The following is a 57671-nucleotide window of genomic DNA, read 5'->3' on the forward strand; positions in this document are numbered from 1 at the left end:
ACAGCTTTGGAAAATCTAAGCGCTGGCGGAAGTACTGCTGGCGGTCAAGGAATTGAATTGGCTTACAAATTAGCACAGGAAAACTTAGTTAAAAAGGGAAACAACCGTGTGATTTTGGCGACAGATGGCGATTTCAATATTGGTGTTTCCGATAATTCTGAACTTCAAAAGTTGATTGAGGAGAAGAGAAAATCTGGAATTTACCTCACTTGTCTTGGTTTTGGAATGGGAAATTACAAAGACAATCGTCTGGAAATGCTGGCTGACAAAGGCAACGGAAATTACGCTTACATCGATAATATGCAGGAATCGAATAAATTTCTTGGGAAGGAATTTGCCGGAAGTATGTATGCGATTGCGAAAGATGTGAAGATTCAAATTGAGTTTAATCCGAAGTTCGTAAAATCTTATCGATTAATTGGTTATGAAAATAGAAAATTAAAAAATGAAGATTTTAAAAATGATAAAATCGATGCTGGAGAATTGGGAATTGGTCATACGGTGACAGCGATTTATGAAGTTATTCCAGTTGGTTCAGATTCCGAATTCAGTCCGCAAGATGTTGATTTGAAATATTCTAAGACTGATTCTAAAAACGAATTTGGAGACGAACTGGCAACGGTGAAATTCCGCTACAAAAATCCGGATGAAGATGTAAGTAAAGAATTAATTCAGACTATAAAAGATTCTAAAAATCAATTAAATAATGCTTCGTCAGATTTCAAATTTGCATCGTCTGTGGCTTGGTTTGGTTTGGTTTTAAGACAATCGGAATTCATCAAAGATAAAGACCTCAATAAAATCATCAATCTTTCTAAACAAGGAAAATCGAATGATGAAGATGGTTACCGTGCAGAATTCATCCGACTGATTGAAAGCTACAAGCAGATAAAGTAAACTTCTCAATATTAAATTTTTGAAAAGCAACTCCAAGAGTTGCTTTTTGTCATACTATGCTTTCAATAATTTTCCGTAAATTCGCTAAAATTTTTTAATCACAATGAACTACGATATTATTGTTATTGGAAGTGGACCTGGCGGTTATGTGACTGCAATCAGAGCTGCTCAATTGGGTTTCAAGACAGCCATTATTGAAAAAGAAAATCTTGGCGGAATCTGCCTTAACTGGGGTTGTATCCCGACTAAAGCATTATTGAAATCTGCTCACGTTTTCAATTATCTGAAGCACGCAGAAGACTATGGTCTTAACAAAGTGGAAAATCCAGGCTTCGACTTTTCAAAAGTTATCCAAAGAAGTAGAGGCGTGGCCTCCAAAATGAGCGGTGGAATTTCTTTCTTGATGAAGAAAAACAAAATCGATGTCATTATGGGAACTGCAACAGTGAAAGCTGGTAAAAAAGTAACTGTTGTAGATGCTGAAGGAAAATCAACTGAATATTCCGGAACCAACATCATTATCGCAACTGGAGCACGTTCCAGAGAATTGCCAAACCTTCCACAAGATGGTAAAAAAGTAATCGGATACAGACAGGCATTGTCTCTTCCTGAGCAACCAAAATCTATGATTGTTGTAGGTTCTGGCGCTATCGGAATTGAGTTTGCTGATTTTTATAACGCAATGGGAACCAAGGTGACTGTTGTAGAATTCTTGCCAAACATCGTTCCTTTGGAGGATGAAGAAGTTTCAAAACACGTTGAGAAATCTCTTAAAAAATCAGGGATTGAAATTATGACCAACGCTTCTGTAGAATCTGTGGATACTTCAGGAAACGGCGTAAAAGCTAGCGTGAAAACAGCTACTGGAAATATTACTTTGGAAGCTGACATCTTGCTTTCTGCTGTCGGAATTGCTTCAAACGTTGAAGGAATCGGACTTGAGGCAGTTGGAATCAAAACAGAAAAAGGAAAAGTTTTGGTTAACGAATGGTACGAAACTTCTGTTCCAGGATATTACGCCATTGGTGATATCATCCCAACTCAGGCTTTGGCTCACGTGGCTTCTGCTGAGGGAATCACTTGTGTTGAGAAAATCAAAGGTCTTCACGTAGAAGCGATTGATTACGGAAATATCCCGGGTTGTACTTACTGCCACCCAGAAATTGCTTCTGTCGGTTTGACTGAAAAACAAGCGAAAGAAAAAGGTTACGAAATCAAAGTTGGTAAATTCCCATTCTCAGCATCTGGAAAAGCTACGGCAAATGGTGATGTTGATGGATTTATTAAAGTGATTTTTGATGCTAAATATGGTGAGTGGCTTGGTTGTCATATGGTTGGTGACGGCGTTACCGATATGATTGCTGAAGCGGTTGTTGCGAGAAAACTAGAAACGACAGGACACGAAGTTCTTAAATCTATCCACCCGCACCCAACTATCTCCGAAGCTGTGATGGAAGCTGTAGCTGCTGCTTACGGTGAGGTGATTCATATTTAATAAGAATAACATAATATTCATATATAAAAACCGCAGATTCTTCTGCGGTTTTTTTAATTTTACTTAATGGAAAATTCGAAGATAGGATTGGTTTTGTCCGGAGGTGGAACGCGTGGATTGGCTCACGCGGGTGTTTTGAAATTTCTAAATGAGAAAAACATTGAACCAGACATTCTCTCTTGCTGTAGCGCAGGTTCTATCGTTGGCTCTTTGTACGCCGTTGGGAAATCACCGGAGGAAATTTTGGATTTTTTCCAATCGATTTATTTTTTCAATTGGAAACATTTTACGTTCAATCAGCCGGGATTTGTTTCGTCAACCATTTTCACAATGTATTTGACACCTATTTTCCAAGATATGACGATTGGAGAATTGAACAAGGATGTCAGAATCGTAGCGACGGAATTAATAACAGGGCAACAAAAAGTTTTCGAAAAACATTACAAAGTTGTCGATGCAATTATTGCTTCGTCTTGCATTCCCGGGATTTCTACACCTTATTTTATTGGAAAAGAAATGTACAGCGATGGAGGTGTGCTCAATAACTTTCCTGCAGATATTATTAATAATGAATGCGATAGAATGATTGGTGTTTATGTGACGCCACCTCAAGATGTGGAAGCGCAAGACCTTAGAACAATCAAAGCCGTAACTACAAGAGCTTACGAATTGGCTTCACATCGAACAGAAATTTTTAAATTTGCTTATTGCGATTGGTTCATCACTTCTAAAAAGTTGTCGAAATATGGAATCTTTGAAAGGAAACCTCAGAACATGGAGGAGATTTTCACTATCGGTTATGAGGAAGCTAAACGAACTTTTCTTGATAATGAGGAAGAATTTACAGCAATGTTTTCAAAAAAGGAATGATTGCTTACCAGTTTCCAGTGGAACATTAATAAAATAGATTTTTGTTTTAAATAATTTTCTCTCCGCAGATTTTGCAAAAGCGCGCATTCTCATCATTATCTTCATTTCCGCATCGGTCACATTGAAAATTGTTCTTCTTCTGTTTACGAAATTCTGAAGTCACAATTCCCGTTGGAACCGCAATGATGCTGTAACCACAGAGCATCACGACGATTGAAAGCATTTTACCTAATGGCGTTGCGGGAGAAATATCGCCATACCCAACCGTCGTTATCGTCACAACCGCCCAATAAACACTTTGCGGAATACTACTGAAGCCATTTTTCCCATCTTCTATCAAGTACATTAGCGACCCGATCATAATGATGAAAATCACCATAAACAAAAGGAAAATGTAAATCTTCCGAGAGCTATGTTTCAAGGCAGAAACTATAAATCGACCGTCGTGCATATAATCCGCAAGATTGAAAATCCTAAAAATCCTTAGCATTCTCAACATTCTGATAATCGCAACAAAATGCCAAATTGGAAAAAATAGACTGATGTAGAAAGGCACGATGGAGAGAAAATCAATAATACCTAAAGGACTAAAAATATATTCTTCCCGGTCCTTTACGCAAATAATTCTCAAAATATATTCTATCGTGAATATTAAAGTGATAAAAAATTCTGCATAATAAAACTCCCTGTAATATTCCAGTCTGAAAATAGGAATTGTTTCCACCATCAACAAAGCCGTACTGATGAGGATTAGAACAAGTAAACAGATATCGAATATTTTCCCTGCTTTTGTGTGGGATAAGTAAACCGTTTCGTATATCTTCTTTCGCCATCCATCCTCCGGAATGAGGTCAAACTCTGGTTTGATTTTCATTTTAGTAAATTAAAAATTGAAGGTAATAAAATAAATCAATTCAAAATAATTAAAAAATTAGACAAAAGTCTTTTTTACACAGACAAAAGTCTTATCTTTGTGATGTAGAAAAATAAAAGCGATGAAAAAATATAAAACAACAAATACCACACATTCCGTAGCAGAGCCAGTTGCAGTCTATGGATATCAGAATTTTGACGATGGCGGTATTTTCAGAATGATAGAAATTGCAGAACGTGGGATTTCTTTCAAACTTTTTGATAATCTTGTGAAAAAGTTCCCTTTCAGTTTTCAAGAGTGGGCTGGTTTTCTTCATATCTCTGGGAAAACATTGTCCCGTTACCAAAAAGAAGAGAAAACCTTTGACACATTGCAATCCGAGAAGATATTACAAATAGAAATGCTCTACAAAAGAGGCGAGGAGGTTTTTGGTTCATCAGAATATTTTTTGATTTGGTTGCAAGCAGAAAACCTGGCTTTAGGCAAAACAAAACCACAAGACCTGATTGGTAGTAACTTTGGAATCTCTCTTCTAATGGATGAGCTTACAAGATTGGAGCACGGTATTTTAGCGTAATTCTTGATGATAGTTTATAGACTTTCAAAAGAAATCTACGCCAATGATCTTTCAGGTAAAGGTGCTGAAATAGCTGGTGGACGATGGAATAGCAAAGGCAACGCGACGTTGTACACAGGACAATCTATAGCGCTTTGCGTTACTGAAATCGCCGTTCACATTCCGCTTGGCATTATTCCGAAAGATTTTCGATTGGTTCATATTGAGATTCCTGATATTGAGGTTTTTGAGCCAAAGAGATTCCCTAAGGACTGGAACACTTTTCCACATCTGGACGCCACTCAAAAAATGGGTGACAAATTTCTAAAGGATAATAAATTCTTGGCGATGAAAGTTCCATCCGCGGCGGTTCAAGGGGAATTCAATTATATTATCAATCCTCGAAATGTCAATTTTAAAGATGTTGAAATCATAAAAGTGGAGAAATTTACTTTTGATGACCGATTGTTTATCAGATAAAAATTAAATTAATGAAAATCAATGAATTTATAAAAGAGTTTGAGAAATTGATTCCAATAAAACAAGCTGAGGATTTTGATAACGTCGGTTTGCTTTGTGGAAATCCAGATAGGGAAATCTTAGGAATTCTGGTTGCTCACGACGCTTTGGAATCGGTGATTGATGAAGCTATTGAGAAGAACTTCAGTCTTGTGGTTTGTTTTCATCCGATTATTTTTTCTGGTTTGAAATCAATCACTGGAAAGAATTATGTTGAAAAAGCAGTTCTGAAAGCTCTAGAAAATAAAATTGCAATCTACGCGATTCACACCGCTTTTGACAATGATTATTTTGGTGTCAATTATAAAATCTGCGAAGTTCTTGGATTGAAAAATCAAAAAATATTGCTGCCGAAACAAAGTCAATTGAAGAAATTGGAAGTATATGTTCCAGTTGATTCGGCTGAGAATTTTAAAAATGCTTTGTTCCAAGCTGGCGCGGGAAACATTGGTTTTTATGATGAGTGTAGTTTTTCTATTAAAGGAAACGGTACTTTTCGTCCGTTGGAAGGTTCGAATCCAGTGACTGGAAATCATAACGAAAGAGAAAATGCGGACGAAGTTTTGGTCTCTGTGATTTTCGAAGATTTTAAGAAAAACCAAATTCTTTCAGCGATGAAACAAAATCATCCTTACGAAGAAGTGGCTTACCAATTAATTTCCCTCGACAACGAAAATCATTACACTGGTTTAGGAAGATTCGGAGATTTGGAGACTGAAATGGATGAGGAGGATTTCTTACAATTTGTAAAGGAGAAATTTGACCTTAAAGTCATAAGACACAGTTCTTTAATTAATAAAAAAATTAAGAAAATTGGCGTCTTGGGTGGAAGTGGAGCAAGCGGAATCAAGTCTGCATTGTCTTCAAAATGTGATGCTTACCTCACGGGTGATGTGAAATACCACGACTTTTTCTCGGCAGAAGACAAAATGCTGATTTGCGATATCGGACATTTTGAATCGGAACAATTTGTAACTCAACAATTATTTGAAATATTGTCCGAAAAATTCACTATATTTGCCATCGCAAAAACGACTAAGAAAACAAATCCTGTTAATTATTTTATATAGATATGGCTGATAAAAAAGTAAACGAAATTTCTGTTGAAGAAAAACTAAGAGCACTTTACGATTTGCAGATCATTGATTCCCGTTTGGATGAGATCCGCAATACAAGAGGCGAATTGCCAATTGAAGTAGAAGATCTTGAGATAGAAATTGAAGGTCTTAACAAAAGAGCCCAAAAATTCGAATCTGAAATTGCTGAGCAAAATGCAGAGATCAATGAGAAAAAAGATCTTATGAAAAGCGCTCAAGTATTGATTGACAAATATAAAACGCAGCAAGATAACGTTAGAAATAACAAAGAATTCGAAACTTTAGCAAAAGAAGTAGAGTACCAGGAATTGGAAATTCAATTGGCTGAAAAAAGAATCAAAGAATTTGGAGGTAAGATCGATCACAAAAAGGAAACTTTAGCTGACCTGACTGCTAAGATCGATGAGCTGAATAACCACTTGGTTCATAAGAAAAACGAGTTGGAAAACTTGGTTTCTGAAACTCAAAAAGAAGAGGATTATCTATTGGAAAAATCTAAAGAATTTGCTGAGAAGATCGATCAAAGATTGTTGGTTTCTTACCAAAGGATCCGTACTGGATCTTCAACTGGTCTTGCGGTTGTAGGTTTGGAAAGAGGAGCGCCAAAAGGTTCTTTCTTCACAATTCCACCACAGAAGCAAATGGAGATCGCTCAGAGAAAGAAGATCATCATCGATGAGCATTCTGGAAAGATCTTGGTAGATGACGAGTTGGTGAACGAGGAAACTGCAAAGATGGAAAGCATTATCAAATTCAACTAATCGAAATTTGATTTAAATATAAAAAGAGACCCGAATTTCGGGTCTCTTTTTTTTGAGAAAATAATATAAAATTACTGGATAGTAATAGATCCAGAACTACTTTCGTTTTTAGTGATCTCATTCAAGCTTCCTCTTTTGATCACTCGGATATCTCCGCTGGAAGATGCGCTTGCGGTCACACTTTTACTTACGCCAATAGTAATATCTGCCGAAGAAGACGTAGCAAGAACAGCACTTTCCGCAGTGAAACCTTCAGCGTCCACATCGCCAGAAGATGATGCCTGGATATTCACACTTTCAGATTTTCCTTTGATGTCGATTCCGCCGGAAGATGAGCTTTGCATATTCAAACTTTTCGCATTGACCTCGCCTTCGTAATTTCCGCTGCTTGAGGCTTGGATATTGATATTTCCGCCATTGATGTTACCTTTTATCGTTCCAGAGCTGGAAACTTTCACATCCAGATCAGAGAAACTGAAGTTGTCTTTCAAAGAGATGCTTCCGCTGGAATTGGCTGCCAAATGGTCAAAATCTTTAGCATAAACTTTAATTTTGATTCGATCTGTAGAAATACTTTTCATAGACTCCGATTGGATTTTCACCTGTACTTTTCCGCCGTTTTGTTTCACGACAACATATTTCATCAGGTCAGAAGGTGCATAAACAATGATTTTCTCATTGTTAGATTTGAAGACTTCCGCATTCAGAGAAGTCGAAATTTCCAATTCGTCAAAATTGATGTCGTAAGTTTTCTCAATCACTTCACCTTTTCCGGAGTCAGAGATCAAGTTAGAAAACATCGCATCGTTTCCGTTGGAATTGTCACCTTTGGATTGTACACAAGAAAAATTTGCCGCAGAAGCCAAAAGGACCAGAGTTAAAAGTTGTATTTTCATAAGTATAATTTTTTATAGTTTTTGATTTTATATAACTAAGACACTTGAAAACTCGATTTCATTACATCAAAAAATTATTTTTTCTCATTCTAAATAATTTTCTAAATTTACAACATAGAAAAAATAAATATTAAAGTATGAAAAATATATTGTTTGCATTCGTATTGATAGGATTATCCGTTTCAGCATTCGCACAATCCGGTCCGCCAGCAGGCGAAGCGAAAGTAGGTGAATACTACGGCCAGGATGTTTCCGCAAAAGCTGTTAAAAAAGCTATTTCTCCAGACGAACTCAATAAAGAATTAAAAGCAACACCCAAAATCGCCAAAACTTCTGTCAAAGGAAAAGTAACTGGCGTTTGCCCTAAGAAAGGCTGTTGGGTAAGCTTGGCAACAGATTCCGGCGAAACATTCTTCGTAAAGATGAAAGATTATGCGTTCTTCGTTCCGACCGCTTTGGAGGGTAAAACCGTGATTTTGGAAGGCAGCGCAGAGAGCAAAACCACTTCGGTAAAGGAACTTCAGCATTATGCCGAAGACGCTAAAAAATCTCAGGCAGAGATAGATGCGATCACAGAACCAAAAACCGAAACCAGATTTTTAGCAAGCGCTATCAAGGTTGTAGAGTAATAAAAAATTGCTCCCTTTAGGGTTGTGGCAACAATTTAATACAAGCTTCAGATTTTTCTGAGGCTTTTTTTATTTGGGCGTATCTCTTTGTTTTGCTTTTACGTTTTAGTTTACCGAAAGACATTTTCAGCAAAGCAAAACAAAGAGACCGGGCTATCCGCTACTATCTTTTTTCGCCAACGCTTTTCCCTCACCGAAAAAAGGATATCCGCTGCTATCCCTTACGCGCTGGCGCAAGATTCACGATTTGTCATAGTTAGAAAATATTCCCAAAGAGGAAGCTTTGGCAATTGTCAAACTGCGAGATAATTCCTTTGAAACACCATCAATTCTGCTTATATTTACACTCTAAATTTTCAAAAAATGGCAGACTGGAAAATCGTCAAAGAATACGAAGATATTACCTATAAAAAATCAAATGGTGTTGCAAGAATCGCCATCAACAGACCGGAAGTCAGAAACGCTTTCCGACCAAAAACAACCTCAGAACTTTACGACGCCTTCTACGACGCTTACGAAGATTCGTCCATCGGTGTTGTATTGTTGACAGGCGAAGGTCCAAGTCCAAAAGACGGCGGTCACGCATTCTGCAGCGGCGGCGACCAGAAAGCACGTGGACATCAAGGCTACGTGGGAGAAGATGGAAGACATCGCCTTAACATTCTGGAAGTTCAGCGTCTGATTCGTTTTATGCCAAAAGCGGTGATTGCTGTGGTAAACGGTTGGGCAGTTGGTGGCGGACATTCACTTCACGTGGTTTGCGATTTGACTTTGGCAAGTGAAGAGCACGCAATTTTCAAACAAACCGATGCAGACGTTACAAGCTTCGACGGTGGTTATGGTTCTGCATATTTGGCCAAAATGGTTGGTCAGAAAAAGGCAAGAGAGATATTCTTTTTAGGAAGAAATTATTCAGCTAAAGAAGCAGAAGAGATGGGAATGGTAAACGCCGTAATTCCTCACGCAGAATTGGAAGACACCGCTTACGAATGGGCACAAGAAATCCTTGCAAAATCGCCGACTTCCATCAGAATGCTGAAATTCGCAATGAATTTAACTGACGACGGAATGGTTGGACAGCAGATTTTCGCAGGAGAAGCAACACGTTTAGCCTATATGACAGAGGAAGCGAAAGAAGGTAGAAATGCTTTCTTGGAAAAACGCAAACCAAACTTTGGTGACGACCAATGGATATCGTAGCATCAACGATAGATGATAAATGATAATTGATTTTATCTTCATTTATCATCTATCAATTATCATTTATCAATTATGAAACATTGGATACAAGCTGCGAGGCTTAGAACTTTACCACTTTCTATGAGTGGGATTATTATGGGAGCTTTCATTGCAAAATGGAGGATTTCTCAGGAAGGTGGATTTTGGGATTGGCGGATTTTTGCATTGGCACTTCTGGTCACTTTACTATATCAGGTACTTTCCAACTTTGCCAACGATTATGGCGATGGCGTGAAGGGAACCGATAAAAATAGGATAGGAGAAGCAGAGCAAAGAGCGGTTGCTTCAGGAAAAATCACAGCATCTCAAATGAGAACTGCCGTGATTCTACTTTCGATTTTATCTTTTGTAGCAACGGTTGCCTTATTGTATGTCGCCTTCTATCCGGCTTACACCAGAGAATTTTGGATATTTATCGGACTTGGAGTTGCCTCGATTTTGGCAGCAATTGGATATACTATTGGGAAAAAACCTTATGGCTATTTAGGTTTAGGCGATATTTTCGTGTTTATCTTTTTTGGATTGGTTTCGGTTTGCGGGAGTTATTTTCTGTTTACTAAATCTTTCAGTTGGGACGTCTTGTTCCCTGCAATTGCAGTTGGAATGTTGAGTATGGCGGTTCTTAACCTGAATAATATGAGAGACATTGTCAATGATGAGTTATCAGGTAAAAAAACGTTTGCTTTGAAGCTAGGTTACAAAAATGCAATGATTTACGAAATCATCTTATTGCAATTACCTATTCTTTTGATGTTGGCTTTTTTGATGTACAACGGCTTTCAGGCACAAGGGAAATATTATCCTTTCATCGTGATGATTTTGATTTTCCCATTCATCAAATTAAGGAGAAGCATAATGGCAGTCAACGAACCAAAACTATTGGACCCATTTTTGAAACAGGTCGGAATCTTAACTTTCCTGATGGCAGTTTTGACGGCTTTTGGCCTTAATTATTTTAATTAATAAATCTAAAAAAAAAATGAAAATAAAATTCCTCGGACAAAACTGTTTTTTGTTCACATACAACGGAAAAACCATTCTTGCAGACCCTTTCTACAACTATCAGAAAGAAAAATCAGGATTTGACATCACAGCTCAGAAAATCGATTATGTATTGATTACACACGCGCACGGCGACCATATTGCGGACGTGAAAGAAGTGCTTGAAAATCATCCTGACGCAACCGTAATTGGTCAGCCGGAGATTTGCGGCTATTTCAAACACACCAATAATATCGATATCAACTTCGGCGGTTCTGCCAAGATTGAAGATTTGAAGATTTCTATGGTTCCTGCATTGCACACAAGCTCTTTTCCGGACGGTTCTTACGGCGGATTGGCTTCTGGCTATATTTTCAGATTTGCTGACGGTAGAAACCTTTATTTGGCTGGAGATACTGGCGTGACGGCTGAGATGAGCTTGTTTCCACAGGTTTTCGGGAAATTGGATTTGTCGATTCTACCAGTTGGAAAACATTACACGATGTGTCCTAGAAAAGCGGCTTTCGCAGCATCAGAATTATTGAAAACGCCAAAAGTGATTGGTTGTCATTTCGATACTTTCCCACCAATTGAAATCAATCACGAAGAAGCTAAAAAGCATTTCTCTGACAAGAATATCGAATTTACATTACCAGAATTAGGACAGGAATTTGAGTTCTAAACAAAAAAAATTAAGAGATTAAGTAATTTCAAAAATTTGAATATCGCTTAATCTCTTAACTTTAAAAAATAAAAAATGGCAAGCTACCTAAATCACACCGCTACGACCAATTACCTTTGCTGCGTTCCCACCCTGGAGGATTCTCAGGAGCTGGTTGTTTAGGACTTGCCGGTGCAAAGATAGAAAAATTAAGAAAAAATAAAAAGGAAAACAGAGAAAAGAAATCAATTGGACTCTAGATTGTTGATAGTCAGTTTGAAATATTTATCTCTTTTATCAAAAATTAAAAAATTATGACAAAAAACCCTGTAACAATAGGTTTTATTTTATACGCTCTCACAATGTTGGCATTCTTCATTGTGTACTATTTCTTCGCAAACGCCAACTACTTTGAGACCACAATGCAGGTCAATGCCTTTGGGATGACGTTCTTGTATGTCTTGGCTGGTTTTGCTTCAACCTATTGGTTAAGAGTTGGTACGTTAATTACTTATCCTCAAGCTTTTAAACAAACATTTTTAACGCTTTTCACGGGCGGCGTCTTATCAATGTTTTCCATTTTTGCATTCCTGAATTATGTAGATACGGACGCACGGGATTTGCTCAATCACCAGTATATTCAGACAGAACTTGACAATCTGGACGAATCTTACGCTAAATTGAAAGTGGAAGCGGCCAATCAAAAAGACCGCACCAAAGTAAAAGACCTGGAAGAAAATTACACCGGCGCAAAACTGGCTAGGGAAGCAGCGTTGAAGGAAAACAGGAATTATTTTTCTTTCAAATTTATGTCCGCAGTTTTTGGTGGCTTTTTACTATTTTATCTACTTTTGTCTATTATCATCGCAGGGTTTTTGAAGAACAAAAAACGCTACGAGTAGAAGATTTCTGTTTTTGAAAAATCATTTATTAAATTATAATTAATCATTTATGATTTATACGTATCTTTACTGAAACAATACGTAATGACAACCAAACTTACCTTGACTGTAGAAAAGTCAGTTATTGAAAAAGCAAAAAAATACGCCAAAGGTACTCAGAGAAGTCTTTCTGAGATGGTGCAGAAGTATTTGGAAACTTTGGTAGAGAGTCCAAAAGAAGATAGTGAACTCTCTCCAAAAATAAAAAAATTGGCAGGAAGTTTGAAAATGCCGGAGGATTTTGATTATGATAAAGCTCTTGATGACTATTACAGAGAAAAATACAAACTGTAATGAAGTACTTTATTGACACAAATTTGATTCTCGATTTTTTATCTGGCAGAGAACCTTTTGCCGAAAATGCTAATGCTATTTTTAATTTTGCCTACAATAATCAAATAACACTTTTTGCATCTTCTCAATCTATTTTAACTTCGCATTACATTTTGAAAAAAGCGTTTCCAGAAGATAAAGTAAGGAAAAGTTTATCTGATATTCTTGACCTAATAGAAGTTGTTTCTGTTACTAAATCGATTTTGCAGAAAGCTCTAAAATCTAAGCACAAAGATTATGAAGATGCTGTACAAATATTTTGTGCTCATCACATCGAAAACTTGGAGGGCATTATAACAAGAGATTTGAAAGATTTTTCCACATCCGAAATTCCTGTTTTTGCACCAGACGAAGCTTTAAATCTCATTCAAAAGAAATATCTTTGACCTTTTAAAATCTACCCTTTATATCAATGAATCTCTCAATAATCATCCCATTACTCAACGAGCAAGACTCTCTGGAAGAGCTGTTCACCAGGATTGACAACGTTTGTCAGGCCAACAAGCTGTCTTACGAAGTTTGGTTCATAGATGACGGAAGCACCGACCTTTCCTGGTCCATCATCGAAAATCTGAAAATCCAACATCCGCAAATCCACGGTATCAAATTCTCCAAAAACTACGGAAAATCACAGGCACTTCACGCTGCATTCGAAAAGGTGAATGGCGATGTCATTATTACAATGGATGCTGATTTACAAGATTTTCCGGAAGAAATTCCAGAACTTTACGAAATGGTAAAAGTAGGAAATTACGACATCGTTTCCGGCTGGAAGAAGAAGCGTTTTGACAATGTGATGACCAAAAATATTCCATCAAAACTATTTAATTCTGCCGCGAGGAAAGTGTCCGGCGTTTCGCTTCACGATTTCAACTGCGGATTGAAAGCTTATAAAAAACAAGTGGTAAAATCCATCGATGTTTACGGCGATATGCACAGATATATTCCAGTTTTAGCGGCCAATGCAGGTTTCAGAAATATTACGGAAAAACCAGTTCAGCATCAGGCAAGACCTTACGGAACTTCGAAGTTTGGAACGGAAAGATTTGTTCGCGGATTTTTGGATTTGGTGACACTTTGGTTTGTGAGCAGATTTGGTGGAAGACCGATGCATTTCTTTGGCGCAGCGGGAACTTTGATGTTTATCATTGGATTTTTGTCAGCCATTTGGTTGGGGATTTCAAAACTGATTGATGTTTATATCTTCAAAGTTTACGGAAATCTGATTGCGAATAATCCTTGGTTCTTCATTGCTTTGACGATGATGATAATGGGAAGTTTGCTTTTTGTAGCTGGATTCTTAGGCGAGCTCATCATCCGAACAAATCGGGAACATAAGAATTATCATATTGAGGAATTGATTTAAACGAGATAATTTTTCTAATTTGGTAAATCAATAAACTTATGAAAAATCTATTTTATCTAATTCTAATTTTCACAGCGGTTTCCTGCGGAAAAGTAACTCCGAAAGGCGAGATTCAATCGAAAGATGTAGAATTGGCCGAGTTTTCAAAACTTGATTTAAAAGGGAAATTCCGAGTGTTTTATATTCAAAGTCCACACAATTTCGTGAATGTGGAAACTTATCCAAACGTTTTCGAAAATCTGAAAATCGAAGTTAAAGACAAAAACTTATCTATTACGGAGAAAAGTGCAACGGATAAAGTTGACTTTTATAATATTACCATCTACGGAAAAAATCCTTTTGATGATATTAAAATAGCTGATTCAGTGGAACTTAATATCTCCAGCCAGATGAAAGTTGAAAATTTTTCACTTCATTTGAAAGATAATGCTAAATTTATCGGTTCAGTGATTTCAGAAAAGTCGACCATCGAAATGCTGAATAAAAGTAGAGCTAACTTGTTGGGAAAAACAACTTTAGCAAAACTTAACATCAGAGATACAGCGAGCATTATTTCGCCGTATTGGTACATCAAAGATTTGGAAATCGAGTCCCAAAATGGAAATTATGCAGAACTGAATGTGGATGAGGAAATCAAAGGTAAAATCGGAAATACTTCAAAATTGATTTATTACGGAAATCCTTCGAAAAAATTGAAAGTCACTGAGAAAGCGATCATTGAGAACAAGAAAATTAATTAACTAAACTACAAACTAAAAAATAAATGTCAGATACAACACCAACTTTAGATAAAGCAAAACTTTGGCTTTCCGAAACATTTGACGAAGAAACCAGAAAAAAAGTTCAAACTTTGATCGATTCCGAATCTCCAGATCTGGAAGATTCTTTCTACAGAGAATTAGAATTCGGAACTGGCGGAATGCGCGGCATAATGGGCGTTGGGACCAATCGTCTGAATAAATATACATTAGGACAAGCGACTCAAGGATTGGCTAATTATCTTCATCAGCAATTTTCTGGCGAGGAAATCAAGGTGGCGATTGCTTATGATGTGAGACATAATTCTAAGGAATTCGGGAAAGTGGTAGCTGATGTGTTGACGGCTAACGGAATCAAGGTATTGTTGTTCAAAGATCACCGTCCAACGCCGGAATTGTCTTTCACCGTTCGTGACAAAAAATGTAACGCTGGGATCGTTTTGACGGCTTCTCATAATCCACCTGAATATAATGGTTATAAGGTTTATTGGAATGACGGTGCGCAAATCGTTCCGCCAGATGACGAAAATATCATCAGAGAAGTTTATGCAACCAAATTCGAAAATATCAAGTTTGATGGAAACGATGATTTGATAGAGTGGATCGGTGAAGATCAAGATGATGTTTACGTTGATGCTTGTATGGAAAACTCTCTATATCAGAATGTTGGTAGAGATAATCTGAATATCGTTTTCACATCCATCCACGGTACAACCTACACAACTGTTCCAAAAGCACTGAAGAAAGCTGGATTTACAAAAGTGGATTTGGTGCAGGAGCAAATGATTCCAAGCGGAAACTTTCCAACTGTTGCTTCCCCGAATCCAGAAGAGCCAGCAGCACTTTCTATGGCGATGGACCTTGCGGAAATCACCAATGCTGATATCTTGATCGGAACAGATCCAGACGGCGACAGACTGGGAATTGCAGTGAGAAATCTTGAAGGCGAAATTCAATTGTTGAATGGAAATCAATGTAATACAATTCTTACATATTATATATTAGATCAATGGAAAAAAGCGGGGAAAATTACCGGAAAAGAATTCATTGGTTCTACGATTGTGACGTCTGATATTTTCTTTGATGTTGCTGAGAAATTCGGTGTTGACTGCAAAGTTGGATTGACCGGTTTCAAATGGATCGGGAAAATGATCCGTGATTTTGAAGGCCAGGAAAAGTTCATTTGCGGTGGCGAAGAGAGTTTCGGATTTATGACCGGAGATTTCGTGAGAGATAAGGATTCTTGCGGTTCTATCTTGACAGCTTGTGAGATCGCGGCTTGGTGTAAAGCCAATGGAACGACAGTCTATCAATATATGATTGATATTTACAAGGAAGTTGGATTCTACTATGAAGGCTTGATCAACGTAGTGAGAAAAGGAAGAAGTGGTGCAGAAGAGATCCAGGAAATGATGAAGAACTTCCGCGAAAATCCTCCAAAAGAAATCGCTGGTTCTCCTGTGGAAGAAGTAAAAGATTTCAAAGAGCAAACTTGTTTTGTGGTTTCCAAAAACGAGAAAAAGGTTATGGATGACATTCCAAAATCTAACGTTTTGATCTATTATACCCAAGATGGAACCAAGGTTTGCGTGCGTCCTTCTGGAACTGAGCCGAAGATCAAATTCTATGTTTCTGTGAAAGATTCTATAACTTCTGAGCAAGATTTCGTAGAAAAGCTTCCTAAGTTGGAAGAGAAGATCAATAAAGTAAAACAGGATCTCAACCTGTAATTGAAAATTTTATTTGAATTAAATATAATCTAAAATATTTTAATGGAAAAGTTCTCAATTGTTAAAGTCATTTAATTTTTGGGAACTTTTTTTATTGTAAGTTGAATTACTCAGCTACATTTAAGACCTTTGTAAAACTATAAAAAGAATAAAATCAGATCCTAAATCTGAATAATAACATCTAAAATCAATAAAGTGAAAGTATCAAAACTCGCATCTAACCTCATTGGTTCAGAGATCATCAAAATCGGAAATGAAGTGAATGACCTGAAAGCGAAAGGTGCACAAATCTCAAACCTTACCATCGGCGATCTTAATTCCAACATCTATCCAATTCCTCAGGAGTTGAAAGACGGAATCCAGAGAGCTTATAAGAATAATCTTACCAATTACCCACCAGCAAACGGTTTGCAATCTCTGAGAGCTTCCGTGAGCAATGATCTTAAAAAACGTTGGAATCTGGATTATTCTGCCAATGATATTTTGATCACAGCTGGTTCAAGACCTTTGATATACGCCGTTTTCAAAACAATTGTGGACGAAGGTGACAAAGTGATCTACCCAATTCCTTCTTGGAACAACAACCATTATGCTTATTTGACAAGTGCTAATGCAGTTGAAGTCCAGACTCAGGAATCCAATAATTTCTTGCCAACAGCCGACGATTTGAGACCACATTTGGAAGGTGCAGTTCTGCTTTGTCTTTGTTCTCCACTGAATCCGACTGGAACGATGTTCACAAAAGAACAGTTATCTGACATATGTGAATTGGTTTTGGAAGAAAATAAAAGAAGAGGTGAGAACGAGAAACCACTTTATTTGATGTACGATCAGATCTATGCGATGCTGACTTTTGGTTCAGATCATCACGATCCGGTAAGTCTTTTCCCAGAAATGAAAGATTACACGATCTATGTTGATGGAACATCTAAATGTTTCGCAGCGACTGGCGTTAGAGTTGGTTGGGGATTCGGGCCAAGTTTGGTGATTGATAAAATGAAAGCTTTGCTAACTCACGTAGGCGCTTGGGCACCGAAACCAGAGCAGGAAGCTGTTGCTGAGTTCTTGGCTGACGATTCTGCTGTTGACAATTTCTTAGAAGATTACAAAGGAAAACTTAATAACAGTTTGAAAGAACTTCACGCTGGAATCCAGGAATTGAAAAATAATGGTTTTGCAGTTGAAAGCATTTCACCAATGGGTGCACTTTATTTGACCATTAAATTGGATTACCTCGGGAAAACTGCGCCAGACGGTAAATTAATCGAAAATTCTACAGACCTTGTTTTCTATTTGATCAATAATGCAGGAATGGCTTTGGTTCCGTTCTCCGCATTTGGAAATGACAAATCTGTGCCTTGGTTTAGAGCATCAATAGGCGGTTGTTCGCTAGATGATATCAAAGATTGCCTTCCTAAATTGAAAAAAGCGCTTGAAAATTTGAAATAATTGGAAAAAATTCGTTTTTGATTTGGAAAAATTTCTATCTTTGTGGAAAGGAAAAAGAAATGGCAACAAATAAAGAACAACGCGATTCCAGCAAAAATAGAGTAGAAGAGCCAGTAGCCGCTTACGGAGCAGTCACTTCTGTGTTCAATAGATTTGCAATAAAAGATGACTACAAGCTGTTGAAAAAAGCAAGAGAAGGCTTGAAAACAGATGTATTCTATTCACTTGCTGATGCCATCAAGATGCCAGAGAAAGCTTTGGCATCTGTCATCAATCTTTCTCCAAGGACCATCAGCAATTACAGAGATCAGGAAAAAGGCTTGGACCCGATCTACAGCGAGCATCTATTAAAATTGATCAATCTTTATAGTTTTGGAAAGGAGATCTTTGGAAATCTGGATGAGTTTACCCTATGGATGAACCGTCCTTTTTGGAATTCCAATGATAAGCCGATAGATTTTATTTCCACTTCTGGAGGTGTAGATCTGATCTACGAAGAGATAGAAAAACTAGCCCAAGGTTATCCTGTATAATGCTCGTTTACAGAATCGTACACAAAAGATATGCGGACTCTCTCTTTGCGAGTGGCTTGGAAGGAAGATGGAACTCCGAAGGTAAAAAAGTACTTTACACAGCCGAAAGTATTTCTCTTGCCTATCTGGAAACATTGGCGCATCGGAAAGGATTGGGATTCAATAAGGACTTTAGGATTATGGTCATTAAGATTCCTATCAATACAGAAATTCAAACGGTTGAATCCTCCGATTTGTCAAAAAGTTGGCGGGATTTTAGGAATTATTCTGATTGTCAAAAGATTGGAAATGCTTGGTTTGATGCTGATGAAAAGCTTTGTTTAAAAGTTCCTTCTGCGGTCGTTCCCGAAAATTGGAATGTCGTCATCAATACCTTTCATAAAGATTTTAAAAAAGTAAAATTAATTGACGTTCTCGACTTTGAACCTGACGATAGATTGGAACAAATTATAAAACAGTACAAATAATGAAAGTTATCGCAGTCATTCCTGCCCGTTACAATTCCACCAGATTTCCTGGCAAAATGATGGAAATTTTGGGTAATAGAACTATTATTACAACAACGTATCAAAATGTTGTTGAGACTGGTTTGTTTGATGAAGTCTTCGTGGCTACAGATTCCGAAATTATTTTTGATGAAATTTCCAAAAACGGCGGAAAAGCCGTAATGACAGGCGAACACGAAACTGGAAGTGATAGAATTGCCGAAGCTGTTCGAAACATCGATTGTGATATTGTCATCAATGTTCAGGGTGATGAACCTTTTCTCAAGAAAGAACCTTTGAAGCAATTGATAGACGTTTTTGCCAAGGACGAAAAGAAAGAGATTTCGTTGGCATCATTAAAAATTCAATTGAAAGAATCTGAGGAAATTCAGAATCCTAATAATGTGAAAGTGATTACTGATAATAATGGTTTTGCCCTGTATTTCAGCCGTTCTGTGATTCCTTTTCATAGGGAATTATCGTACAATGTCAAGTATTACAAACATATTGGCGTCTATGCTTTTAGGAAGGAAGCTTTGCTTAAGTTTTCGTCTCTGGAAATGACACCTATGGAAATTTCGGAAAAATTAGAGCAATTGCGTTATTTGGAAAATGGGATGAAAATTAGAATGATAGAAACGGATTTCGTAGGAATTGGAATCGATACGCCGGAGGATCTGGAAAAAGCAAAAATGCTACTCTAACTGATTAATATCTTTTTTAGCACTTTTTAATATTTCCACAGAATCGATAACTTAATAAAAATCCTATCTTTGGATTCTTAAAAATTCTGAATGAAAAAAATAATTCTCATATTCTCCATTATATTTTCCATTTTCATTTCTGCCCAAACGGCTACAGAAATTATCGACAAAAACATCGAGAATTCTGGTGGCCTTACCAATTGGAAACTTCTGAACACGGTTCAAATCCAAGGAAGAGTTACACTTGGCGTGAATGACGAGTATCCTATTAAAATCTATCAGCAACGTCCCAATCTCAGCAAAACTGCAATGGTTGTTGGCGGAAAAGAAACGCCCGTTGAAGGTTATGATGGCAAGAATGGATATGCGATGAATTATGCACAAAACAAGCTTCAGCAGTACAATGATTACATTCCAGAAAACTTCGACAACGATTTTATCGATTGGGAAAACAAAGGTTTTGAAGCTAAATTTCTTGGGAAAGAAAAAATTAACGACCAACTTTATTTCAAAGTCGAATTGACGAAGAATGTCAACAAAACAATTTATTATTTTGATGTCAGAAATTATATGTTGTTTCGTGAGATCAAAAAAGATGAGATCCTGACCTATTCTGATTATAAAAAAGTAGGACAATTGCTAATGCCTTACAGAATCGAATCGTCTTCACCTAAAAAAGATAGCGATTACGTAATGACAATCAATAAGATAGAAGTCAACAAAGAATTACCGAAAAATACTTTTAAGTTTTAAAATTATATGGAAGCTGAGGAAATCCGAGAATATTGCTTAAGTAAAAAAGCAGTGACGGAAAGTTTTCCCTTTGACCTGGAAACCTTGGTGTTCAAAGTTGGTGGGAAGATGTTTCTTTTGATTTCCTTGGAACAACAGCCGGCAACATTCTCTGCCAAAGCTGATCCTGAATGGAGCGAGGAATTACGGGAAGAATTTTCTCAGATCAACGGTGCTTACCATATGAACAAGACGCATTGGAATTCAGTGGTTTGTGAAGGATTAAAGCAGGATTTGATTTTTCAATTGATTGACCATTCTTATGATTTGGTCTTCAAATCTTTGACGAAGAAAATCAGAGAAGAAATCAACAATTCTTAAAACTGAAATTCCTCAGTCAATCTTTTATCCAGATTCAACTTTTCAATAAGTTTCTCCAAACCTTCAAATTCAATCTCGTCGTGAAGATAATCCCTGAATTTTACAGTGATCTCTTTATCATAGATATCTTGGTCGAAATCCAAAATATAAACTTCCGTATGTAAAGTCTGATTTTCATTATCAACGGTTGGATTCGTTCCGATGCTCAGCATTCCTTTGTAGAAAGTCTTGTCAATCCAAACTTCTACGATATAAGCGCCACTTTTCGGTAACAATTTATTAATCGGAACATCGATATTCGCCGTTGGATAACCGATCGTTCTACCCAATTTTTTTCCGTGAATCACTTTTCCGGTCAAAGGATAATTGTAACCCAACATTTCGTTCGCATCCTTGATTCTACTTTCTGACAAAGCGATTCTGATTTTTGTAGAACTAATGTTCAAATCATTCTGCTGAACTGCTTCCAATTGATTCACTTTAAAATCTAGTTCGCTGGATAAAGATTTCAATAATTCAAAATTTCCGCTTTTATTTTTTCCGAAAGTATGGTCGTGACCGATGATGATGTGCTTTACATTCAGTTTGTCAACCAAAACCTGTTCACAGAATTCGATTCCCGTAAGATTTCTGAACTCTTCATCAAAAGTTTTAAGGAAAATATTTTGGATTCCACTTTTTTCGAGCAATTCGAGCTTTTCTTCCAACGTGTTGAGCATTTTTACATCATCATTCGGATTGAGGAATTTTCTTGGATGTGGCCAGAAACTTAGAATGGCTGATTCCAAATCTTCATTTTTGGCGATTTCATTCAATGTATTAATAATATATAAATGCCCAAGATGAACGCCGTCAAACATTCCTAAAGATAATGCCAGTGGGGTTTTGGAGTGGTATTCGTTGAAATCGGTGATGATTTTCAAATGTTGAAATTTTTTGACAAAAAGTGATGCGTTTTGTCCGGCTAAAAATACACCTAAAAATGGTGTTGTCAATTGTTATGCAAATATGATAAAAATCTTTTTTTCTGACAATGCAGATATACAAAGTTTTATTATCTTTGCGCACAAGTAAAAATTTAGTAATGGCAAACCAAATTAAAGGAAAAATTTCACAAATTATTGGACCAGTTATCGATGTGGTCTTTAATGAAGTTGAACAATTACCAAACATATATGACGCTCTGGAAATCATCAAAAGCAACGGAGAAAAAGTTGTTTTGGAGGTTGAACAGCACATTGGCGAGGACGTTGTAAGATGTATCGCAATGGATGCTACAGACGGTCTTCAAAGAGGACAGGAAGTTCTTGGAACAGGTCAGCAGATCACAATGCCAGTAGGAGACGGCGTAAATGGACGTCTTTTCAACGTAGTAGGTGACGCGATCGACGGACTTCAGAACTTGTCCAAAGAAGGAGGTTTGCCAATCCACAGACCAGCACCAAAATTTGACCAGTTGACAACTTCAGCAGAAGTTCTTTTCACAGGTATCAAAGTAATCGATCTTATCGAGCCTTATGCAAAAGGAGGTAAAATTGGATTGTTTGGTGGAGCAGGTGTTGGAAAAACAGTATTGATTCAGGAATTAATTAATAATATCGCAAAAGGTCACGGTGGACTTTCCGTATTCGCAGGAGTAGGGGAAAGAACAAGAGAAGGAAATGACCTTTTGAGAGAGATGCTAGAGTCAGGCATTATCAAATACGGAGACGAGTTCATGCACTCTATGGAAAATGGAGGTTGGGATCTTTCCAAAGTTGATCTAGAAGAAATGAAAGATTCAAAAGCAGCTTTCGTTTTCGGACAGATGAACGAACCACCAGGAGCAAGAGCTAGAGTAGCACTTTCTGGTTTGACATTGGCAGAATATTACAGAGATGGTGGCGAAACTGGACAAGGTCGAGATGTATTGTTCTTCGTAGATAACATCTTCCGTTTTACACAGGCTGGTTCTGAGGTGTCTGCACTTCTTGGACGTATGCCTTCAGCGGTAGGTTATCAGCCGACATTGGCATCTGAGATGGGTGCGATGCAGGAGAGAATTACTTCTACAAAAAATGGTTCCATTACTTCAGTACAAGCGGTTTACGTACCTGCGGATGATTTAACGGATCCAGCTCCAGCGACAACATTTGCTCACTTGGATGCAACAACAGTATTGGATAGAAAAATTGCTTCACTTGGTATTTACCCAGCGGTAGATCCATTGGCTTCTACGTCAAGAATCTTGGCGCCTGAGATCATTGGTGAAGAACATTATAATTGTGCTCAGAGAGTGAAAGAAATTCTTCAGAGATACAAAGCGTTGCAAGATATCATTGCGATCCTTGGTATGGAAGAACTTTCTGAGGAAGACAAATTGGTAGTTTACAGAGCTAGAAAAGTTCAGAGATTCTTGTCTCAGCCTTTCCACGTTGCTGAGCAGTTTACAGGTCTTAAAGGATCATTGGTAGACATCAAAGACACCATCAAAGGATTCAATATGATCATCGATGGAGAATTGGATCAGTATCCAGAGTCTGCTTTCAACTTGAAAGGAACTATCGAAGAAGCTATCGCAGCAGGACAAAAATTGTTAGCAGAGAACGCTTAACAAAGGACTAGAGACTTTTAGATGAGAGATGATAGACTTTTTTATTTGGTCTCATATCTCATATCTCTCAATCTTTTAATCTAATTTAAAATGAATATAAAAATTTTAACTCCGGAATTTGTGATCTTTGAAGGCGAAGTAGAATCAGTTCTTCTTCCTGGAAAAAGCGGGCAATTCCAAATCTTTAAAAATCACGCGGCAATCGTTTCTGCTTTGGTTGGTGGAAAAGTAAAGATCTATACTGACAAAGTCAATGGTTCTTTCGAAAAATATTTGACCAAAGAAACAGAAGCAAAAAGCGCTTACTCTTACGAGATCAAAAGTGGTGTTTTAGAATTCAACAATGATAAAGGAATTATTCTTTGCGAGTAATCATCCAATTCATATAGATCAAAATCCCGAAAAGCAATTTTCGGGATTTTTTTGTTTTAAGTTTTAAAATTTGATTAATGTAGAAAGAGAAAAAGTTTTGAAATTATTTGGGCAGCTTTATCCGCCTTCGGTTCCCAATCTTTTTGCCGGCGCTTTTCCAGCTACAAAAAGGATTTCCACTCAAGTCGGGCTGCAGCTTCGCAAAATCGAACATTTGTCTTTAGATTCACATTTTCCATAAAATCAAAGTTCCCAAAAACACAATTTTCATATCACTGAAAGTCCCAAAGGGACGACCGATTTCCCAGCATAGGAATTTATTCCTATGAGACTAAAGCGAAAGGATCACCCCATTTTCCTTCAATTGTTGCATAGGTTTCGAAAACCAGAACAATTCAAAATCTTCAAAGCTATTTTCAAAATCAGTTTTCAGTTGCAACAAACTCAATTTCTTTCCATTTTCGATTGCGTTTTCATTTAGGATTCTAATTAGCCAATGCGCTTGTTCCTTAGCCAATTCAATCTTCAAAATATTGGTTTTCAAATGAAAAGTCAATTTTGATAACTTCCACGAATTTCCTTTTTTAGTTTTAATAAAATCTTCAGCAATCACATTTTTCTCCAAGAAAACAACTTTCGAATTTGGCTTAAAACTAAAATTATCTTCCTCCAAAAGCGAGTCGTGAATATAATCCGGATAAATCGTAGTTCTCGGGATCTTAAAATCAAACCAGCTTTGCAACGGCATTTCGAAATTAATTCCGTGCATATAGTTGAACAAGGATTTCTTCAATCCAAAACTAAATTTACTATGATCAATTCCCGTTTTATCGGTAAAATCAATGTCATTATTAGCGAACAAAATTTCCTGCTTCACTGGGATCACACCATATTCCTCAGGATTGATTCCGACAGGCGAATGTGCGGTCATCGCAAACTGATGCCAAAATCCACTCTGCAAAATTCCCATTTCGAATAACTGGCGCACCATTTCCAAAGAATCCACCGTTTCCTGAACTGTCTGAGTTGGGTAGCCATACATCAAATAAGCGTGAACCATTATTCCAGACTCTGTGAAATTTCTTGTCACTCTTGCGACTTGATCGACGGAAACGCCTTTGTCTATTAGTTTTAATAATCGGTCACTTGCGACTTCCAATCCACCGGAAACAGCTACACAACCAGAAATCTTTAGTAGAAAACATAAATCCTGAGTGAAACTTTTTTCAAATCTAATGTTCGTCCACCAAGTCACAACGAGATTTCTTCTCAGAATTTCCAATGCTACTTCACGCATCAAAGCTGGAGGTGCAGCTTCATCCACAAAATGAAAACCTGTTTCGCCAGTTGTTGCAATTAGTTCTTCCATTCTGTCAACCAGAATTTTTGCGGAAACTGGCTCGTAAAGTCTGATGTAATCGAGTGAAATATCGCAAAAGGTACATTTTCCCCAATAGCAACCGTGCGCCATTGTGAGCTTGTTCCATCGGCCATCGCTCCACAAACTGTGCATTGGATTGGCAATCTCGATGACGGAAATATATTGGTCTAATTGCAAATCAAAATAATCAGGCGTTCCGACTTGTGCTTGTTTATAATCGTGTTTTGTAGAATTATTTTTATAAGTAACTTCTTCGTTTTCAATTAGGAAAGTACGTTTTAAAGTAGCCTCAAAATCCTCTGTCTGACAAACATTCTCATAAACGAGTTCAAGAGGCAATTCGCCGTCATCCAAAGTGATGAAATCCACAAATTCAAAAACCCGTTTGTCCTTGACCTCACGAAGTTCTGTATTTGGAAAACCACCACCCATCGCAGTTTTGATGTGCGAATAATGTTCTTTGATGAATTTGGCACATCTAAACGCTGAATATAAATTCCCAGGAAAAGGGACAGAAAAACAAACCAATTTCGGCTGAACCAATTCCAACTTTTCTTGAAGAATATCCAACGTGAAATCATCTGTAAAAGTCTGATCATCATTTAATTTTGAATATAATTCATCAAAAGAATTCGCACTTTTTCCCAATCGTTCTGCATATCTGCTGAAACCAAAATCCGAATCCACATTTTCAACAATGTAATCTGAAAGATCTTCCAAATACAACGTTGCCAAATGTTTCGCTTTGTCCTGCAAACCCATATTTCCAAAAGCAAATTCCATATCATCCAACTGATTGAAACGGGAAGCTTCCGGCAGAAAATTCATTGAACAGATTTGTCGCGCTAAAGTTGGATTTTTATTTTGTAGAAAAAGAATGACCTGATCGATCGTTTTGATGTATTCATCTCGTAAAGCAAAAATACGCTGAGAATTTTCTGAGATATTTTTAATATCAATTTCCTTGGAAAAAACTTTCTGAATCCCTTCTTTTGAAAACAACTGCAAGATCACTTCAATCCCCAAATCGATTTGATAGCTTGATATATTTTTGGTATTCAAAAAACCTTTGATATAAGCCGTCGCCGGATAAGGCGTGTTGAGTTGCGTGAAAGGAGGCGTGATGAGAAGAATATCTTTCAAAAGAAATTTTTTGCAAAGATAAGTTTTCTAAAATTTGAAAATCGAAGATTATTTGAGAACAAAAATTTATTACAGAATATCTTAACAAAAAAGTCAAAAAATATATGTGAGTCATTTGAGCTTTCAAGAAATAAAAAGATGAATACTTTTAAATTTTCTTTCGTGACTTTTGTGGTTCAAATTTTAAAACTAATTTTCAAACGTTTCAAAAGATCCATCCTCATAGAAAAACACAATTCTTTTAACATTTTTCTTTTTCGAATCTTGTTTTTGAATGGAATTTTCTAATGGCTGAGAATCGGATAAAATATTTTTTTCAGCTTCTTGTGAAGAAATATTGGAATCTCGCGATTTTGGTTTTTCTGTTTTATCTTCACTTTCGGTAACGCCAAAATTCTCATCGTTGATCAAAGAAAAGAGATCTGGTAATGACGGTTTTTTCTTTTCTACAATTTCTGGCTTTTCTTCGTCAACAGATTCAGGTCCTTTTTCTGAAATTAGCATTTCACCTTCACCTGTAATGAGCCAATCCCATTCGAATTTTGGAAACGCCGTTTTTATTTTGGTGATAAAATCGAGAGAAGGTTTGTTACGTCCAGAAATGATATGAGAAATGCTTGAACGTTGCACACCAATTTCTTCCGCAAATTCTGCTGGCGTCAGCTCCGAATACTCGATTACTTTTGTAAATCTATCAGTGAATTCCATTTCACAAATGTAATGAATAAGATTTTAAATTCTGTTACATTTGTATATCTTAATTGTTTACATTTGTAATATAGATTAAATACAACAAAACCTTCTGTAAATCAATTAATTATATTTACGAAAATGTATTTTTGTGGATAAGTCAACTTTATTAACCTTTTAAATTTCTCTTTCTAACCATGAAATAGACAATTGTGGATAAGAAGACAAATACAATCATTCCTAAAATAATTATCCACAATTTATTAATTTTATGGGCTGATTATAAGTACTTAATTTCCTGATTTAGTCTAATAATTTTCCGGTTTGGCTGATTAAAAGTATCATCAAGAACAATTTCAAAGTCATCACTATTGGTAATTTTTGAGCTTTCAAGCTTTAATTTTTGCTGATATTCCTTACTGAGAATATCTAATGTTTGGAGTTCATCAGCAGAAATATCTGAAAGTTTTTTTGTGTAAAGACAGTGTTCAGAAAATAGAAATCCAGTATCGGGTTCGTAGAAAGCAAAGATCAGATATTGATTCTTTTCATTTAAAATCACGTCGCAAGAGCGAAGTTGTGAGCCAAAAAGAGTAGCTTGATCGGTGTAATATCCATCGTAATTATTCCCTTTGTAGATTTTCTCTATCTTAACTTTGCTAAGATAATTATCTAAAGTTTTAAAACCAGAGGGTGTTCTATGAACTTCGAAAACACTTCCTATAAAAACAAGATCTGCACTTTCAAATGAGCTTTTCAGACTAACATTATCACATTTACATGCAAGAATATTAATCGAAAGTAAAAGTGCAAACAGCGTTTTCATTTAGCTTGTTTTAAACTAAGACTCGATATGGGGCGTCTTCTTTTCCGGAAACATCAGCGAAATAGCAATACTTAAAAATAGGATAGATACAATCACAATCAATGAATGTGAAGTGGTGAAACCGATGTCATCCAAATAGTGGTGGAAGATCATTTTGAGACCGATAAACGTCAGCAATGCAGCCAAACCGACCTTCAAGAATCGAAACTTATTCACAATTCCAGCCAGCAAGAAGAACATGGACCTTAAACCAATGATCGCAAAAATGTTTGAGAAGAAAACGATGTAAGGATCCTTCGTAATTGAGAATATCGCTGGAATACTATCCACAGCGAATATCAGATCTGTAAATTCTACGATGATCAACACCAAAAATAATGGTGTCATCTTTTTGATTCCATCGATGACCACGAAAAATTTGTTGCCCACAAACTGGTTATGAACTTTGAAATGTTTCTGCGCAAACTTCACCACTGGATGATGCTGCGGATCGATCTCATCATCTTTATTACGTTCGATGTACATTTTGATTCCCGTATAGACTAGGAACGCTCCAAAGACGTACATGATCCATTCAAACTTCTGGATCAATGCTGCTCCTATAAATATGAATAAGAATCTCATCACGATGGCTCCGAAAATTCCCCAGAACAAAACGCGGTGATAATTCCTCGGCGCTACACCGAAGCCACTAAAGACTAGCAGTATCACAAATATATTATCTATAGAAAGTGCGTACTCCACAAGATATCCAGTCAGAAACTCCAAACCTAGATTTTTGTCATATAACATAAGACTGTGTTCCAGGTTTCCAGGAATGATCTTGACAGGATGTTTATGTTTTGTGACAATTTCCTGCAATCGCTCCATACTGTCGATCCCATGAATATGATGACCAAAATAAGTAAGTAAGATGTAAAAGCCCAAAGAGAGTAGGATAATGAAGACACTCATCAGTCCGGCCTGTTTCAGTGAAACTGCTGCATCTTTCTTGTTGAAAATTCCTAGGTCGAGTAGGAGTAGGGCGATGATAAATATTAAGAATCCAGATAGGAATAAGATCTCGTTGCTCATTTGTTAGTAATTGGAGCAAAAATAAGGAATTTATTATGAATTAAGGCTTTATACATTTGTAAAATAGGCAAAATCAGCACAAAAATAATGTTTAGTTATTTGACGAACAAATGGTAGCATTTGGCTAAAATCGCTATTAAAGTAAATTTAAAAATACGCTTTAAATAAATAATTTTAAAATCTGATAATCAATTAGTTATAAAATTAAAATACGATTATATCAATCCACAAAATAATTAACAGACAAAGTGACATTTCGGCTTGTTTGATAATATTACAAATGTAAATTGATTTTATTTGAGATTAAATCTTACTTTTGTGAAAATCTAAATCAGTTGTAATGACAAACAGTTTTCCTTATGCTCAAAATCAGAGCTTCCCAGATCGTTATATTTCGCCGGAAAAATTATTTTCTTACCTACAGGACAATTTCAGCGATTATATAAAAGAGGTTGGAAAATCGAGTTTGGGTAAGCCTATTTATATGTTGACCCTCGGAAATGGAAACCTGAAAGTTGCAGCCTGGTCACAGATGCACGGAAATGAATCCACGGCAACTTTGGCAATGTTGGATCTGCTTTCAATATTTGAAAAGCATCCGGAGCTTAGTGAAAAGCTGTTGGGATTGATCCAATTGGATTTTATCTTTATGCTGAATCCAGATGGTTCCGAAGCTTGGACCAGACGGAATGCTTATGATATTGATATCAACAGAGATTTTATCAGAAACTCCAGCAACGAGGTCAGAGTTCTGAAATCTATTGTTTTGAATGGCGGCTATAGTTATTTACTGAATCTTCATGATCAACGGACAATTTTCACAACAGACGGCGTTCATCCGGCGACCTTATCATTTTTATCACCGTCTGAAAATCTTGAAAGAGATCTGACGGAAAACCGTAAAAAAAGTATGGCCGTGATTGCAGCGATCTACATGCAGATGAAACAGATCTTGCCAAACAGGATTGCAAAGTATACCGACGAATTTTATCCAACATCCACCGGTGACAATTTTATGAAAGCTGGAATTCCATCGATATTATTTGAAGGTGGATTTTATGAGAATGATCTGGACAGAAAAAAAACCAGAGAATATTACACGCACGCTTTGTATTTTGCTTTGAAAGCAATTTCGGTTCTTAAGGGCGATACTTTGAGCTATGAAACTTATTTTGATATTCCTCAAAACAGAGAAACCCATTTTGATCTGATTTACCGAAATGTAAAACTGAATACAGAATTTGAATGCATAATGGACATTGCTGTGCAGTACAGGGAAATTCTGGATGAAAATAAAAATCTGACTTATCAACCATACGTGATCGAAGTCGGTGATCTTAATCATAAAAAAGGTTGGACAGAAATCGACTGTACGGATAAGAAATTCGTTTCTGTGAAGAAGTTTCCAAAATTAGACTCTTTTGTGGATTTCAGTGTTGAATAATCAAAAGTAAGACAAGAAAATTTTGGCCATTTTAAAATGTTTGATAATAAGCACTTTAAACACCCTATTTAACATAATGTAAATTATAGGACTTTTTAAGAATTATGTTAATTGGTCATTCGTGTCTATCATATCCGATTATAAATCAATGTGGTATAATATTTTCTAAGCTAAAACTATATCAATTAAAATAATTATGAAAAACGCTTTTTTAATTCTGTCAGCATCCTTATTAATGGTTTGTTCTTGCGAAAAGAATATTGAGAAACAGATCAATGTTGAAAACAGAAAACCTGATACACTGGCCGTTTCAGAAGATCCTAATCAAATTTCGGAACAGGAAAATAAAGATTATTGTTATATGAATGTCATTGGAAAAGATTCAATGTTTTTGTCGTACAAGATCACCAATGGAAATGTTTCCGGAAAATTGAAATATAAAAACGTTGAGAAAGATTCCAATGCTGGCGATATCACCGGTAAAGTTGCTGGCGACACTTTGAGAGTCAATTACAAGTTTGCTTCAGAAGGTTCTGTAAGCGAACGCGAAATTTATTTCCTACAAGACAGCGGCGTTTTATTGGAAGGCATTGGCGACTATGCTGATCCGAGCGCTTCAAAATTGGTTTATTCTTCTCCACAAGCCATCAATTATTCCAAAGGTCAAAGATTGACACCTGCAGATTGCAAAATGATAACAGAAAAATTAAAATAGAAAATAATTTCTACGTATAAAATAAAACAGCAGCTAATTTTTAGCTGCTGTTTCTTTGAAAATAATATATAACTATAAAACTATAGTCTGAATAGAATGCGCTGGCGCAGCAAGTTTCGAAGATTTTCCCTCGATCCAAAGATTGAAATCTGTATCTGCATCACCTTCGTTCATCACGACCACTACCAGTTCCCCACTCTCGTTCAGGAAACTTGTGGAAAGTAGAAAATCCTTGTTGGTGGAAGTTCCAACGCGCTGTGCATTTGGTTTCACATATTTGGAAATGTGTCCGATATAATAATATTCATAGGTGTAATGCAATTCCTTCGTTCTTGAATCGTAAATGATCGGTGCAAAACAGAAATTACCGACGTGATTTGGCCCACCTTTTTCGTCCAAAAGAATGTTCCAATCAGTCCAAGCAGATGTTCCTTTGTTGAAATCGTTGATCATATTTCTGCCGTACAGTTCTCCTAAACTCACATCATAGATCTTTGAAAAATCAAATTGTTCCTTGCAACCTTCTGTGAAAATCAAAAATTTGTCAGGAAAAGCTTTGTGAGTTTCTGCCAGATTATCAAACAGTTGAGACTTGTTATTCCACGTTTCATACCAGTGGTAACCAATTCCGGATGCGTACTTTGAAGTTTCCGGATCTTGCAAAGTCGTCGTTGCACGTTGGTACATCAAGTCTCTGTTGTGATCCCAAATGATGACTTTTTTGTCCCTGTAATTATTTTTCCAAAGTGTTGGACCGAGGTTTTCCTTAAGGAATTTTGCCTCTTCATCTGCTGTGTACAGGCAAGATTCCCAAGTTTGGACAGCCATTGGTTCATTTTGAATCGTCAATCCCCAAACCGGAATATTTCGTTTTTCATATTCCTGAATGAATTTAACATAATAATTGGCCCAAACTTGATAATATTTGTCCAATAATTTTCCACCTTTCAGCATATTGTTATTGGTTTTCATCCATGCTGGCGGACTCCACGGACTAAAGTAAAATTTAAAATCCTTCGGGTCAATAGCTTTTTGCGCTAATTTGATCAAGGGAATTTTGTACTGTTCATCGTGTTTTACATCAAATGATTTGAGAGATTCATCATTGTCCTTGACGTAAGTGTAGGTATCGCTGGAGAAGTCGCAGGAGTTCATATTGGTGCGAACGACATTGTAACCAATCCCCGACTTTCCGTAATAAGCCTCAATAAATTCCTTCTGTTTTTCTTTTGGGATCTTCGCGAAAACCTCAGCGGAAGCGTCTGTGATTGCACCACCAATGCCGATCAGCTTTTGATATTTGAAATCCGGATCTACGAAAACACAAACATCCGTTTCTTTAGGTTGAGGAAAATCTGTGAAAACCGCATTCGATTTCTTGGCAAATTTCTCATTGCTCTTTTGCGAAGTAAGAATCACTTTTCCTTGCTTCATTCCTTTTTTCCAGTAATTCTGGGCATTCATATTTGCCGAAAGTGATAAAGCAGCAAATAATACAATTGTCTTTTTCATTTTGTTTTATAGTTGGACATCAAAGACTTGACATCGATTGATTAATTATTTTTTATAAATTCTGACATAATCTATCAGAAATTTTTGTGGATATATCGATTCATCCACACCTTCTTTTCCGCCCCAGTTCCCTCCTACTGCCTGATTCAGGATCAAATAGAATGGTTGGTCGAATGGCCAGGCTTCGTAGTCATTTTCAGTTTTAATGTAGGTGAAATATTTTTTGTCATCCACGAACATCTCAATCTTTTCTGGCGTCCAATCGGCTCTGTAAACGTGGAAGTTTTCTGCAACATCTTTGATGATGATCGTATCCGTTTTCTGAGTGTTGATGATATGATTGTACTTCTTGGTGTGGACTGATGCGTGTACATAACCTTCGTTGTAACCAACGTGTTCCATAATGTCGATCTCGCCATCATCTGGCCATTCTTTGATGTTTTTGCTCAGCATCCAGATGGCCGGCCAGGTTCCTTTACCTTTTGGCAATTTGGCTCGCACCTCCACAGTTCCGTATTGGAATGGAAAAGTATTCTTCGTGATCAATTTTGCTGAAGTGTAATCGTTCTTCTCCCACTTTTCTCTTTTGGCTTCGATGATGAGATTGCCGTTTTCTACTCTAGCATTTTCGGTTCTGTCTTTGGTATAGAACTGAAGTTCATTATTCCCAAAACCATCACCGCCAACTTCAAATTCCCATTTGGAAGCGTCTGGCAAACCTTTGTTATTGAACTCGTCCTGAAAGACCAGCTTTCCTTTGTCTGCATTTTTTTGATTAATACAAGACAAAGTGGTCACTGAGATCAATGAAAGAATCGAAATTATTTTGATAGGATTTACGTTCATATTCAGAATTAATTAGAATCAAACCTTAAAAAACATAGGTCGCCACAGCTCTCGCTGGTAAAGATGTTGCAGCAGATTTACCATTCATTTTGATATTGAAATTTTCGGTTGCATTTCCTTCATTAAGGACAATCAAAGTTGTTTTTCCGTCTGGCGTTGTGAAAGCTACAGAACTCAGATTACCTGGTTGAGTAGAAGCAATTCTTTGAGAATTCTGAGGAACAAATTTGGATGCGTGTGCAATGATGTAGTAAGCCACATTTTTTGTGAAAGCTTCATTGTGATTGACTGTGATGGCACCTTTGCATTGCGTACAGCCACCGTCTGTATGCGGATTGAAATTTGGGTCGTTGGCCAAATTCCATTCCAAAGCGATTTTGCTCCAGTTTCTCATAGAACCGATGATCACATTTTTGGAATGCCACATCAGATCATCAGAAAACGAAGATGTAGAGCCAGTCCATTGCTCCGTAAAATATAGATTTTTGGTTGGATAAGCCAAATGCACATTACTCAAAACAGCGATGTTGCCCGCATAAAGATGAAATGCCGAACCGTCCACATACTTTGAAGCTTCGGCATCTGCCAAGATCTCCATTGGATATTCCGGTTTGTCGCAATTGTGGTCATACAGGACGATCTTTGTTGTGATATTTGCAGCTTGAAATGCTGGTCCAAGACTGTTTTTGATGAATGTCGCCTGTTGTGGAGCCGTCATTAGCAAACTTGGGTTGTTGCCTGGATGCAAAGGTTCGTTCTGAGGTGTGATGGCGTCGATTGTAATTCCCTGAGCCTTCATTGCTTGGATGTATTTTACAAAATATTGCGCATAGACATTGTAATATTGTGGCTGAAGACTTCCACCGATTGTACTTCCATTATCCTTCATCCAAACTGGAGGCGACCAAGGTGTTGCCATGATTTTTATATTCGGATTGATGGTCAATATCTTTTTCAGCATCTCGATCAAAGCCTGATCTTTTGCCAAAGAAAAATTCGCTAGAGAAAGATCCGTTTGTCCTGCTGGCATATCGTCATAAGAAAAAACACTACTGTTGAGATCGGATGCGCCAATACTTAGTCTGATGTAACTCACGGCAATCGAATTGTCTTTATTCGAAAAAAGGTCTTGTAACAATTCCTCTTTCTTCGCTGCAGAAAGTTGATTGATGACCTGAACACTTCCACCAGTCAATGTGTAGCCAAAACCGTCAATCGTCTGATATTTTTGCGATGCATCCACATCTAACGTTTGATAATTGTTTGTTGCATTATTGAATAAGATATCGGTCTGCTTTTGGAGTTTTGTGGATTCGTCTGCTTTTGTGAGCCAAAAACTAGCCGTTGCGTAATTACCATTATTGCCTCCACCAGTTGGCGGATCGGGAGGTGTTTGCTCGTCGACAGTATTGCTTTGGCAAAACATAAGAGAGAAAATTGCTATTCCGAAGAAGAACATTTTGTTTGGGTACGCTTTTGATTTTGTAAACATTTTCATAAAATTTTGTGACCATCACCATAATTCAGATCAAGAAAAAGTGTTTTGAAATGATATTTTCATAACAGATTGTCAATTCTGACAGAATCTTTGATGATGTTTGTTATTATTAATAAAAATGAAAGAGGTTGTTGAGAACCTCTTTCACCTAAGAAAATATGATAAGAAAAAATTAGTTGACGCCTCGGAATTCTATATTGGTAATAGAAATTCCTTCCTTCATATCGTTACCTCCAGATCGGATGGCAAAATATGCCACACCGGTCTGAGTAGCTGTGAAAGTACCAGTCGGATTGTTAGAATTGGTAGAACCAACACTAGAGATTTTCCCGTTAAAAGGCGAAGTTCCGCTTCCTGCCCAAGTATTAATGCCTCTCAGCCAAGTGGAATCATTTCCATCACCTGTGTAGTCTGTATTAGCAGTTGGTTTTGCATATCCAACGTAAATCTCAAACCAAGAGTCTGCAACGCCCTTTGAGCTAACAACCGCATCAGCTTTGTACTTACGTCCAGCTACTACGTTTACTGCTTGATACATCACATTTCTTTCCCAGCCTTTTGCTACAAAAGTTGCTTTTCCGTCTGCAAAAGTCCAAAGCGCTGTCCCTGAAGGATTGGGAAATGCAAGACTCCACTTTGCTACATCGGCTGCATCTGCAAACTTTCCGCCTTGTATCATGTTTCCCGAATTGGGATCGGACATATCAACTTTTACTGTTTGACTAGATGTCCCGGCAACAACTCCTCCCTGACCTATGATCTGGTGTTGAATCACATAGTTGCCCTCGTCTGGAAGAAAAATATCATAGATGTTCGCTGCTCTTGCGAATCCGCCGCCATCACCAAGATCCCATTTCGAAAAAAGATAGTTCTGATTGGACGCTGTTAAAGTATAATGATTTTCCGATGTTTTAGTGACCGTAAAAGAAGCATCGGAATTGGTAGGTGTTAGTCCATTTCCATCGCCATCAACAGTATCTGGAACACAAGAAGATATAAATAAAGACGCTGCTAGAAAGCTTAAAATCTTTATTTTAGATATTTTCGTTTTCATAAGATTAATTTAGTAATGTTAATATTGAGGATTTTGTTTCAGTGCCGTATTCAATAATTCAGCATAAGGAATTGGTAGAATTTCATTTTTACCTGCTACAAATCCTTTAGAAGCTAATTTTGAAGGCGCATCTCCCCATCTTACAAGATCGAACCAACGATGGCCTTCTCCTGCCAACTCTCTTCTTCTTTCATCCTTGATCGCTTGGATCGAAACTGGAACGGATGCTAATCCAACTCTTGCACGTACGGCATCTAACAATGCTTGTGCTCTACTCCCTGTACCATTTAAGGCTTCAGCTTCCATAAGATAACTGTCTGCCAAACGGATCACGATATAATTTTGACGGAAGTTAAGTTCCATAGCTCCTGGTAAAGGAGAAACACCAGATTTGTAAGGTGCGTACTTTTTCAAGAAGTAGCCGGTATCGGAATATGCTGGAGAATAAGTGATCTTACCTTCTTGCTGAAGTTTTTTAGCATTCAGGATCGTGGCATCTGCTCTTGGATCATTTCCCATGAAATTGAAAAGATCATCTGTGATCGTATTGAATGCCCAACCAGAAACAAGATCTGGAGCGTCACTTGTACCTACTCGGGTGTAAGATCTGATTCCAGTCATGATGCAAATAGAGTTACCCTCATCTTTGCCCCAACCCCAGAAACCCCAATCTGACATACCAGCGTTTGTGTACACTGCTTCCAGGATGGATTCGGAAGTGAATTTGTTGTCTGTCACCCAAAGACTATTATAGTCATCAACCAATTTGTAACCATACTGGCTGGTAGTGCCAGGTGTTCCATTGACATCAGCAAATTGAGCTGCTGCTTCTGCTTTTTTGTTATCAAAAAGATAAATTTTCCCCAGAATTGCTTTTGCAGCACCTTGTGTTAGTCGACCTCTATCTGCGCCTGTTACTGTTGTAGGAAGATCTGCCCAGACGCTTGCAATATCGCCCTCGATCTGGTTATATATATCTTGTTTAGGACTTTGAGGAATATTCCAATAGTCGTCATCGGAGGTGATCTGCTTTAGGATCAACGGCACATTTCCAAATAACCTTACCAATTCGAAGTAGTAAAGTGATCTTAGAACTGTAACCTCAGCTATGATCTTCTTTTTGAAAGCATCACTCACAGGAGCGCTTGGCATTCTTTCGATAACCCAATTCGCTCTTGCAATTCCTTGGTAATAATCTTTCCAGTAGCTGGCAGGCATTGTGTTGGGATTGATATTGTAATTATTAAATCCTTGAATACCTGCACCATCTGTAGAACTTCCTCCGCCGGCAAAGAAATCATCTGACCCAGCATTCACAAAAGTTACCTGGTTTTCGAATCCGCCAGCATATTTTTTCATAATGTCATAGACCGATGCTGTCGCACTTAAACATTGTTCTTCACTTTTAAAATAATTGGCATCATCAAAAGTTCCAATGTTTTCTACATCTCCAATGTAATCTCCATTGCAGCTCACACTACCGAAACTAAGTCCGGCTAACATTACAACTGCAACACTTTTATTTATAAAATTTAAATTTTTCATTTTTTTAATCATTAAAATTGAATGTTTGCTCCAAATAAAAACGTTCTTGCCTGTGGATAGTAAGCTCTATCGATACCATACTCGTTACCACCTGCGATCTCTGGGTCATAACCAGTATATTTGGTAAAAGTGAATAAGTTTTCTCCTGTAACATACAGTCTCACTTTGTTTGCTCCAAATTTTGATGTTGTATCTTTTGGAAGCGTGTACCCCAGCTGAACAAGTTTGATTCTCATGTAATCTCCTTTTTGAAGATAATAGCTAGACATTTTTGTATAGTTACCATTAGGGTCTAATCTTGTAAGTCTCGGGTTGTCATTGGTTGACCCTTCACCGGTCCATCTGTTCAGGATAGAGGTTTGATAATTGGCATCCAGCATATCAAGTCTTCGCAAACCTTGTAGGATCTTGTTGCCTCCTTGTCCTTGTGTGAAGACCATGAAGTCAAAACTCTTGTAGTTCATGTTGATAGTAAAACCATAAGTGAATTTTGGAATGGAACTTCCGATGTCCACTCTGTCTTCCTCAGTTATTTTTCCGTCCCCATTATTATCATTCCACATGAAATCTCCTGGTTTTGCGTTTGGCAAGATCATATCACCATTCGCATTGACATAAGAATTGATCTGTTGTTGATTTTGGAAGACGCCGCCATAGGTGTAACCGTAAAATGTTCCAACGGATTTTCCAACTTGTAGCCTCGAAACTGTACCCATAGAATGCAGTGATGAAAACTCTCTCCATTCTACATCATCTTCCAATCTTAGAACTTTGTTCTTGTTTGTAGAGAAGTTACCAGTCAATGAAATGTCAAAATCCTCCCAGCTCTTTTTGTAGCCAAGCTCAAATTCCATCCCTCGGTTTTCCATATCACCAACGTTGGCAAAAGGATCGGTTGGTACTCCTACGTAACCTGGAATAGCCACTCGACGCAAAATATCTGTCGTCTTTTTATAGTAGTAATCAAATCCTAAAGTAAAGTTGTTAAGAAACTTGATGTCCGCCCCGATATCTGTTTGTGCGGTCTCCTCCCATTTAAGATTTGGATTTCCCAATGTGTTCGGGCTATATCCGATGATGATACTTGGATTGATCTCTCCATTTGGATAGTTACTTCCTGATACCAATGAACTTCTGTACATAAAATCATCGATTGCATCATTTCCTAAGACACCATATCCTCCTCTGATTTTAAAAGTGTTGATGATATCATTATCTTTCCAGAATCCTTCCTTATGTACATTCCACCCTAAAGAGAATGATGGGAAATTACCCCAATATTTCAAAAATTTTGAAGATCCATCTCTTCTGAAAGTACCAGTAAGTAAGTATCTATCTTGGTAGTCATAGATGAAACGACCAAAGTAAGACGCTCTTCTAGTTTGGGTTGTATCCCAGGCATTTGCTGTGATATTTTTTGCGTCCACAGCATAGAAAGCTGCATCTTGCCAATTCTCGATTGGTAAATTTGTGTAGGTAACACTTTGGCCAGAGCCAATATTATTTCTATAAACTCCCTGTCCGATCATAACATTGAAGTTGTGATCACCAAGCTTTTTCTGATATGTTAAAGTATTCTCGAAACTCCATTCAAATTTGGTTTGTGAAGTTCTGTTCAAACTATTAAAGGTTTGATTACTAAGCGTAGAACTTAAATAAAATTTAGGATTAAAACCTTCACTTCCCCAATATGATTTTTTACCATTGAGGGTCGTTTTGAAATTCAAACCTGGAGCTAATCTCAAATCTGCAAAAACATTTCCAACAAAATCGTCGGACCAGCCGTTTCTTCCTTGTTGCGTATATCTATAAGCTAATGGATTTGACATTTCCTGATTTACCCAAGGCGAAATACCATATGGGTTTCCATTTTGGTCTCTGATGATATATTGATTGGTGTAATTTGCAGGATTTACCGTCGACCAATCTGTCACAACTGCGGGTGTTGTAGGATCTAAGTTAATTGCAGAACTCAAAGGTCCTCCAAACAATTCATTGGTCCCAATACCTTGACTTTTTTGATGTGTGTACAAGAAAGTCTGTCCAATGGTCAAGAAATCAAGAACTTTGTGCGTTGAGTTCAAACGTGCATTCAGTCTTTTGTACTTGGAAATGTCACCCATCACCGTTCCTGTCTGATCAAAATATCCGAAAGACGCGTAATAAGTGGATTTTTCGTTACCACCATTTATGCTGATTTCATGAGATTGTCTGTCGCCAGTATTGAAAATAGTATCCTGCCAATCTGTACCTTGTCCAAAGATAGATGGATTCGAAAATCTTGGTGCTTGATTGTCATTCACAAAACCTTCATTGATGATCGTAGCATATTGCTTCGCATTCAAAAGATCAAGCTTTCTTGCGACTTCAGAAACTCCAAAACTGCCATTGTATGCTAAGTTAAGAGCTCCTTTTTTACCTTTTTTAGTAGTTACTAGAATTACCCCTCTAGCCGCTGATACACCATAAATTGCAGAAGATGCTCCATCTTTCAAAACTTCGATACTTTCGATATCAGATTGATTAAGCCACCCAATTCCATCTACAATGATTCCATCCACGACCCACATTGGATCATTTCCTCCGGCCCCAAAACTTGTAAGTCCTCTGACCCTTACTGTGGCAGAAGAACCTGGCTGTCCAGAATTGGTAACAACAGAAACCCCTGCTGCCCTACCTTGTAGAACTTGCTCTGGTTTACCTGCTGGGATGTCCTCGATATCCGAAGCTTTGATGCTTGCAATAGCGCCAGTCACATTACTCTTTTTCTGAGTACCGTAACCAATGACAACAACTTCTTCAATTGCACTTTCTTTAGAAGTAGTGTCACTCACTTGCTGTGCTGAGTAGTTGGCCGTAAAGTAAAGAACAGCCGCTAGCCCAAGACATTTTGAATACTTTAAGTTCATATTTTAATTAATTTTTTGTTAATCTCAAACTGAGACAATAAAAGTAATTTATTTTTCAACACTACAAAATAATTTTTTATTTTTTTTATTTTCCCTTTATTGATGGTGATTTGAGTGAAGTACTTATCATATATTTCGGTTATTTTTGTATATTTGAAATCCCTGAAAAAGTGGGCAAATGTTAAAAATAAGTTAACTTGGATTAAATGAATGTTAATAAAAACAGGATAAAGCTTCCACTAATGTTAAGCTTTTTGATTTTCTCAATGTTGCTCAACAGTATGGGCGTAATCATCCTGCAATTGTCTGAGAAAGTTTCTTACAAAGGTTTGGGCGTTTTGGAATCTTTCAAGGATATTCCCATGGCGATCATGTCTTTATTCTGTGTTAATCTGATCGCTAAAACTGGTAACAAAAACGCACTGATCTTTTCACTTGTTTTCATTCTTGTGAGTTGTATTGCATTGCCCCTTGTGGATACATTTTGGTTTTTCAAAATTTGGTTGAGTATCGTAGGCGTCAGTTTCGCTTTGGCAAAAATATCAGTGTTCAGTATCATCAAGAATAATTTTAAAGATGCCCAATTGTCCAGTGCGATCAGCAGTGTAGACGCTTCCTTTATGTTCGGGATATTTTTTGTGAACATCGGTTTTGGAACATTGCTGACAAGCTCTTATTCAGAATATTGGAAGTTCGGCTTCTGGGTCATCGCATTTCTTAGCATAATTACTCTGTTGCTGCTTAAATCTGTTGATATTGATGAAGCTCAAAAATCAGAAGATGGGAAAAAACCTGGCGAGTGGAAATTCTTTCTAAGTCCAAAACTGGTTTATTTCTTTATTATCGTGTTCTTCATGGTTTTTATAGAGCAGAGCTTTAATTCCTGGCTTCCCAGTTTTTTCAAGAACAATTTGAAGATCAATTCCTATTTTGCGCTGCAGGCTTCCGCATTTTTAGCTTTATTTTCATTCTTTGGAAGATTGGCCACGAGCCGTTTGATCTTGAGGTTTCATTGGTTCAAATTGATCATGATATGTCTGTTCGTGGTATTTCTGATCCTAGGAATTTGTCAGGTCCTAATATCCTATTTTTATAGTGACTACAAATTTCTGTTGATCTTCATCATGCCAATGATCGGTCTGTTTCTCGCACCTCTTTTTCCACTTTACAATTCTGAGATATTGAATAAGGTCCCGAAAGAGAAAACACACCTTTTGGTCTCTATCGTTGTAATATTTTCTTCCCTAGGAAGTTCTGTAGGATCGCTTTACATGGCCATCATTTTTTACAAAGATGCCAGTAATTTTTACCCTTTATTTATTTTATTGCCATTATTAATTATATTTGGCCTTACTTTTTTCCTCAATAAAACGCCAATAACCTATGACCGAGAACAACAAGAATAAACAGAATCTTAAAGAATTAATAGATACCAATGACTTTGTAGAGCACGTCTCTGTAGACTGCGTGATATTCGGGTTTCACAAGGATACGCTCAAGGTTCTTTTGCTCAAATACCATGACTTGGATCTCTGGTCTGTCCCTGGTGGATTTATCTTCAATGATGAGAATTTGAATGATGCCGCTGCGAGAACATTACACGAAAGAACGCACCTTTCGGACGTTTTTTTGGAACAATTTTACACCTTTGGGGACATCAAAAGGACAGAAAATAATACGCACCAAAAACTTCTTGAAAACAGGAATATCGAGGTTGACCAAAATCACTGGATCTATCAGCGTTTTATTTCTGTAGGATATTGTGCTTTAATAGATTACACGTTGACCTACACTTTTCCGGATTCTTTCAATGAAGTTTGCCAATGGTTCAATGTCAACGAGTTACCGAATATGGCCTTTGACCACCAGGAAATGATAGAAAAAGGACTACTCTATCTCAGAAAAAATATTGATTATCAAGTGATGGGAAGCAACCTTCTTCCAGACAAATTCACCATGAAAGAACTGCAGCATCTTTATGAAGCCATCCTTGGAGAACCGCTCAGGCGCAACAATTTTCAAAGGAAAATCCTTGGTATGAACATCTTGGAAAGATTGGAAAAACATTACAGTGGTTCCGCGAACAAAGCGCCGTTCCTTTATAGATTCTTGGAAGGATCAACAACTCCAGTTTCAAAATCAGATTTTGAATAAGTAATTTTACTCTTATAACTTTTAATAAAAACAGAAAAGACGACATCACCTGTCGTCTTTTCATTTATTAAAATTTGAAATCTAATTTCTATCTGTTATTTTTCCCATCCACCTTGATTCTCTCTGGTCTGTTGGCCAGTTCCCAAGCAGTTGTGAAAACCAATTGTGTTCTTTTCTGCAACAATGGATAATCGATCTTGTCTGCATCGTCCGTAGATTTATGATAATCTTCGTGGATCCCGTCAAAGAAAAATGCGACTGGAATATTGTGCTTTGCAAAGTTGTAATGGTCTGATCTGTAGTACAATCTTTGTGGATCTTTTGGATCATCATACTTATAGTTAAGTTCCAGATTCACAGATTTTTGGTTCGCCGTTTCATTGATCTTTTTGAGTTCTGTACTCAACATTTCGGAACCGATCACATAGACATATTGCTTGCCTCTGTTTTCTGGGTCGTCGCGTCCGATCATATCGATGTTAAGGTCAGCAACCGTGTTTGCCAAAGGGAAAACAGGATTATCAGAATAATATTCGGAGCCGAAAAGCCCGTGCTCTTCACCCGTTACGTGGAGGAAAAGGATCGATCGTTTTGGTCCATAACCTTTCTTCTTAGCTTCCTGGAAGGCTTTAGCGATTTCCATCACCGCAACAGTTCCACTTCCGTCATCATCTGCACCGTTGAAGACCACACCATTTTTGGTTCCCACGTGATCGTAATGCGCAGAAACTACAATCACTTCATTTGGTTTTTCACTACCTTCGATGTAGGCCATGATATTTTCAGAATCAGGCAAAGCTTCACCATATTTCTTCATCGCCTCAGATGGTACCTTTTGATAATATGAACCTAAAGCTGCAGGAAAACCGATCCCATTCTTTTTGTATTGCTCGATCATATAAACACCGGCTTTCTTCTGGCCTGCACTTCCTGTATCTCTACCTTCCATATCGTCAGCAGCAATGACATAAAGGTTTGTCTTTAGGTCTTCCAAACTGATACTTTTGTAAGCCTCTTTGAAACCTTTGCCTTCGTAGGTGAAATTTTTAGCAGTCGAGCAGCTTTGCAACAGCGCAAAACCAACAAAAAAACCATACAGTTTTATATTTTTCATATTTAAAATTTATTTTTTTTGAATTTATAAGTTCATATTAAGTCGGTGATACAAAGCGATTGTTACACTGTTTTACCAAATTTTCTATTAATATCGGTTTCCGTTTTGATAAAGAGAAAGATGACGAGAATGATAAGTTCCACGAGACCAACGATTTTCATGATGTTAGGATTTAATTTTAAAATAAAACCAGCAATTCCCGAGATCACTAATACAACGCCGCACCACATCATCAATTTTGCAGAATACCTTTGTGCAAACGTCCAACGCTCCAAATTTTTCATAGAGTTTTTGGTCCTGTAGCCGTACAGATAATTGATCTTCTTTGGTGGAAAATAATACATGATCAAACCTGTGATCACAAATATCGATCCCAGAATAATTGTAACGTAATTCTCATTATCAGCCATATTTTTTGATTTTAAAAGTTAAATCTTTTCTCCAAAGGTCAACAATGTTCCGCTTGGGTCGATTAGCGAAAACTCTTTCATCTGCCAAGGTTTTGTTTCCAATTTTCCGTTGGGATGGATTTCAATGCCTTGATCCTGAAGTTTTTGATAAAATTTTTCGATCTCATTTTCAATCCTGAGATAGATCATAAAATCCGATTTTTCAGGAATCAACGTTTCAAAGCTGAAAAAGTGGATCTCCAAATCCTGATATTTTGTGATCAGATAATCGCCGTGGTCGGCCACCAGTTCGAAACCTAAATTCTTATAATAATCAAGCGTTTTCTCCTTATTAATAAAAGGAAGTTTGGGAATAATCAATGAGATCATAGTGCTGAATATTTAAGCTAATTCGTCATTCCATTCTCTGATGGTCACTTTCGCGATCAAACCTTCCTGTACAAAAGGGTCACCATTCACAAACTCTTCTGCAGCCTCTTTGTTGATGAAGATTGCCATCGCACCTTCTCTAGGATTAGCAAAAGCGCCTGTTCCCAAAACTTTCCCAGATTTGATGAACTCTTCTTCCAACACTTCGTGGCGTGGAAAAACGGCCATAAATTCATCCATCGATTTCTCAGTGTTGTGTTCGTAAAATACTACTGCTTTCATATTGTATGTTTTTTTGATTTTAATAAATATAAAAATTATTAATCTAATTAATGCGCTTCCAACCAGTTATTCCCAACACCAACTTCCACCAGCAATGGAACCGTCGTCACAAAAGCCGATTCCATTTCTTTTTTAATTAATGACATCGCAACATCTACTTCATCAATCGGCGCTTCGAAGAGCAATTCATCGTGAACCTGCAAGAGCATTTTGGTCTGAAGGTTTTGAGCTTCTAATTCTTCATCAATTTTTATCATCGCTAATTTGATAATATCGGCGGCGCTTCCTTGGATTGGCGCATTTACAGCGTTTCTTTCGGCGTGGGCTTTTACCACGAAATTGCTGGAATTGATATCTTTCAAATGGCGTTTTCTACCAAGAATCGTTTGGACGTAACCTAAATCCTGAGCCTTCTTGACCTGCTCTGCCATATATTCTTTCAAACGCGGATAAGACTCATAATAAGAATCAATCATCTTCTTTGCCTCGGTTCTGGAAAGTCCGGTTTGTTCGGCTAAGGCAAAAGCACCCTGACCATAAATGATTCCGAAATTGACCGTTTTCGCCTGACCTCTTTGGGTTTTGGTCACTTCTTCCAAAGGAATATCAAACAACTTCGCCGCAGTGGAAACGTGAATATCTTCGTTGTTTTGGAAAGCAGCGATCATATTTTGTTCGCCAGAAATTTCAGCAATTAGTCTTAATTCAATTTGAGAATAATCGGCGGAGATGATCTTTTTTCCTTCGTCAGCAACAAAAGCACCACGGATCTGTTGTCCTCTCAAAGTTCTGATCGGGATATTTTGAAGATTCGGATTGACACTTGCTAAACGTCCTGTTGCAGCGACTGTCTGCGCAAAAGTCGTGTGAACGCGTTCATCTTTTTTATCGATTTGACTTGGTAACGCATCAACATAAGTTGATTTCAATTTCTGTAACGTTCTGTACTCCAAAATCGAAGCAATGATCTCGTGCTTCGAAGACAATTTTTGAAGGACATCTTCCGAAGTTGCATATTGTCCGGTTTTAGTTTTTTTAGCTTTCGGATCCAACTGCATTTTATCAAAAAGGATTTCGCCCAGCTGTTTTGGAGAGTTCATATTGAAGTTTTCTCCAGACAATTCGAAAATTTTGGATTCTAAAACGCGAAGGTCATTTTCAAGGTCGATACTTTCCTGCGCCAACCAATTGTTATCGAGTTTTACACCGGTTAATTCTATCTTCGCAAGAACGCGCATCAAAGGCATTTCTACATTGTAGAACAATTCTTCCAGATTTTCTTTGGCCAATTGTGGCGCAAACAATTCATATAATTGAAAAGTCACATCCGCATCTTCTGCAGCATAAGCCGTTTGCGTTTCGATATCCACTTCACGAAGCGTCAATTGGTTTTTCCCTTTTTTACCGATGAGTGATTCGATGGAAACCGGTTTGTAATCGAGGTACATTTCCGAGAGATAATCCATTCCGTGTCTGCCATCGGGATTCAGAAGGTAATGCGCGATCATGGTGTCAAAGATCTTGCCTTTAACATCAATATTATAATTCTGAAGAACTTTAGCATCATACTTCAGATTATGCGCAATTTTCAAAACATCTTCGGCTTCGAAAAATGGTCGGAAAAGCTCAATCGTTTCCTGCGCTTCTTCCCTATTTTCAGTGATTGGAATGTAATAAGCCAATCCTTTTTTGTAAGAAAAACTCATCCCGATCAATTCCGCTTCCAGTTCATTAAGCGAAGTGGTTTCCGTATCAAAACAAACCGCTTTTTGCTTAAGCAGATTGTTTAAAAGAATTCTCTGCGCTTTCGGATCATGGATAAATTGATAAAGATGGTCGTTGCCTTCAATATTGGATTTTGTGGTGGTTGCCTGATCCAGCTGTTCGAAAGTGGCAAACATATCCATCATTCCGTTTTTATTCGGTGCATTGGAAGTTTCAACTTTTCCGTCATTTGGATTTTCAACTTCCATCAATTCCTCCACATATTCTTTGTTTGAAAATGCGCGGTAAAGATTTTCGTACAATCTTCGGAATTCCAATTCGTCAAAAATCTCTTTGACCTTATCAAAATCAGGCATATCGAGATCATATTGTTCTTCGATAAATTCGATTGGCGCATCACAAATAATGGTTGCTAATTTCTTAGACAGAAGTCCACGTTCTGCGCTGGCTTCTACTTTCTCCTTCATTTTTCCTTTCAACGCGTGTGTATTGGCCAAAAGATTTTCCATCGACCCAAATTCCTGAATGAATTTTCTAGCTGTTTTGTCGCCCACACCATCCAAACCTGGAATATTATCCACCGCATCACCCATCATTCCAAGATAATCGATGATCTGTTTTGGGTCGTTGATCTCATATTTGGCTTTGATCTCTTCAACACCAAGGATCTCGATATCGCTACCCTTCATACTTGGTTTGTAGATTTTTATCTTATCTGTCACCAATTGTGCAAAATCCTTGTCAGGCGTTACCATAAAAACATTGTAGCCTTGTTTCTCAGCTTTGCAGGCAATCGTTCCGATGACATCATCTGCTTCATAACCTTCTACTCCCAAAATTGGAATGTGCATTGCATTCAAAATATCATTGATAAAAGGTTTTGCCAAAAGAATTGGTTCTGGAGTTTCCAGACGATTGGCTTTATATTCTGCATAATCATCGTGGCGGACGTTTGTTCTCCCAACATCGAAGACCACAGCCAAATGTGTTGGGCGATCGCGCTTTATTAATTCGATCAAAGAATTCGTGAAACCAAAAATGGCAGAAGTATTGATACCTTTTGTCGTGATCCTAGGGTTTTTGATGAATGCAAAATAACCGCGAAAAATCATCGCGTACGCATCTATCAGATATAATCTTTTGTCTGTTGAAGTCATAAAAACAAAAGTAAGAATTTTGTGATGATTAATGATTGAAACACCGAAAAATACACTTGTCAAATTCTGTTAAAAAAATCTTAAAATTCATATTGAATTATTGAAAAATCATTGTAATTTTGCAAAAAACAAATGAAAAAATATCTACGCTCTCCTTTTCTAACTTTCTATCTGTCAAGCCTCCTGATTTCCTGTGCAAATTATGGTGACGCCTTGATTTACAAAAATAAAGAGTTCAAAGTTTCGAAAGTAAAAACCGTTCTCTATTTCAATCCAGAAGTTTTTCCGGATATCAATGAGATCAAAGAACCAACCTACACAGCCTTCTACAGCGCAACGTCTGACAAGATGAAATCTCTTGGAAATATCAAGTATCTACAGGTTGACACCCCAATTTCCTTCGATGATGTCGATAGCAAGACCGTGAAAGAGATCTGCGAAAACAACAACGCCGATGTTGCCATCATCCCAAAAGTTAAATATTTCAAGGTGGGATTTGGGAAATATGTCTTTTCAAATCAGGTGATTGTGAGTATGAAACTTTACGATTCCAAAGGCCATTTTATTATGGAAACTTCGTACGATACGTACAAAGGCAACGGCAGATTGCTTGGTTCTGCATCTAATTCTGTGATCATAGGAACCAAAGGTGCGATCAGAAAAATCCACAAAGAACTGACGAACTAGAATTTTCTTCAAAAAAAGCAGTTTTATTCACATTATATTAATCTATTTCTAAAGGAATTCTTTCAGATTTTAATACTTTTGCAATGCAAAATTCTAAACGATCGAGAATCCAGAAATCATATTAAATCCAGCCGACGTCGCAGAATCACTGAGCAAATTGCCAGTGAAAGAACGTCTGTTGCAATTTCTGAAATTACCCAAGTCCGAGAAAGCGGACGTTTTTTCGCACTTGGATCCTGATTTCCAGGAAGAAACGATTAGAAGCATTGCGAGCCACGAGGTTTCTGACATCTTGAACGAAATGTCACCCGATGACAGAACCCAATTGTTTGAGGATTTTCCGGATGAATTGATCAAATCATCGATCAATCTTTTAAATCCGCAGGAAAGACGTGTGGCTTTAAAACTTTTAGGTTACGAAGCTGATTCCATTGCGCGATTGATGACGCCTTATTACGTTCAGATCCGTAAAGAATGGACGGTAAAACGTTGTTTGCAGCAAATCAAAAAAGTGGGAAAAAAAGTGGAAACACTTAACTTCCTCTATGTTGTTGATGAAAAGAATATTTTGATCGATGACATCACAATCGGTTCTCTTCTATTGGCGGACGAAGAGCAACTTATCTCTGAACTGACCGATGACCATTTTGTAGCTATCAAAACGACAACTTCCAAAGAAGATGCGGTTCCATATTTTGAAAAATATGACCGAAGTGCTTTACCAATCATCACAGAAAATGGTGTCTTGGTGGGAATTGTAACAATTGATGATATCCTAGATCAGATCGAATCTCAGAATACCGAAGATATCCAGAAGTTTGGAGGTTTGGACGCATTGGATATGCCTTACACGCAAACTTCCATTTTTGAAATGGTAAAAAAACGTGGATTCTGGCTGATCGTACTTTTCTTCTCCGAAATGTTGACCGCTTCTGCGATGGGTTATTTTGAAGATGAAATTCAAAAAGCGGTCGTTCTGGCTTTGTTTGTTCCATTGATCATTTCGAGTGGTGGAAACACGGGTTCTCAGGCTGCAACACTTATCATTAGAGCAATGGCTCTTCAGGAAATTGGTCTGAAAGATTGGTGGTACGTGATGAAAAAGGAAATCTTCACCGGGCTTTTTCTGGGAAGTATCCTAGGTATTATTGGATTTATGCGGATCGCTTTTTGGCAGAAAGTCGGACTTTTCGACTACGGCGAACATTGGGCTTTCGTAGGATTGAGTATCGGAATTTCTCTAATGCTCATCGTACTTTGGGGAACTATCTCTGGATCTATGGTTCCATTTGTCCTCAAAAAACTGAAGCTGGATCCTGCAACTTCTTCGGCTCCGTTTGTGGCAACGCTTGTGGATGTTACCGGTTTGATTATCTATTTCTCTGTTGCCGGATTATTTCTGACAGGAAAACTTCTTTAAATACTTTCACAAACATTTCGACTTCACTGACTGTGACATTCTAATATCGACAAATCTTCAATCTAGGCGAAGCGCGCCCCGGCTTGAGTGGAAATCCTTTTTTGCGGCTGGAAAAGCGATGGCAAAAAGATTGGGAACGGAAGACGGATAAAGGCGCCCAAATATTTAGCAACAAACAAAAATGCCACCTTAGAAAAGATGGCATTTGTAATTGATATGACTTATTTTTATTTCAATTTGTCAACGAAATTGTCTGTGTAATCTTTTTGAGATGCAAGGACCACTTTCTTAGCTTGGTCTGCGCCGTAGATCAGATCGATCTTCACTTTTGCAGGCTCAGTTGGTAAGTTTTTGTAGCTTAGGAAGTAGTGCAAAAGACGGTTAACCTCTGCAGTTGGCAACTCAGAAATGTCTCTGATGTGGCCATAAACCTGATCTTCCACCAAAACTGCGATGATCTTGTCATCTGCCTCACCTTTGTCGATCATTTGGAAACCTCCGATCGGTATCGCTTGCAAAAGGATGTTACCAGACGTGAAGTTGTGTGAGCTCAAAACGCAGATGTCCAAAGGATCGTGATCACCTTCTGTAACGTCTGTTGCGCCAGTTGCTACGGCAAGATTCTTTACTTCTTCTTCGCAATATGTTCTTGGCACAAAACCGTACATTGCCGGGATGATGTTGGAGAATTTTTGTGGACGATCTACTTTCAGGTAGCCACTTTCTTTGTCAACTTCATATTTGATGGTGTCTGTAGGAACGATCTCTACGAAAACGTTTACAATCTCCGGAGAATTGTCTCCAGCTGAAATCCCGTGCCACGGATGGGCTTTAAAGTTTGGAATCATGTATTTTTTAGTGTTTATATTATTTTGTTAAGTTCTTTTCTAAGATTCTCGATCGTGTCGGAAATATAATCTTCAGAATTGAGGTAGCTCATCAGGAAAACGGTTTTGAAATCTTCCAGTTTTGAGTTCTCATTCATTTCCTCGTAGGTTTTGCGAAGACTTTGAAGAATGTTATTTTTACTGGTGATAATGTCCTGCCAGGAGGATTTGGAAATATATAATTGCTGAGAAGCATTGTACTCAAATTCCTCGATGATGTTTTTTTCGGTAAGGAAGATAAATTCGTGTGGCTGAAGGTTTTTATCAAATTTCATCACGAGATTTGACGGTTTCAGACGTTCTAGAAAAAGTGTCATTCTTTCTAAAGCCTGCAGTTTGATCTCGCTGTTGGTTTTGGTGGCCAGAAAATTGATTTCCTGTTTTTTGAGCTTCATAAAGCCATGCACGAACTGTCTTGCAAAAACCAAAAATGGCAAAGCAATGATCATCGCAGCAGCGTAGGGAAAATATTCTGAATCAAACATATCTAAAATCGGACTGCAAAATTAAGAAAATTTTAGCCAATTTTTGATGATATCTTTCTTGGAATTTTGAATCACATGATATTCTTGCAGATCGGACCCAAAACTTTTGAAGAAAACCTCGATGCCACGGATGCTTCCGCCCATGAAATTGAAGGCTTTGGTTTCGATATTCAAATCTAAGATCCTGTCTATCAAGAAAGATGCGCCATTATGGTTTTTCAGAGGTTCGTTATTCAAAAGTCCGAGAAGCGAGAAATAGTTTTCATTATTAATCAAAACTGCGACGTTTGTTAAATTTTCTTCATAATAACTTCCGAACATTTTCAATTGCTTTTTCGCGTCTAGAAACAGAAGATATTGAATGAAAAAATCCATATCACTCTCCTTTTCCAAACCTTTGAAATTATTTCTGATGAATTCCAAAATATCTTTTTGCGCGAATACTTCTCTGAACTCAAGATATTGCGCGGTCTTCACAGTGGATTTTCTTCCTTTGAAATATTTTTTGCGTCTGAGAAAAGCGTATTCCTGAACTGGAAGATAGAAATTTTTCTTGGTAACGAGTTCGGTTTCAAAGTCATTGTGGAAATTGAAACTATAATTGATAACGTTGTAATTGGTTTTTAAAAACTTTAGGAATTTTTCATTGATGACTTTATCAGACTTCCCGAAAATCCCCAATTGCTGACAGAACAAAGGCATCAAAACCAATTTAAAAAAAGTCTTTTTCACAAACGGAATCGGCATCACAGCTTCGTAATCACCAAAAACCAAAAGTTCCCAGTTTTTACTCAAAAAATCGAGCGTTTCTTTTTCACAGTAGAAATTTTTCTGGGCAGAATTTTCTATGCAATTGTTGTATTTTTTGAAATCAATATCTTGATACTTAACTCTTTCTATCATTATAAAATCCCTTCGTCTTTAAAACTATAATAATTATTTTGCGTCAGAATCAAGTGGTCCAGCAAATCGATGTCCAGCAATTTTCCTGCGTCTTTAATTTTCTGAGTGATGTTGATATCTTCCTTGCTCGGTTTCAAACTGCCAGCAGGATGATTGTGAGCTACGATAATTTGAGTGGAAAAATGTTCCAAAGCCGTTTTGAAAACCACACGAACATCAGCAACAGAACTCGCGATTCCGCCTCGGAAAAGGCAGGTTTTGTATAAGATTTTGTTTTGATGATTGAGGAAAATCGCCCAAAATTCTTCCGTTTGCAAATCCGACAGATGTGGTTGCAAAATCTCGAAGGCATCTTTGCTACTGCTGATTTGCTGTCTTTCCAAAACTTCTTGTTGAGACTTTCTATTCCCAATTTCCAAGGCTGTGGCAATAGAAATGGCTTTTGCCTCGCCAACACCTTTGAATTTTGTCAAGTCTTTGATTGATAATTGACTGAGCCGATGCCAATTGTTTTCGACTGAATTTAAAATCCTTCTTGCCAATTCCACTGCAGATTCATCCCGATTTCCGCTTCCCATAATGATGGCCAACAGCTCCGAATCTGAAACTGCCGATTTCCCCTTCAATAGGAATTTTTCTCTTGGGCGGTCGTCTTCCGCAAGGGATTTTAGGTTCAAGGTTTTTGGTTAAATTGTTTAATATCCATTAATCCTGTACCAGTTTTGTTCAATCTTCCAATTGTCCTTAGGATTATTTTTAATTTTACCTTCATAATATTTCATTTGCTCAGAATCATCAGTGTATATTAAGTAGGTCGATGGGGAATCAAAGAAATTTCTAAAGATAAAAAATTTCACCGTTTTTTGATTGGAGTTTTTTTCACTTTTAAAAATCCAAACATCATTTCCACCATTAGAAATAATAGGAAATTCAAATGGTAGTTCACAAATACCATTATTCCATTTCACATTAGGCTTTAATTCTCCTTTTTTGATTCTTCCTACAATCTCATTACGTTTATTTTTAAGAACCAACCAATCAATTTTTTCAATGCCTCTATTTGGTATCTCATAAAATCTGTAAAACGTAAGAAACAACAAAAGAGATAGTACAACAATATTTAAAATTCTAGCTTTAGAAATATTTTTCCGTTCATTATAAAATTTAAAAATTTGGTTTAAAATAAAAATTATTAAAGCTCCAACAGTTAGAAGCCAAACAAATGGCAACACAAAATATGGTGTCCAATAATAATTTATTAAAAGAATTATTGTCCAGACTAATAATAGTAATTTTAGTTTTTTATGCTTCAAATTTTAAATACATAAATTAATTATAAGCGTAAATTAATATTTTTTTGTCGGACTTATCAATATGTTGCTCCAAAATTTTAAAGAAATTATCAGAAACCATCGGGCAACCGAAACTTAAACAAATCTCGTCTTTCTGCTCCACATCCGGAACGCAACTCAATCTGTGCAAAACAATGGCTCTACTTCTCGCATTGCTATTGGTTTCATCAAGCCCGGTCAACCGATAAGACATCCCGAATTTTCCTTTGTATTTTTCTTCAACGATGTATTTTCCTAAAGACGAACAATGCGAACCATCTTTGTTGCTAAACTTTATAGTTCCATTTACTTTTCCATCTTCCGAACCGTCGCCGTGCGAAACCAACGCTTTTTGGATAATTGTCATCGATTTCAAATCCACTACAAAAAATCTGAATTTGGAAGACGAGATTGAGAAATCAATTAAAAAAGCTTTCTCCGAATTGTAATTTGATTTTTTGATAAAGTCTTTTAAATCTGCTATTTTCTGAGAAATTTTCGCTTCAGGATTTGCGGATTGAATGGATTGATTTTCCTGAGATTTGACTTCGCAGGAAATAAGGAGAAGTGAGAAAATTAAAAGTAAAAATGATTTCAAAAGAATGTGTTTACCAAACTAAACGGGAATTTCTAAAAAATAATATTGATGTTATTCGATTAGACTTTTAAAATATCCTTTCGCATTATAAATAGAATCATTAGGTGTAAATTTTATTTCTAATTCAATTTTGCCATAAATACTATCTCCTTTTTTATAATTTGATTTGTTTAAAGTCAATTTCTGTCGTTTAATAATATATGCTTCTGATTCTAAAAAATCAGAAGTAGAAACACCATCTGTATATGATTCTGCTGTTGTGTAAAAATAGTTTTTATACTTCAAAACGTTAATGTTTATGCCCGAAAAACCGTCTCCACTGTTGAATCTTAAAATTAGAAGATTTGGATATTTGGGGTTTAAGGTAGAATTAAAATTAGAACTTACAGTATCACTTTTATTTTCAAATAGCGCAAAATCAGTTTTTATTTTTGCTGATTCAGAATTTATAAAAAAATTCTGAAATATTTTTTTGTCAAGAATTTTAATACCTTTTGATTTATTTATATTCTCATCATAACTTATTTTGTTCCATTTTGAAACAAAGTAAAGTGCTCCTAAAACAGAAATAATAAGAATAAATAACAGTATAAGTTTAAGAATTCTTTTCACAAACTATCAATTGAATATCTACAAAACAATCTGCCCATCCTTCATTACCAACTTCCTATCCGTACTTTCCGCCAAAACAGAATTGTGCGTCACAATCACAAAAGTCTGATGATATTTGTCCCGCAAATCAAAAAATAATTGATGAAGTGCATCTGCATTTTTGGAATCCAGATTTCCAGTTGGTTCGTCTGCGTAGATGATTTTAGGCGAATTAATCAAAGCTCTCGCAACCGCAACTCGTTGAGATTCACCGCCTGAAAGTTGAGATGGTTTGTGATGTAATCGGCTGGCGATATTCAAATCTTCGAATAATGAATGTGCTTTTTCCAACACTTCTTTTTCAGAAATTCCACCAATTCTGGATGGTAAAAGAACATTTTCCAAAGCTGTAAACTCCGGCAACAACTGGTGATTTTGAAACACGAAACCAATATTCTTGTTCCTGAATTTAGACAATTCACGGTCTTTCATTTTAAGAAAACTGTTGCCATCTAAAGCGATATCTGTCCCGTATTTATCTGGGTCGGACGGATTGTCCAAGGTTCCTAAAATCTGAAGAAGCGTAGATTTTCCCGCGCCCGATTCTCCAACAATGGAAACGACTTCTCCTGCTTTTATCGTGATGTCAACGCCTTTCAGAACTTCCAGAGTTCCGTAGAATTTATGTATGTTTTTTGCTCGAATCATAATTTTGCTTTTGGCTTGTAGCGAATTGCTTTTGGCTTTTTTAATTAAATCTGTATTAAAAGTCTAACTTCTAACATCTAAAAATCTAATATCTATATTTTGGTCAATTTAGCAAATTTCAGGATAAGATTTTTCTCGCCTTCATTTTTGAAAATTACTTTTGCTTTGATGTTTTGAGGGTCTGTTCCGTCCAGAAACTCGACGGTACCAACGCCAAAACGGTCGTGTCTCACGTTGTCTCCTACTTCAATATCTTGCGAAGATTGCCCAGTAGGATTGATGATTTTTGCCGTTGCAACCGGTTTCAATTGTTTCGGAACTGGCGCATTGATATTTCTTTCCAGCGTTTTCTTTTCCTCTTTCTTTTTGAAAAATCGAGGTTCTGAAGGCGTATCATCGAAGATATTGGAGTCGATTCCGGAACGGTTGATGAATTTCAACTCATTCAAAGGATTGATTAATTCAATATATTTTGAATCGATTTCGCTTAGGAATCTTGACGGTTCTGCATCGGTAATTTTTCCCCATTGGAATCTGGAAACGGCGTACGTGAAGAAAACTTCCTTCTCGGCTCTCGTCAAGGCAACGTAGAACAAACGTCTTTCTTCCTCCAATTCTTCTCTGGTGGACGAACTCATAAAACTCGGAAAAAGATTTTCTTCCAATCCAACCAAGTGAACCACAGGGAATTCCAAACCTTTTGACAAGTGAATCGTCATCAACGAAACTTTGTTCGTATCATCGTCTTTATCATTTTGAGTATCAGAGGACAACGCTATATTTTCCATAAAATTGGACAAACTTGGGTCGCCGTCTTCAATCTGAATTTGTTCCTCGATAAAACCTTGCATCGAATTCAGCAATTCCTGAATGTTCTCGACTCTTGAAATGCCTTCCGGCGTTTGGTCTTCTTTCAGTAATTTGATGAGTCCGCTTCGTTTCGCAACTTCCATTGCGACATCGTAAACGTTATCGGTTTTCAACATCACTTGAAAGGCTTTTATCATCGCCCAGAAATCTCCGAGTTTTGTTAGAATTCCATTATTCAAGCCTAATTGTGGCGCATAGAATCCGAGATTATCCAAAACCTGCGTTGTCGGAACATTCTGAGAATCTGCAAAAACAATCAATTTATTTTGAGTCGTTTCTCCAATTCCTCTCGCTGGAAAATTGATGATTCTGGCCAAAGCTTCAGAGTCATTTTCATTGACCAAAAGTCTTAGGTAAGCCAACAAATCTTTTACTTCTTTCCTTTGGTAGAAAGATAATCCGCCATAAACACGATACGGAATATTCTTTTTTCTCAACGCATCTTCAAATGCTCTGGTTTGAGAATTGGTTCTGTAAAGAATCGCAAAATCCGAGAAATGGCGTTGTTGCGTATTGTGTTTCTCGAAAATATTGGCAGAGACAAAGTTGGCCTCGTCTGCATCAGAAAGGCTTCGGTAAACTTTTATCTTTTCCCCGACTTCATTTTCACTGAAAACATTTTTCTTGAACTGCTGTAAATTTTTGGAAATCACAACATTCGCCGCGTCCACGATATTTTGCGTCGAACGATAATTTTGTTCCAATGAAACCGTGACTGCATCGGGATAATCTTTTTTGAAATTCAAAATGTTGTAAATATTCGCGCCACGGAAAGAGTAAATGGATTGTGCATCGTCTCCAACCACGCAAATATTTTCAAATTTTGAAGCCAAAGCCTTGACAATCAAATACTGAGAGTGATTCGTATCTTGGTACTCATCCACCAAAATGTATCGGAATCGGTCTTGATATTTTGCTAGAACTTCTGGAAATCTCGTCAATAATTCATTGGTTTTCAATAACAAATCATCAAAATCCATCGCACCATTTCGGAAACAGGCTTCGACATATTTTTTATAAATCTCGCCAATCAATTTCATATTCGCCTTTTCATCGGCTTCCATCAATTCCGGATTGTTGAAATAAGCGTTAACCGTGATGAGATTATTTTTATACTGAGAAATCCTCGAAAGTACTTTCTTCGCTTTATAAATATCTGAATCGATGTTCAAATCTTTGATGACCTTCTTCATCACATTCAGCGCGTCCTGCATATCGTAAATCGTGAAGTTGGACGGATAGCCGAGATGGTGACCTTCGCTTCTCAAAATCCTTGCAAAAACCGAGTGAAAAGTTCCCATCCAGAGCGACTTGGCATCACTTGGACCTACGACTTTTGCGATACGCTCCTTCATTTCCTTCGCCGCTTTGTTGGTAAACGTCAACGACAAAATATTGAAAGGGTCTACTCCATTTTTTATCAGATGGGCAATCCGCATCGTGAGAACTCGGGTCTTGCCAGAACCTGCGCCTGCCAAAACCATCAACGGT

The 57671-nt window shown here is 37.2% G+C and carries 58 protein-coding genes and 1 other RNA gene (2 of these 59 cut by a window edge); 31 read left to right on the forward strand and 28 right to left on the reverse strand.

Annotated features, from left to right (window positions below; all coding sequences use genetic code 11):
• From BMW39_RS18310 to BMW39_RS18320, 3 genes are all read left to right on the forward strand, one after another.
• On the forward strand, nucleotides 1-897 hold the 3' portion of the coding sequence (locus BMW39_RS18310) for a vWA domain-containing protein (protein WP_034979263.1). The gene continues 1545 nt to the left of window position 1, outside the view; only the last 897 of its 2442 coding nucleotides appear in the window; its start codon lies beyond the left edge, outside the window; the stop codon is at nucleotides 895-897.
• 103 nt (nucleotides 898-1000) lie between these two features.
• A complete protein-coding gene (gene lpdA, locus BMW39_RS18315; protein WP_034979259.1) occupies nucleotides 1001-2392 on the forward strand; it encodes a dihydrolipoyl dehydrogenase in 1392 nt (463 codons plus the stop codon).
• Nucleotides 2393-2458: 66 nt separating this feature from the next.
• Complete coding sequence (locus BMW39_RS18320; RefSeq protein ID WP_034979256.1) at nucleotides 2459-3262, forward strand: patatin-like phospholipase family protein; 804 nt, start codon at nucleotides 2459-2461, stop codon at nucleotides 3260-3262.
• Nucleotides 3263-3308: 46 nt separating this feature from the next.
• Here the strand turns inward: BMW39_RS18320 and BMW39_RS18325 are convergent, their stop codons facing one another.
• Nucleotides 3309-4136, reverse strand: a complete 828-nt coding sequence (locus tag BMW39_RS18325) for an ion transporter (protein ID WP_034979253.1) — start codon at nucleotides 4134-4136, stop codon at nucleotides 3309-3311.
• Between the two features lie 121 nt (nucleotides 4137-4257).
• Here BMW39_RS18325 and parS point away from each other — a divergent pair, with 121 nt between their 5' ends.
• The 4 genes from parS to BMW39_RS18345 are packed head-to-tail and all read left to right on the forward strand — an operon-like array spanning nucleotide 4258 to nucleotide 7069.
• The gene (gene parS / locus BMW39_RS18330) at nucleotides 4258-4713 is read left to right on the forward strand and encodes a type II RES/Xre toxin-antitoxin system antitoxin (protein WP_083391963.1); all 456 of its coding nucleotides are present in this window, start codon (nucleotides 4258-4260) and stop codon (nucleotides 4711-4713) included.
• 6 nt (nucleotides 4714-4719) lie between these two features.
• A complete protein-coding gene (locus BMW39_RS18335; protein WP_034979250.1) occupies nucleotides 4720-5172 on the forward strand; it encodes an RES family NAD+ phosphorylase in 453 nt (150 codons plus the stop codon).
• Nucleotides 5173-5183: 11 nt separating this feature from the next.
• A complete protein-coding gene (locus BMW39_RS18340; protein ID WP_034979247.1) occupies nucleotides 5184-6281 on the forward strand; it encodes a Nif3-like dinuclear metal center hexameric protein in 1098 nt (365 codons plus the stop codon).
• 2 nt (nucleotides 6282-6283) lie between these two features.
• On the forward strand, nucleotides 6284-7069 hold the full coding sequence (locus BMW39_RS18345) for a zinc ribbon domain-containing protein (protein ID WP_034979245.1): 786 nt from the start codon (nucleotides 6284-6286) through the stop codon (nucleotides 7067-7069).
• A 71-nt stretch (nucleotides 7070-7140) separates the two neighbouring features.
• On the opposite strand, the gene BMW39_RS18350 is transcribed toward BMW39_RS18345, so the two are convergent.
• Nucleotides 7141-7965, reverse strand: coding sequence for a GIN domain-containing protein (locus BMW39_RS18350; protein WP_051880084.1), 825 nt, complete (start codon nucleotides 7963-7965; stop codon nucleotides 7141-7143).
• A 137-nt stretch (nucleotides 7966-8102) separates the two neighbouring features.
• Here BMW39_RS18350 and BMW39_RS18355 point away from each other — a divergent pair, with 137 nt between their 5' ends.
• The 4 genes from BMW39_RS18355 (at nucleotide 8103) to BMW39_RS18370 (ending at nucleotide 11496) form a co-directional block, all read left to right on the forward strand.
• On the forward strand, nucleotides 8103-8594 hold the full coding sequence (locus BMW39_RS18355) for a DUF4920 domain-containing protein (protein WP_034979242.1): 492 nt from the start codon (nucleotides 8103-8105) through the stop codon (nucleotides 8592-8594).
• 363 nt (nucleotides 8595-8957) lie between these two features.
• On the forward strand, nucleotides 8958-9794 hold the full coding sequence (locus BMW39_RS18360; RefSeq protein WP_034979240.1) for a 1,4-dihydroxy-2-naphthoyl-CoA synthase: 837 nt from the start codon (nucleotides 8958-8960) through the stop codon (nucleotides 9792-9794).
• Between the two features lie 72 nt (nucleotides 9795-9866).
• On the forward strand, nucleotides 9867-10796 hold the full coding sequence (gene menA, locus BMW39_RS18365; RefSeq protein WP_034979237.1) for a 1,4-dihydroxy-2-naphthoate octaprenyltransferase: 930 nt from the start codon (nucleotides 9867-9869) through the stop codon (nucleotides 10794-10796).
• A 16-nt stretch (nucleotides 10797-10812) separates the two neighbouring features.
• Nucleotides 10813-11496: a metal-dependent hydrolase gene (locus tag BMW39_RS18370; RefSeq protein WP_034979234.1), complete on the forward strand. Its 684-nt coding sequence runs from the start codon at nucleotides 10813-10815 to the stop codon at nucleotides 11494-11496.
• Nucleotides 11497-11569: 73 nt separating this feature from the next.
• Here BMW39_RS18370 and ffs read toward each other — a convergent pair.
• An RNA gene (gene ffs / locus BMW39_RS18375) (signal recognition particle sRNA small type) lies at nucleotides 11570-11667 on the reverse strand.
• Nucleotides 11668-11789: 122 nt separating this feature from the next.
• Here ffs and BMW39_RS18380 point away from each other — a divergent pair.
• From BMW39_RS18380 to BMW39_RS18435, 12 genes are all read left to right on the forward strand, one after another.
• Nucleotides 11790-12377: a DUF4199 family protein gene (locus tag BMW39_RS18380; RefSeq protein ID WP_034979231.1), complete on the forward strand. Its 588-nt coding sequence runs from the start codon at nucleotides 11790-11792 to the stop codon at nucleotides 12375-12377.
• 84 nt (nucleotides 12378-12461) lie between these two features.
• Nucleotides 12462-12710 carry a DUF6364 family protein gene (locus tag BMW39_RS18385; protein ID WP_034979228.1) on the forward strand — a complete coding sequence of 83 codons (249 nt, stop codon included), beginning with the start codon at nucleotides 12462-12464 and terminating at the stop codon, nucleotides 12708-12710.
• Nucleotides 12710-13135, forward strand: coding sequence for a type II toxin-antitoxin system VapC family toxin (locus BMW39_RS18390; protein ID WP_034979225.1), 426 nt, complete (start codon nucleotides 12710-12712; stop codon nucleotides 13133-13135). The genes BMW39_RS18385 and BMW39_RS18390 overlap by 1 nt, the downstream gene beginning before the upstream one ends.
• Nucleotides 13136-13161: 26 nt before the next feature.
• Nucleotides 13162-14115 (forward strand): glycosyltransferase family 2 protein, encoded by a 954-nt coding sequence (locus BMW39_RS18395; protein ID WP_034979222.1) that lies wholly within the window; start codon nucleotides 13162-13164, stop codon nucleotides 14113-14115.
• Between the two features lie 38 nt (nucleotides 14116-14153).
• Nucleotides 14154-14855 carry a GIN domain-containing protein gene (locus BMW39_RS18400; protein ID WP_034979219.1) on the forward strand — a complete coding sequence of 234 codons (702 nt, stop codon included), beginning with the start codon at nucleotides 14154-14156 and terminating at the stop codon, nucleotides 14853-14855.
• A gap of 23 nt (nucleotides 14856-14878) precedes the next feature.
• On the forward strand, nucleotides 14879-16603 hold the full coding sequence (locus BMW39_RS18405; RefSeq protein WP_034979217.1) for a phospho-sugar mutase: 1725 nt from the start codon (nucleotides 14879-14881) through the stop codon (nucleotides 16601-16603).
• A 195-nt stretch (nucleotides 16604-16798) separates the two neighbouring features.
• A complete protein-coding gene (locus tag BMW39_RS18410) occupies nucleotides 16799-18052 on the forward strand; it encodes a pyridoxal phosphate-dependent aminotransferase (protein WP_034979214.1) in 1254 nt (417 codons plus the stop codon).
• A 59-nt stretch (nucleotides 18053-18111) separates the two neighbouring features.
• On the forward strand, nucleotides 18112-18585 hold the full coding sequence (locus BMW39_RS18415; protein WP_034979422.1) for an antitoxin Xre-like helix-turn-helix domain-containing protein: 474 nt from the start codon (nucleotides 18112-18114) through the stop codon (nucleotides 18583-18585).
• Nucleotides 18585-19052 carry an RES family NAD+ phosphorylase gene (locus BMW39_RS18420; RefSeq protein WP_034979211.1) on the forward strand — a complete coding sequence of 156 codons (468 nt, stop codon included), beginning with the start codon at nucleotides 18585-18587 and terminating at the stop codon, nucleotides 19050-19052. Before BMW39_RS18415 ends, BMW39_RS18420 begins: the two co-directional genes overlap by 1 nt.
• The gene (kdsB, locus tag BMW39_RS18425) at nucleotides 19052-19774 is read left to right on the forward strand and encodes a 3-deoxy-manno-octulosonate cytidylyltransferase (RefSeq protein WP_034979208.1); all 723 of its coding nucleotides are present in this window, start codon (nucleotides 19052-19054) and stop codon (nucleotides 19772-19774) included. Before BMW39_RS18420 ends, kdsB begins: the two co-directional genes overlap by 1 nt.
• A gap of 90 nt (nucleotides 19775-19864) precedes the next feature.
• A complete protein-coding gene (locus BMW39_RS18430) occupies nucleotides 19865-20527 on the forward strand; it encodes a LolA-like protein (RefSeq protein ID WP_034979205.1) in 663 nt (220 codons plus the stop codon).
• A gap of 6 nt (nucleotides 20528-20533) precedes the next feature.
• Nucleotides 20534-20887, forward strand: coding sequence for an MmcQ/YjbR family DNA-binding protein (locus BMW39_RS18435; RefSeq protein ID WP_034979202.1), 354 nt, complete (start codon nucleotides 20534-20536; stop codon nucleotides 20885-20887).
• Here BMW39_RS18435 and BMW39_RS18440 read toward each other — a convergent pair.
• Nucleotides 20884-21810 (reverse strand): bifunctional riboflavin kinase/FAD synthetase, encoded by a 927-nt coding sequence (locus BMW39_RS18440; RefSeq protein WP_034979418.1) that lies wholly within the window; start codon nucleotides 21808-21810, stop codon nucleotides 20884-20886. The genes BMW39_RS18435 and BMW39_RS18440 overlap by 4 nt on opposite strands.
• A gap of 161 nt (nucleotides 21811-21971) precedes the next feature.
• On the opposite strand from BMW39_RS18440, the gene atpD reads away from it, so the two are divergent.
• Both atpD and BMW39_RS18450 read left to right on the forward strand, forming a co-directional pair.
• Complete coding sequence (gene atpD, locus BMW39_RS18445; protein WP_034979200.1) at nucleotides 21972-23480, forward strand: F0F1 ATP synthase subunit beta; 1509 nt, start codon at nucleotides 21972-21974, stop codon at nucleotides 23478-23480.
• A 90-nt stretch (nucleotides 23481-23570) separates the two neighbouring features.
• A complete protein-coding gene (locus tag BMW39_RS18450) occupies nucleotides 23571-23852 on the forward strand; it encodes a FoF1 ATP synthase subunit delta/epsilon (protein WP_034968462.1) in 282 nt (93 codons plus the stop codon).
• Nucleotides 23853-24183: 331 nt separating this feature from the next.
• Here the strand turns inward: BMW39_RS18450 and BMW39_RS18455 are convergent, their stop codons facing one another.
• The 4 genes from BMW39_RS18455 to BMW39_RS18470 all read right to left on the reverse strand — a co-directional run bounded on the left by BMW39_RS18455 (nucleotide 24184) and on the right by BMW39_RS18470 (nucleotide 28966).
• On the reverse strand, nucleotides 24184-26376 hold the full coding sequence (locus BMW39_RS18455) for a B12-binding domain-containing radical SAM protein (RefSeq protein ID WP_034979197.1): 2193 nt from the start codon (nucleotides 26374-26376) through the stop codon (nucleotides 24184-24186).
• A 189-nt stretch (nucleotides 26377-26565) separates the two neighbouring features.
• Entirely contained in the window at nucleotides 26566-27084 is a 519-nt protein-coding gene (locus BMW39_RS18460) for a helix-turn-helix domain-containing protein (protein WP_034979195.1), read from the reverse strand.
• Nucleotides 27085-27346: 262 nt separating this feature from the next.
• Complete coding sequence (locus BMW39_RS18465) at nucleotides 27347-27892, reverse strand: hypothetical protein (protein WP_034979191.1); 546 nt, start codon at nucleotides 27890-27892, stop codon at nucleotides 27347-27349.
• 15 nt (nucleotides 27893-27907) lie between these two features.
• Nucleotides 27908-28966 carry a TerC/Alx family metal homeostasis membrane protein gene (locus BMW39_RS18470; protein WP_034979188.1) on the reverse strand — a complete coding sequence of 353 codons (1059 nt, stop codon included), beginning with the start codon at nucleotides 28964-28966 and terminating at the stop codon, nucleotides 27908-27910.
• 340 nt (nucleotides 28967-29306) lie between these two features.
• On the opposite strand from BMW39_RS18470, the gene BMW39_RS18475 reads away from it, so the two are divergent.
• Nucleotides 29307-30410, forward strand: coding sequence for a M14 family zinc carboxypeptidase (locus BMW39_RS18475; protein ID WP_034979185.1), 1104 nt, complete (start codon nucleotides 29307-29309; stop codon nucleotides 30408-30410).
• 196 nt (nucleotides 30411-30606) lie between these two features.
• Nucleotides 30607-31125: a hypothetical protein gene (locus tag BMW39_RS18480; protein ID WP_034979182.1), complete on the forward strand. Its 519-nt coding sequence runs from the start codon at nucleotides 30607-30609 to the stop codon at nucleotides 31123-31125.
• 72 nt (nucleotides 31126-31197) lie between these two features.
• Here BMW39_RS18480 and BMW39_RS18485 read toward each other — a convergent pair whose 3' ends face one another.
• The 6 genes from BMW39_RS18485 to BMW39_RS18510 form a co-directional block, all read right to left on the reverse strand.
• Nucleotides 31198-32637 (reverse strand): glycoside hydrolase family 30 protein, encoded by a 1440-nt coding sequence (locus tag BMW39_RS18485; protein WP_034979179.1) that lies wholly within the window; start codon nucleotides 32635-32637, stop codon nucleotides 31198-31200.
• 45 nt (nucleotides 32638-32682) lie between these two features.
• Nucleotides 32683-33483 (reverse strand): glycoside hydrolase family 16 protein, encoded by an 801-nt coding sequence (locus tag BMW39_RS18490; protein ID WP_034979174.1) that lies wholly within the window; start codon nucleotides 33481-33483, stop codon nucleotides 32683-32685.
• A 25-nt stretch (nucleotides 33484-33508) separates the two neighbouring features.
• Nucleotides 33509-34975 (reverse strand): glycoside hydrolase family 30 protein, encoded by a 1467-nt coding sequence (locus BMW39_RS18495; RefSeq protein WP_245750506.1) that lies wholly within the window; start codon nucleotides 34973-34975, stop codon nucleotides 33509-33511.
• Between the two features lie 178 nt (nucleotides 34976-35153).
• Nucleotides 35154-36035, reverse strand: coding sequence for a hypothetical protein (locus tag BMW39_RS18500; protein WP_034979167.1), 882 nt, complete (start codon nucleotides 36033-36035; stop codon nucleotides 35154-35156).
• A gap of 18 nt (nucleotides 36036-36053) precedes the next feature.
• On the reverse strand, nucleotides 36054-37580 hold the full coding sequence (locus BMW39_RS18505; protein ID WP_034979415.1) for a RagB/SusD family nutrient uptake outer membrane protein: 1527 nt from the start codon (nucleotides 37578-37580) through the stop codon (nucleotides 36054-36056).
• An 11-nt stretch (nucleotides 37581-37591) separates the two neighbouring features.
• The gene (locus BMW39_RS18510; RefSeq protein ID WP_034979163.1) at nucleotides 37592-40489 is read right to left on the reverse strand and encodes a SusC/RagA family TonB-linked outer membrane protein; all 2898 of its coding nucleotides are present in this window, start codon (nucleotides 40487-40489) and stop codon (nucleotides 37592-37594) included.
• A gap of 242 nt (nucleotides 40490-40731) precedes the next feature.
• Between BMW39_RS18510 and BMW39_RS18515 the strand changes: the two genes are divergently transcribed.
• The gene (locus BMW39_RS18515; RefSeq protein WP_260262223.1) at nucleotides 40732-41895 is read left to right on the forward strand and encodes an MFS transporter; all 1164 of its coding nucleotides are present in this window, start codon (nucleotides 40732-40734) and stop codon (nucleotides 41893-41895) included.
• Nucleotides 41873-42643, forward strand: coding sequence for an NUDIX hydrolase (locus BMW39_RS18520; RefSeq protein WP_034979156.1), 771 nt, complete (start codon nucleotides 41873-41875; stop codon nucleotides 42641-42643). Before BMW39_RS18515 ends, BMW39_RS18520 begins: the two co-directional genes overlap by 23 nt.
• An 88-nt stretch (nucleotides 42644-42731) precedes the next feature.
• Here the strand turns inward: BMW39_RS18520 and BMW39_RS18525 are convergent, their stop codons facing one another.
• From BMW39_RS18525 to polA, 5 genes are all read right to left on the reverse strand, one after another.
• Complete coding sequence (locus BMW39_RS18525; RefSeq protein WP_034979153.1) at nucleotides 42732-43757, reverse strand: M28 family metallopeptidase; 1026 nt, start codon at nucleotides 43755-43757, stop codon at nucleotides 42732-42734.
• A gap of 62 nt (nucleotides 43758-43819) precedes the next feature.
• Nucleotides 43820-44167 (reverse strand): SdpI family protein, encoded by a 348-nt coding sequence (locus BMW39_RS18530; protein ID WP_034979150.1) that lies wholly within the window; start codon nucleotides 44165-44167, stop codon nucleotides 43820-43822.
• A gap of 18 nt (nucleotides 44168-44185) precedes the next feature.
• Entirely contained in the window at nucleotides 44186-44536 is a 351-nt protein-coding gene (locus BMW39_RS18535; protein WP_034979147.1) for a bleomycin resistance protein, read from the reverse strand.
• A 12-nt stretch (nucleotides 44537-44548) separates the two neighbouring features.
• Nucleotides 44549-44818, reverse strand: coding sequence for a YciI family protein (locus tag BMW39_RS18540; RefSeq protein WP_034979144.1), 270 nt, complete (start codon nucleotides 44816-44818; stop codon nucleotides 44549-44551).
• 47 nt (nucleotides 44819-44865) lie between these two features.
• Nucleotides 44866-47700, reverse strand: coding sequence for a DNA polymerase I (gene polA, locus BMW39_RS18545; RefSeq protein WP_034979141.1), 2835 nt, complete (start codon nucleotides 47698-47700; stop codon nucleotides 44866-44868).
• A 132-nt stretch (nucleotides 47701-47832) separates the two neighbouring features.
• Between polA and BMW39_RS18550 the strand changes: the two genes are divergently transcribed.
• Both BMW39_RS18550 and mgtE read left to right on the forward strand, forming a co-directional pair.
• Nucleotides 47833-48387: a hypothetical protein gene (locus BMW39_RS18550; protein WP_034979138.1), complete on the forward strand. Its 555-nt coding sequence runs from the start codon at nucleotides 47833-47835 to the stop codon at nucleotides 48385-48387.
• A gap of 100 nt (nucleotides 48388-48487) precedes the next feature.
• On the forward strand, nucleotides 48488-49807 hold the full coding sequence (gene mgtE / locus BMW39_RS18555) for a magnesium transporter (RefSeq protein WP_034979135.1): 1320 nt from the start codon (nucleotides 48488-48490) through the stop codon (nucleotides 49805-49807).
• A 227-nt stretch (nucleotides 49808-50034) separates the two neighbouring features.
• Here mgtE and BMW39_RS18560 read toward each other — a convergent pair whose 3' ends face one another.
• The 9 genes from BMW39_RS18560 to BMW39_RS18600 all read right to left on the reverse strand — a co-directional run.
• On the reverse strand, nucleotides 50035-50655 hold the full coding sequence (locus BMW39_RS18560) for an inorganic pyrophosphatase (protein WP_034979132.1): 621 nt from the start codon (nucleotides 50653-50655) through the stop codon (nucleotides 50035-50037).
• Nucleotides 50656-50669: 14 nt separating this feature from the next.
• Complete coding sequence (locus tag BMW39_RS18565; RefSeq protein WP_034979129.1) at nucleotides 50670-51179, reverse strand: DUF7935 family protein; 510 nt, start codon at nucleotides 51177-51179, stop codon at nucleotides 50670-50672.
• A gap of 21 nt (nucleotides 51180-51200) precedes the next feature.
• Complete coding sequence (locus tag BMW39_RS18570; protein ID WP_034979124.1) at nucleotides 51201-52082, reverse strand: hypothetical protein; 882 nt, start codon at nucleotides 52080-52082, stop codon at nucleotides 51201-51203.
• Entirely contained in the window at nucleotides 52082-52759 is a 678-nt protein-coding gene (radC, locus tag BMW39_RS18575; protein WP_034968242.1) for a RadC family protein, read from the reverse strand. Before radC ends, BMW39_RS18570 begins: the two co-directional genes overlap by 1 nt.
• 18 nt (nucleotides 52760-52777) lie before the next feature.
• The gene (locus tag BMW39_RS18580; protein ID WP_034979121.1) at nucleotides 52778-53395 is read right to left on the reverse strand and encodes a hypothetical protein; all 618 of its coding nucleotides are present in this window, start codon (nucleotides 53393-53395) and stop codon (nucleotides 52778-52780) included.
• A 16-nt stretch (nucleotides 53396-53411) separates the two neighbouring features.
• Nucleotides 53412-54011, reverse strand: coding sequence for a murein L,D-transpeptidase catalytic domain-containing protein (locus BMW39_RS18585; RefSeq protein ID WP_086045792.1), 600 nt, complete (start codon nucleotides 54009-54011; stop codon nucleotides 53412-53414).
• A gap of 51 nt (nucleotides 54012-54062) precedes the next feature.
• On the reverse strand, nucleotides 54063-54623 hold the full coding sequence (locus BMW39_RS18590; protein WP_034979116.1) for a hypothetical protein: 561 nt from the start codon (nucleotides 54621-54623) through the stop codon (nucleotides 54063-54065).
• Between the two features lie 18 nt (nucleotides 54624-54641).
• Nucleotides 54642-55310, reverse strand: coding sequence for an ABC transporter ATP-binding protein (locus tag BMW39_RS18595; protein WP_034979113.1), 669 nt, complete (start codon nucleotides 55308-55310; stop codon nucleotides 54642-54644).
• A 92-nt stretch (nucleotides 55311-55402) separates the two neighbouring features.
• A protein-coding gene (locus BMW39_RS18600; protein ID WP_034979109.1) for an ATP-dependent helicase crosses the window boundary here: on the reverse strand, nucleotides 55403-57671 show its 3' portion. The gene runs 59 nt beyond the window's last position; 2269 of the gene's 2328 nt are visible here — the last part of the coding sequence; its start codon lies beyond the right edge, outside the window — the gene reads right to left on this strand; its stop codon occupies nucleotides 55403-55405.

This window comes from Epilithonimonas lactis, assembly GCF_900110605.1.
In the GTDB taxonomy this organism is placed as follows: Bacteria; Bacteroidota; Bacteroidia; order Flavobacteriales; family Weeksellaceae; genus Epilithonimonas; species Epilithonimonas lactis.

What these genes read in the sequence shown, in the direction of transcription:
- lpdA (WP_034979259.1), top strand. Translation starts at nt 1,001, where the DNA reads ATGAACTACGATATTATTGTTATTGGAAGTGGACCTGGCGGTTATGTG.
- BMW39_RS18550 (WP_034979138.1), top strand. Translation starts at nt 47,833, where the DNA reads ATGAAAAAATATCTACGCTCTCCTTTTCTAACTTTCTATCTGTCAAGC.
- BMW39_RS18595 (WP_034979113.1), bottom strand. Translation starts at nt 55,310, where the DNA reads ATGATTCGAGCAAAAAACATACATAAATTCTACGGAACTCTGGAAGTT.
- BMW39_RS18465 (WP_034979191.1), bottom strand. Translation starts at nt 27,892, where the DNA reads ATGAAAACGCTGTTTGCACTTTTACTTTCGATTAATATTCTTGCATGT.
- BMW39_RS18435 (WP_034979202.1), top strand. Translation starts at nt 20,534, where the DNA reads ATGGAAGCTGAGGAAATCCGAGAATATTGCTTAAGTAAAAAAGCAGTG.
- BMW39_RS18540 (WP_034979144.1), bottom strand. Translation starts at nt 44,818, where the DNA reads ATGAAAGCAGTAGTATTTTACGAACACAACACTGAGAAATCGATGGAT.
- BMW39_RS18460 (WP_034979195.1), bottom strand. Translation starts at nt 27,084, where the DNA reads ATGGAATTCACTGATAGATTTACAAAAGTAATCGAGTATTCGGAGCTG.
- BMW39_RS18560 (WP_034979132.1), bottom strand. Translation starts at nt 50,655, where the DNA reads ATGATTCCAAACTTTAAAGCCCATCCGTGGCACGGGATTTCAGCTGGA.
- BMW39_RS18520 (WP_034979156.1), top strand. Translation starts at nt 41,873, where the DNA reads ATGACCGAGAACAACAAGAATAAACAGAATCTTAAAGAATTAATAGAT.
- BMW39_RS18400 (WP_034979219.1), top strand. Translation starts at nt 14,154, where the DNA reads ATGAAAAATCTATTTTATCTAATTCTAATTTTCACAGCGGTTTCCTGC.
- BMW39_RS18415 (WP_034979422.1), top strand. Translation starts at nt 18,112, where the DNA reads ATGGCAACAAATAAAGAACAACGCGATTCCAGCAAAAATAGAGTAGAA.
- BMW39_RS18480 (WP_034979182.1), top strand. Translation starts at nt 30,607, where the DNA reads ATGAAAAACGCTTTTTTAATTCTGTCAGCATCCTTATTAATGGTTTGT.
- BMW39_RS18450 (WP_034968462.1), top strand. Translation starts at nt 23,571, where the DNA reads ATGAATATAAAAATTTTAACTCCGGAATTTGTGATCTTTGAAGGCGAA.
- BMW39_RS18360 (WP_034979240.1), top strand. Translation starts at nt 8,958, where the DNA reads ATGGCAGACTGGAAAATCGTCAAAGAATACGAAGATATTACCTATAAA.
- BMW39_RS18535 (WP_034979147.1), bottom strand. Translation starts at nt 44,536, where the DNA reads ATGATCTCATTGATTATTCCCAAACTTCCTTTTATTAATAAGGAGAAA.
- BMW39_RS18475 (WP_034979185.1), top strand. Translation starts at nt 29,307, where the DNA reads ATGACAAACAGTTTTCCTTATGCTCAAAATCAGAGCTTCCCAGATCGT.
- BMW39_RS18390 (WP_034979225.1), top strand. Translation starts at nt 12,710, where the DNA reads ATGAAGTACTTTATTGACACAAATTTGATTCTCGATTTTTTATCTGGC.
- atpD (WP_034979200.1), top strand. Translation starts at nt 21,972, where the DNA reads ATGGCAAACCAAATTAAAGGAAAAATTTCACAAATTATTGGACCAGTT.
- BMW39_RS18500 (WP_034979167.1), bottom strand. Translation starts at nt 36,035, where the DNA reads ATGAAAACGAAAATATCTAAAATAAAGATTTTAAGCTTTCTAGCAGCG.
- BMW39_RS18350 (WP_051880084.1), bottom strand. Translation starts at nt 7,965, where the DNA reads ATGAAAATACAACTTTTAACTCTGGTCCTTTTGGCTTCTGCGGCAAAT.
- BMW39_RS18345 (WP_034979245.1), top strand. Translation starts at nt 6,284, where the DNA reads ATGGCTGATAAAAAAGTAAACGAAATTTCTGTTGAAGAAAAACTAAGA.
- BMW39_RS18395 (WP_034979222.1), top strand. Translation starts at nt 13,162, where the DNA reads ATGAATCTCTCAATAATCATCCCATTACTCAACGAGCAAGACTCTCTG.
- BMW39_RS18320 (WP_034979256.1), top strand. Translation starts at nt 2,459, where the DNA reads ATGGAAAATTCGAAGATAGGATTGGTTTTGTCCGGAGGTGGAACGCGT.
- BMW39_RS18420 (WP_034979211.1), top strand. Translation starts at nt 18,585, where the DNA reads ATGCTCGTTTACAGAATCGTACACAAAAGATATGCGGACTCTCTCTTT.
- BMW39_RS18565 (WP_034979129.1), bottom strand. Translation starts at nt 51,179, where the DNA reads ATGTTTGATTCAGAATATTTTCCCTACGCTGCTGCGATGATCATTGCT.
- BMW39_RS18485 (WP_034979179.1), bottom strand. Translation starts at nt 32,637, where the DNA reads ATGAAAAAGACAATTGTATTATTTGCTGCTTTATCACTTTCGGCAAAT.
- BMW39_RS18335 (WP_034979250.1), top strand. Translation starts at nt 4,720, where the DNA reads ATGATAGTTTATAGACTTTCAAAAGAAATCTACGCCAATGATCTTTCA.
- BMW39_RS18430 (WP_034979205.1), top strand. Translation starts at nt 19,865, where the DNA reads ATGAAAAAAATAATTCTCATATTCTCCATTATATTTTCCATTTTCATT.
- BMW39_RS18405 (WP_034979217.1), top strand. Translation starts at nt 14,879, where the DNA reads ATGTCAGATACAACACCAACTTTAGATAAAGCAAAACTTTGGCTTTCC.
- BMW39_RS18515 (WP_260262223.1), top strand. Translation starts at nt 40,732, where the DNA reads ATGTTAAGCTTTTTGATTTTCTCAATGTTGCTCAACAGTATGGGCGTA.
- BMW39_RS18495 (WP_245750506.1), bottom strand. Translation starts at nt 34,975, where the DNA reads ATGTTTACAAAATCAAAAGCGTACCCAAACAAAATGTTCTTCTTCGGA.
- parS (WP_083391963.1), top strand. Translation starts at nt 4,258, where the DNA reads ATGAAAAAATATAAAACAACAAATACCACACATTCCGTAGCAGAGCCA.
- BMW39_RS18380 (WP_034979231.1), top strand. Translation starts at nt 11,790, where the DNA reads ATGACAAAAAACCCTGTAACAATAGGTTTTATTTTATACGCTCTCACA.
- BMW39_RS18355 (WP_034979242.1), top strand. Translation starts at nt 8,103, where the DNA reads ATGAAAAATATATTGTTTGCATTCGTATTGATAGGATTATCCGTTTCA.
- BMW39_RS18385 (WP_034979228.1), top strand. Translation starts at nt 12,462, where the DNA reads ATGACAACCAAACTTACCTTGACTGTAGAAAAGTCAGTTATTGAAAAA.
- BMW39_RS18525 (WP_034979153.1), bottom strand. Translation starts at nt 43,757, where the DNA reads ATGAAAAATATAAAACTGTATGGTTTTTTTGTTGGTTTTGCGCTGTTG.
- BMW39_RS18340 (WP_034979247.1), top strand. Translation starts at nt 5,184, where the DNA reads ATGAAAATCAATGAATTTATAAAAGAGTTTGAGAAATTGATTCCAATA.
- BMW39_RS18530 (WP_034979150.1), bottom strand. Translation starts at nt 44,167, where the DNA reads ATGGCTGATAATGAGAATTACGTTACAATTATTCTGGGATCGATATTT.
- BMW39_RS18505 (WP_034979415.1), bottom strand. Translation starts at nt 37,580, where the DNA reads ATGAAAAATTTAAATTTTATAAATAAAAGTGTTGCAGTTGTAATGTTA.
- BMW39_RS18470 (WP_034979188.1), bottom strand. Translation starts at nt 28,966, where the DNA reads ATGAGCAACGAGATCTTATTCCTATCTGGATTCTTAATATTTATCATC.
- BMW39_RS18510 (WP_034979163.1), bottom strand. Translation starts at nt 40,489, where the DNA reads ATGAACTTAAAGTATTCAAAATGTCTTGGGCTAGCGGCTGTTCTTTAC.
- BMW39_RS18490 (WP_034979174.1), bottom strand. Translation starts at nt 33,483, where the DNA reads ATGAACGTAAATCCTATCAAAATAATTTCGATTCTTTCATTGATCTCA.
- BMW39_RS18570 (WP_034979124.1), bottom strand. Translation starts at nt 52,082, where the DNA reads ATGATAGAAAGAGTTAAGTATCAAGATATTGATTTCAAAAAATACAAC.
- BMW39_RS18370 (WP_034979234.1), top strand. Translation starts at nt 10,813, where the DNA reads ATGAAAATAAAATTCCTCGGACAAAACTGTTTTTTGTTCACATACAAC.
- polA (WP_034979141.1), bottom strand. Translation starts at nt 47,700, where the DNA reads ATGACTTCAACAGACAAAAGATTATATCTGATAGATGCGTACGCGATG.
- BMW39_RS18325 (WP_034979253.1), bottom strand. Translation starts at nt 4,136, where the DNA reads ATGAAAATCAAACCAGAGTTTGACCTCATTCCGGAGGATGGATGGCGA.
- kdsB (WP_034979208.1), top strand. Translation starts at nt 19,052, where the DNA reads ATGAAAGTTATCGCAGTCATTCCTGCCCGTTACAATTCCACCAGATTT.
- menA (WP_034979237.1), top strand. Translation starts at nt 9,867, where the DNA reads ATGAAACATTGGATACAAGCTGCGAGGCTTAGAACTTTACCACTTTCT.